Annotated in this window: 47 protein-coding genes and 1 pseudogene (2 of these 48 only partly in view); 20 read left to right on the top strand and 28 right to left on the bottom strand. The window is 55.0% G+C overall.

Features of this window, described 5'->3' with window-relative positions; all coding sequences use genetic code 11:
* From FTO74_RS16450 to FTO74_RS16425, 6 genes are all read right to left on the bottom strand, one after another.
* A protein-coding gene (locus tag FTO74_RS16450; protein ID WP_162539115.1) for a carboxypeptidase-like regulatory domain-containing protein crosses the window boundary here: on the bottom strand, positions 1–74 show its start. 928 nt of this gene lie to the left of the window's left edge; only the first 74 of its 1,002 coding nucleotides appear in the window; its start codon is at positions 72–74; its stop codon lies off the left edge, out of view.
* A complete protein-coding gene (locus tag FTO74_RS16445) occupies positions 74–988 on the bottom strand; it encodes a hypothetical protein (RefSeq protein WP_162539114.1) in 915 nt (304 codons plus the stop codon). Before FTO74_RS16445 ends, FTO74_RS16450 begins: the two co-directional genes overlap by 1 nt.
* A gap of 101 nt (positions 989–1,089) precedes the next feature.
* A complete protein-coding gene (locus FTO74_RS16440; protein WP_162539113.1) occupies positions 1,090–2,229 on the bottom strand; it encodes a S41 family peptidase in 1,140 nt (379 codons plus the stop codon).
* A 20-nt stretch (positions 2,230–2,249) separates the two neighbouring features.
* A complete protein-coding gene (locus tag FTO74_RS16435; RefSeq protein WP_162539112.1) occupies positions 2,250–4,934 on the bottom strand; it encodes an ABC transporter permease in 2,685 nt (894 codons plus the stop codon).
* A gap of 21 nt (positions 4,935–4,955) precedes the next feature.
* Positions 4,956–7,592 (bottom strand): ABC transporter permease, encoded by a 2,637-nt coding sequence (locus FTO74_RS16430; protein ID WP_220399044.1) that lies wholly within the window; start codon positions 7,590–7,592, stop codon positions 4,956–4,958.
* A gap of 8 nt (positions 7,593–7,600) precedes the next feature.
* Entirely contained in the window at positions 7,601–7,927 is a 327-nt protein-coding gene (locus FTO74_RS16425; RefSeq protein WP_162539111.1) for a PadR family transcriptional regulator, read from the bottom strand.
* Positions 7,928–8,192: 265 nt separating this feature from the next.
* On the opposite strand from FTO74_RS16425, the gene FTO74_RS16420 reads away from it, so the two are divergent.
* From FTO74_RS16420 to FTO74_RS16410, 3 genes are all read left to right on the top strand, one after another.
* The gene (locus FTO74_RS16420; RefSeq protein ID WP_345933526.1) at positions 8,193–9,398 is read left to right on the top strand and encodes an HlyD family efflux transporter periplasmic adaptor subunit; all 1,206 of its coding nucleotides are present in this window, start codon (positions 8,193–8,195) and stop codon (positions 9,396–9,398) included.
* Positions 9,399–9,407: 9 nt separating this feature from the next.
* Positions 9,408–10,133, top strand: coding sequence for an ABC transporter ATP-binding protein (locus FTO74_RS16415; RefSeq protein ID WP_162539109.1), 726 nt, complete (start codon positions 9,408–9,410; stop codon positions 10,131–10,133).
* A 76-nt stretch (positions 10,134–10,209) separates the two neighbouring features.
* The gene (locus FTO74_RS16410; protein WP_162539108.1) at positions 10,210–12,081 is read left to right on the top strand and encodes a TolC family protein; all 1,872 of its coding nucleotides are present in this window, start codon (positions 10,210–10,212) and stop codon (positions 12,079–12,081) included.
* Between the two features lie 630 nt (positions 12,082–12,711).
* On the opposite strand, the gene FTO74_RS16400 is transcribed toward FTO74_RS16410, so the two are convergent.
* The 4 genes from FTO74_RS16400 to FTO74_RS16385 form a co-directional block, all read right to left on the bottom strand.
* Positions 12,712–13,716: a hypothetical protein gene (locus tag FTO74_RS16400; protein ID WP_162539106.1), complete on the bottom strand. Its 1,005-nt coding sequence runs from the start codon at positions 13,714–13,716 to the stop codon at positions 12,712–12,714.
* Positions 13,717–14,185: 469 nt separating this feature from the next.
* On the bottom strand, positions 14,186–15,022 hold the full coding sequence (locus FTO74_RS16395) for a nucleotidyl transferase AbiEii/AbiGii toxin family protein (RefSeq protein ID WP_162539105.1): 837 nt from the start codon (positions 15,020–15,022) through the stop codon (positions 14,186–14,188).
* Positions 15,019–15,795: a hypothetical protein gene (locus tag FTO74_RS16390; RefSeq protein ID WP_220399043.1), complete on the bottom strand. Its 777-nt coding sequence runs from the start codon at positions 15,793–15,795 to the stop codon at positions 15,019–15,021. Before FTO74_RS16390 ends, FTO74_RS16395 begins: the two co-directional genes overlap by 4 nt.
* Before the next feature lie 523 nt (positions 15,796–16,318).
* Complete coding sequence (locus FTO74_RS16385; protein WP_162539103.1) at positions 16,319–17,509, bottom strand: site-specific integrase; 1,191 nt, start codon at positions 17,507–17,509, stop codon at positions 16,319–16,321.
* A gap of 732 nt (positions 17,510–18,241) precedes the next feature.
* Between FTO74_RS16385 and FTO74_RS16375 the strand changes: the two genes are divergently transcribed.
* Positions 18,242–19,177, top strand: coding sequence for a LysR family transcriptional regulator (locus tag FTO74_RS16375; RefSeq protein WP_162539101.1), 936 nt, complete (start codon positions 18,242–18,244; stop codon positions 19,175–19,177).
* Between the two features lie 217 nt (positions 19,178–19,394).
* On the opposite strand, the gene FTO74_RS16370 is transcribed toward FTO74_RS16375, so the two are convergent.
* On the bottom strand, positions 19,395–19,994 hold the full coding sequence (locus FTO74_RS16370; RefSeq protein WP_162539100.1) for a hypothetical protein: 600 nt from the start codon (positions 19,992–19,994) through the stop codon (positions 19,395–19,397).
* A gap of 380 nt (positions 19,995–20,374) precedes the next feature.
* Complete coding sequence (locus FTO74_RS16365) at positions 20,375–21,367, bottom strand: VWA domain-containing protein (protein WP_162539099.1); 993 nt, start codon at positions 21,365–21,367, stop codon at positions 20,375–20,377.
* Between the two features lie 282 nt (positions 21,368–21,649).
* Here FTO74_RS16365 and FTO74_RS16360 point away from each other — a divergent pair, with 282 nt between their 5' ends.
* Both FTO74_RS16360 and FTO74_RS16355 read left to right on the top strand, forming a co-directional pair.
* The gene (locus tag FTO74_RS16360; protein ID WP_255462339.1) at positions 21,650–22,408 is read left to right on the top strand and encodes a response regulator transcription factor; all 759 of its coding nucleotides are present in this window, start codon (positions 21,650–21,652) and stop codon (positions 22,406–22,408) included.
* Between the two features lie 2 nt (positions 22,409–22,410).
* A complete protein-coding gene (locus FTO74_RS16355) occupies positions 22,411–23,799 on the top strand; it encodes a HAMP domain-containing sensor histidine kinase (RefSeq protein WP_162539098.1) in 1,389 nt (462 codons plus the stop codon).
* A 374-nt stretch (positions 23,800–24,173) separates the two neighbouring features.
* Here FTO74_RS16355 and FTO74_RS16350 read toward each other — a convergent pair whose 3' ends face one another.
* Positions 24,174–25,643, bottom strand: a complete 1,470-nt coding sequence (locus tag FTO74_RS16350; protein WP_162539097.1) for a TolC family protein — start codon at positions 25,641–25,643, stop codon at positions 24,174–24,176.
* Positions 25,644–25,647: 4 nt separating this feature from the next.
* A complete protein-coding gene (locus FTO74_RS16345) occupies positions 25,648–26,865 on the bottom strand; it encodes a carboxypeptidase-like regulatory domain-containing protein (protein ID WP_162539096.1) in 1,218 nt (405 codons plus the stop codon).
* An 86-nt stretch (positions 26,866–26,951) separates the two neighbouring features.
* Between FTO74_RS16345 and FTO74_RS16340 the strand changes: the two genes are divergently transcribed.
* From FTO74_RS16340 to FTO74_RS16330, 3 genes are all read left to right on the top strand, one after another.
* Entirely contained in the window at positions 26,952–28,169 is a 1,218-nt protein-coding gene (locus FTO74_RS16340; protein ID WP_162539095.1) for a sensor histidine kinase, read from the top strand.
* Positions 28,166–28,804 carry a response regulator transcription factor gene (locus FTO74_RS16335; protein ID WP_162539094.1) on the top strand — a complete coding sequence of 213 codons (639 nt, stop codon included), beginning with the start codon at positions 28,166–28,168 and terminating at the stop codon, positions 28,802–28,804. The genes FTO74_RS16340 and FTO74_RS16335 overlap by 4 nt, the downstream gene beginning before the upstream one ends.
* A 301-nt stretch (positions 28,805–29,105) precedes the next feature.
* Positions 29,106–30,668, top strand: coding sequence for a hypothetical protein (locus FTO74_RS16330; RefSeq protein ID WP_162539093.1), 1,563 nt, complete (start codon positions 29,106–29,108; stop codon positions 30,666–30,668).
* A gap of 175 nt (positions 30,669–30,843) precedes the next feature.
* Here FTO74_RS16330 and FTO74_RS16325 read toward each other — a convergent pair whose 3' ends face one another.
* From FTO74_RS16325 to FTO74_RS16310, 4 genes are all read right to left on the bottom strand, one after another.
* Positions 30,844–32,451: a ParB/RepB/Spo0J family partition protein gene (locus FTO74_RS16325; RefSeq protein ID WP_162539092.1), complete on the bottom strand. Its 1,608-nt coding sequence runs from the start codon at positions 32,449–32,451 to the stop codon at positions 30,844–30,846.
* 85 nt (positions 32,452–32,536) lie between these two features.
* Entirely contained in the window at positions 32,537–32,953 is a 417-nt protein-coding gene (locus tag FTO74_RS16320; protein WP_162539091.1) for a hypothetical protein, read from the bottom strand.
* The gene (locus FTO74_RS16315) at positions 32,953–33,933 is read right to left on the bottom strand and encodes an ArdC family protein (RefSeq protein ID WP_255462338.1); all 981 of its coding nucleotides are present in this window, start codon (positions 33,931–33,933) and stop codon (positions 32,953–32,955) included. The genes FTO74_RS16320 and FTO74_RS16315 overlap by 1 nt, the downstream gene beginning before the upstream one ends.
* A 412-nt stretch (positions 33,934–34,345) precedes the next feature.
* The gene (locus FTO74_RS16310) at positions 34,346–34,564 is read right to left on the bottom strand and encodes a hypothetical protein (RefSeq protein ID WP_162539090.1); all 219 of its coding nucleotides are present in this window, start codon (positions 34,562–34,564) and stop codon (positions 34,346–34,348) included.
* An 878-nt stretch (positions 34,565–35,442) separates the two neighbouring features.
* Between FTO74_RS16310 and FTO74_RS16305 the strand changes: the two genes are divergently transcribed.
* The 3 genes from FTO74_RS16305 to FTO74_RS16295 are packed head-to-tail and all read left to right on the top strand — an operon-like array spanning position 35,443 to position 40,134.
* Positions 35,443–38,208, top strand: coding sequence for a TonB-dependent receptor (locus tag FTO74_RS16305; RefSeq protein ID WP_162539089.1), 2,766 nt, complete (start codon positions 35,443–35,445; stop codon positions 38,206–38,208).
* Positions 38,209–38,254: 46 nt separating this feature from the next.
* A complete protein-coding gene (locus FTO74_RS16300) occupies positions 38,255–39,358 on the top strand; it encodes a histidine kinase (RefSeq protein ID WP_162539088.1) in 1,104 nt (367 codons plus the stop codon).
* Entirely contained in the window at positions 39,355–40,134 is a 780-nt protein-coding gene (locus tag FTO74_RS16295; protein WP_162539087.1) for a LytTR family DNA-binding domain-containing protein, read from the top strand. Before FTO74_RS16300 ends, FTO74_RS16295 begins: the two co-directional genes overlap by 4 nt.
* Positions 40,135–40,185: 51 nt before the next feature.
* On the opposite strand, the gene FTO74_RS16290 is transcribed toward FTO74_RS16295, so the two are convergent.
* The 4 genes and pseudogenes from FTO74_RS16290 to FTO74_RS16275 all read right to left on the bottom strand — a co-directional run bounded on the left by FTO74_RS16290 (position 40,186) and on the right by FTO74_RS16275 (position 42,535).
* On the bottom strand, positions 40,186–40,569 hold the full coding sequence (locus FTO74_RS16290; protein WP_162539086.1) for a hypothetical protein: 384 nt from the start codon (positions 40,567–40,569) through the stop codon (positions 40,186–40,188).
* A gap of 508 nt (positions 40,570–41,077) precedes the next feature.
* Positions 41,078–41,272 (bottom strand): annotated as a pseudogene (locus tag FTO74_RS19580) (hypothetical protein); the annotation flags it as partial.
* A 574-nt stretch (positions 41,273–41,846) separates the two neighbouring features.
* Positions 41,847–42,275, bottom strand: a complete 429-nt coding sequence (locus tag FTO74_RS16280) for a PIN domain-containing protein (protein ID WP_162539085.1) — start codon at positions 42,273–42,275, stop codon at positions 41,847–41,849.
* Positions 42,272–42,535 (bottom strand): prevent-host-death protein, encoded by a 264-nt coding sequence (locus FTO74_RS16275; RefSeq protein WP_162539084.1) that lies wholly within the window; start codon positions 42,533–42,535, stop codon positions 42,272–42,274. Before FTO74_RS16275 ends, FTO74_RS16280 begins: the two co-directional genes overlap by 4 nt.
* Positions 42,536–42,743: 208 nt before the next feature.
* Here FTO74_RS16275 and FTO74_RS16270 point away from each other — a divergent pair, with 208 nt between their 5' ends.
* Positions 42,744–43,067: a type II toxin-antitoxin system RelE/ParE family toxin gene (locus FTO74_RS16270; RefSeq protein ID WP_162539083.1), complete on the top strand. Its 324-nt coding sequence runs from the start codon at positions 42,744–42,746 to the stop codon at positions 43,065–43,067.
* Positions 43,064–43,381, top strand: coding sequence for a helix-turn-helix domain-containing protein (locus tag FTO74_RS16265; protein ID WP_162539082.1), 318 nt, complete (start codon positions 43,064–43,066; stop codon positions 43,379–43,381). The genes FTO74_RS16270 and FTO74_RS16265 overlap by 4 nt, the downstream gene beginning before the upstream one ends.
* Positions 43,382–43,881: 500 nt before the next feature.
* Here FTO74_RS16265 and FTO74_RS16260 read toward each other — a convergent pair whose 3' ends face one another.
* Positions 43,882–45,114, bottom strand: a complete 1,233-nt coding sequence (locus FTO74_RS16260; protein ID WP_162539081.1) for a site-specific integrase — start codon at positions 45,112–45,114, stop codon at positions 43,882–43,884.
* Between the two features lie 481 nt (positions 45,115–45,595).
* On the opposite strand from FTO74_RS16260, the gene FTO74_RS16250 reads away from it, so the two are divergent.
* Positions 45,596–46,531 (top strand): LysR family transcriptional regulator, encoded by a 936-nt coding sequence (locus FTO74_RS16250; RefSeq protein WP_162539079.1) that lies wholly within the window; start codon positions 45,596–45,598, stop codon positions 46,529–46,531.
* A 601-nt stretch (positions 46,532–47,132) separates the two neighbouring features.
* Here FTO74_RS16250 and FTO74_RS16245 read toward each other — a convergent pair.
* Together FTO74_RS16245 and FTO74_RS16240 are read right to left on the bottom strand one after the other, a co-directional pair.
* Positions 47,133–47,876 carry an MBL fold metallo-hydrolase gene (locus tag FTO74_RS16245; protein ID WP_220399041.1) on the bottom strand — a complete coding sequence of 248 codons (744 nt, stop codon included), beginning with the start codon at positions 47,874–47,876 and terminating at the stop codon, positions 47,133–47,135.
* A 44-nt stretch (positions 47,877–47,920) separates the two neighbouring features.
* Entirely contained in the window at positions 47,921–48,658 is a 738-nt protein-coding gene (locus tag FTO74_RS16240) for an NAD(P)H-dependent oxidoreductase (RefSeq protein WP_162539077.1), read from the bottom strand.
* 463 nt (positions 48,659–49,121) lie between these two features.
* On the opposite strand from FTO74_RS16240, the gene FTO74_RS16235 reads away from it, so the two are divergent.
* The 4 genes from FTO74_RS16235 (at position 49,122) to FTO74_RS16220 (ending at position 54,343) form a co-directional block, all read left to right on the top strand.
* Entirely contained in the window at positions 49,122–51,014 is a 1,893-nt protein-coding gene (locus FTO74_RS16235; protein ID WP_255462336.1) for a cyclic nucleotide-binding domain-containing thioredoxin-disulfide reductase, read from the top strand.
* 2 nt (positions 51,015–51,016) lie between these two features.
* Positions 51,017–51,448 (top strand): universal stress protein, encoded by a 432-nt coding sequence (locus FTO74_RS16230; RefSeq protein WP_162539076.1) that lies wholly within the window; start codon positions 51,017–51,019, stop codon positions 51,446–51,448.
* A gap of 160 nt (positions 51,449–51,608) precedes the next feature.
* Positions 51,609–53,528, top strand: a complete 1,920-nt coding sequence (locus tag FTO74_RS16225) for a copper resistance system multicopper oxidase (RefSeq protein WP_162539075.1) — start codon at positions 51,609–51,611, stop codon at positions 53,526–53,528.
* A gap of 173 nt (positions 53,529–53,701) precedes the next feature.
* Complete coding sequence (locus tag FTO74_RS16220; protein WP_255462335.1) at positions 53,702–54,343, top strand: copper resistance protein B; 642 nt, start codon at positions 53,702–53,704, stop codon at positions 54,341–54,343.
* Positions 54,344–54,409: 66 nt separating this feature from the next.
* Here FTO74_RS16220 and rpiA read toward each other — a convergent pair whose 3' ends face one another.
* Genes rpiA through FTO74_RS16205 form a run of 3 tightly spaced genes read right to left on the bottom strand, consistent with a single transcriptional unit; the run spans position 54,410 to position 56,948 of the window.
* A complete protein-coding gene (gene rpiA / locus FTO74_RS16215) occupies positions 54,410–55,093 on the bottom strand; it encodes a ribose-5-phosphate isomerase RpiA (RefSeq protein ID WP_162539074.1) in 684 nt (227 codons plus the stop codon).
* 19 nt (positions 55,094–55,112) lie between these two features.
* Positions 55,113–55,508, bottom strand: a complete 396-nt coding sequence (locus FTO74_RS16210; protein ID WP_162539073.1) for a DUF302 domain-containing protein — start codon at positions 55,506–55,508, stop codon at positions 55,113–55,115.
* 36 nt (positions 55,509–55,544) lie between these two features.
* Positions 55,545–56,948, bottom strand: a complete 1,404-nt coding sequence (locus FTO74_RS16205) for an FAD-dependent oxidoreductase (RefSeq protein ID WP_162539072.1) — start codon at positions 56,946–56,948, stop codon at positions 55,545–55,547.
* 209 nt (positions 56,949–57,157) lie between these two features.
* Here FTO74_RS16205 and FTO74_RS16200 point away from each other — a divergent pair, with 209 nt between their 5' ends.
* Positions 57,158–57,671, top strand: partial view of an alpha/beta hydrolase gene (locus FTO74_RS16200; RefSeq protein WP_162539071.1) — the 5' portion only. It continues 371 nt past the right edge of the window; the window shows 514 of its 885 coding nt (coding positions 1–514); it begins with the start codon at positions 57,158–57,160; its stop codon lies beyond the right edge, outside the window.

The following is a 57,671-nucleotide window of genomic DNA, read 5'->3' as shown; positions in this document are numbered from 1 at the left end:
CCTGCCTGTGCATAGGTATAACCACCGCAAAGTGAGACCGCCACAAATGGAAGGAACGCTATTCGCATAAGCATCAAAAAGCCTGACCGACACAGGAATCGCCCCGCACCTTCCGCCATGCCAGATTTATGGGCGTTTGATTTGGCCCCGCCTGCCATCCCCCATTCAAAGTCAAACCATCGTCCGACAGAATGCCAATGTAAGTACGAGAGCAACACATCGCCGTGTATGCCTTGAATTCGATGGAGAACGAATTCTTACCCGTCTGTTCCGCCTTGACGAGATCGCCATATTGTTCAAATGTCTGTTCTGGCGGTTTCAGACCGTTGGCGTAACGATAGCGCCCCGATAATTGCAGATCGTCAGACCATCCCATCAGTGTTCCGTCGGACCCTTGAACAATATGCACGCAGCCGTTCATCCCCGGCCTGTTGCTTACCCATGTCCCGGTCAAGGAACTAGCCGCCCCATTGCCTCTGACGGTCGGGCGGCGCAACATTACATGGCCGGAGAACTCTCCGCGATGAAATCGTCCGCTCCATATTTCTTGATGCTTGTCGTAGATCAGGTCGAGATCGATAGCCGGGTCTCCGGCTACCCGAGGTGTCCATTCGAGAACCAGACGCTTCCCATCCCAGGAGACACCGCTGTCCGGGGTATCCATAAAATAATTATGGTCGCCTTGACGAAGTTGCAGGCTGGTTCTTTGATACACGCCGATCATCAGGTGTTCCTCGGTCTGCGGAATACCAGCCAATGTCGTTGGAGCGCCCGCGACCTTGGTGGTCAACAGGAAATGCAGTCCGACGATACCTTGCGAACCGTCACTGCTCTCCCATACGCCGGACATCTTTTCAGGAGATTCAACTGGCTTGCCTTTCATCAGTCCTGGCCGTTCGGTTTGGCTTTGCGGATAGCCAGGTATCGGCGTCACTAGGAAAGTGATCGCCATCACCAACCAAAGTCTCCAAAGGTTCTCATATCGCATATCTCTTGCTCCTCAGAGATTCATCCTTAGACATTTAGACACCGGATCAATCGTGACTGTGCCGATGAAGGTTGCGATTCCATCTTCGGCATGTTCTCCGCTTAGCCATGTGTCAGCAATTCAACAGCTCTTTGATAGGCCACGTCGTTGGTCTGCGTTCCTATGGTGGAGGCAACAAAAACATCGGGTGAAAGCCCGGACCCTTTGTTGAAACGAATCGCCTTCACACTTTCGGCGCTCGCTGCCGGAATCACGATCCCTGCGCTCTCGTTCAAAGCGACGTAGGTTTGGATTTGTCCCCGCCCATAGGTTCTTGCTCCAACGAGACGAGCGCCCGTTGTATCGCGGAGAGCAGCGGCGAGCACCTCCGCAGCGCTTGCGGTGCCCTCGTTGACGAGAACGACAAGCTGCATGGCTTTGAATGGCTTGCCTGTTGCGCGGATCGGCTCCTTCGTCCCATCTCGCCTCACCTTCCAGCCGAGCGTCTGATCCGTAAATGCGCTTCCAGCCACCGCCATCGCATCCAGATAGCCCCCAGGATTGTTGCGTAAATCAATGATGCACTTATTGACACCGTGAATCGTCAGCGCGTCCACTGCCTGGCGCACCTGTTCTCCTGAATCCGATGTAAAGAGACGAACGCTGATATATCCCAACTGTTGCTTGTCCGCGACCAAGCTGTGCGAGTCAACAGCCTGTTCGATCCACGCCTCTTTTGATACTTGCATCTGAATCTGCCTGTTATCACGGCGAATTGTTAAATCGATCTTGCCGGAGTTACCTCGCAACATCGCCATGACATCCTCATGGATCAGTCCCCGCGTCGTTCGCCCGTTGACGCTTACGATTACATCTCCAGGCTGCAAGCCCGCTTTGAACGCTGGCGAGGTCACAAGTGGAGTCACTACTTTTGCGTCACCTGTGGATGGTTCTACGGTTACAGCAAAATCCACCAACCCAATTCCTTGTTCTTTGCCAGCCGTTTCCGCTTGCATCGCAGCCATCTGCTGGGATGTGATGATGCGGAGGTCTCCGTCATGGAGCTTCGCCAACTGTTGGTCCATCGAAGAGACTGTTGTGTCTGTGTTGCTGAGAAGATCGGTGCGGAGGCGCTTCCAGGAATCGGTATCCACATAGAGATAGTTGCGGTCTATGGCATCGACGACCTTGGCCGATAGAGTGGCCGTGCCGGTCGATGGCTGTTGCATCAGGGCCGAGGCCAAAACCAAACTAATCCACATACACGTTCCTTTCGGTAGTCCTACTCTGTGCGCAGCGAACGAACCGGATCGATCGATGCTGCTCTCCGCGCAGGGAGAACGCTGGCGACGACGGCAACCAGGGAGACAACAGCAACGACCCCGATATAGGTTTCAGGATTGGTAGCGGTGACTCCATAAAGGAGGCTCTTCATAAATCGGACAGCGATTAGACCGAGCACCGTTCCGAGAAGCACTCCCGCGAGTGTTAAGGTGATGCCTTGCTTCAGTACCAGCAGGAGAACATTATGACGATCCGCGCCTAATGCCATGCGTATACCGATCTCCCGATACCGTTGCGCCACGGATTGCGCCATGACCCCGTAGATGCCGATAGCGGCTAGTAGCAAAGTCAGACCTGCAAAGACCGAAAGCAGGTGTGCTCGGATACGTGGTTGCGTCTGGAGTCCGGCGACCATCTCTCCGAGAGACTTGATTGCCCCTACGGGTAAATTGGGATCGTCGCTCCAAATTGTCTTCTGAATGATCGCGTCACTCAATGCCACGCCCGGTTGCGTGCGCACGACAAAGAACATGGTTGTATAGTCCGAATTTGCGAAATACTGGTGAATCTGCTGTTGCTGGTAATCCGTATAGACTTCCGGGCGGGCCTCCCAGGCAATCTGGTTGTACCGAGTTGATTTCGTACTTGCCACAACACCAACCACTTCGAGCCAGGGATTCTTCTGTGTTTCCGGGTCTTTCGGGTCTCCGATGCGGAGATGTTCTCCAATCGGGTTCTTGCCCCCAAAATACCGTTGCACCGCTTCTTCATTGATGACTGCGACCGGGCGTGTCGCCTGCACATCGGAGTCCGCAAAGTCTCGGCCCCCCACCGTCGCAATACCCATTGCCCGAAAATATCCAGGCCCAACTGTAACGGGAACGGCCTGCGGCAGATGCTCCTCCGTGAGATCGCCTCGACTTTCCATTTGGAACGGCTCTGTCCCGGCGTCCGACAGTCTGAGGAAGTACGTCATTCCTGCGGCATCTACGCCAGGAAGTGCTCTCAGTTGCTCTGATAAGCGATCCGCAAATTGGGTAAGCTGCGTGTCGGAACCGTAACGCTTATGCGGCAATGAGAGGTTGATGACGTGAGTATCTTCCGGGTTGAATCCAAGAGGCTGTGCATTCAGGTGAAGGAAGGTCGTCAGCAACAACGACGCGCCAATCAAGAGGATGACGGAAAGTGCAATCTGCGTCAGCACAATGATGTTCCGTGAGCGCAACTTTCCCGCAGCAGCAGAAGCGCCGGAGCCGCTCGAACGCAACGCCTGATTAACATTGAGCCGCGCTGCCTGAAGTGCCGGGTATGCTCCGAAGATCAACCCGGACAATACAGTGAGCAGCGCTGCCACCGCCAATACCGGCAGGCTGACTGTTACCGGCTGCGCTGGGAGCGCGCCAAAAGGATTCCACGCGATGAAACCACGCACCGAGCCGAAGGCGATCAATAGGCCCAGAGCCCCGCTGATCCCATACAGCACCAGATTTTCAACCAGCAGTTGGACCAGGAGGCGACGCGCGCTCGATCCCAAAGCGGCGCGAATGGCAAACTCCTTCTCTCGCTGGATGTTTCTGCCGACGATCAGACTCGCGGTATTGGTACAGGCAATGAGGAGCAATAATCCGACCGCTCCACCCAGCACAAGAAGCGAAGCCCTGACTTCGCGAGTGTTGTCCTGTTGCAGGGTTGAGAGATACGCGGTCGATTTCGGAATGTCGGGATAATGCCGGTCGTTTTCCGCCTGCAACAGTGAAATCTCCGATTTCGCCTGCGCGATGGTCACGCCTGGATTGAGTCGTCCAATGATCGCTACTGCGGTTACCGAGTCCTGTTTGTATTGGGGATCTCCGGCCTGAATTAACGTCCAGACGTCTATATCGTGCGGTTGATCGAGGACCCGGTAGGAAAAGCCCGAAGGAAGAATCCCGACGACCTTGAAAGGTTTGTCATTGAGTGTCAGTGTCTCGCCCAACATCGATAAGGATTGGTGAAATCGCTGCGTCCACAAAGCGTAGCTAATCACTGCAACAGGAGGCCCAGTGTCGTCATCCGTCAGAAAGAGCCGCCCACGAAAGGCTGATACTCCGAGCGTGGCGAAGAGAGTCCTGCTGGCTATCCCACCATGCAAACTCTCAGGCTCCCCACCTCCCGTCAAGGCGTATCCGCGCTCGAAGGATGCGCCGAGCGATTGAAACGCATGGCTGCGTTCACGGAAATACAAATAATCCCGCCAACTGAAGTAGTAAGCCGGTTCATTCGGGCTGTCTGCCGCTGCACGCCAGAAGATGGCGAGTTGCTGCGGGTCTTTCAGCGGTAGAGGTTGAATGATCCAGGCATTCAGTATCGAGAAGATGCCTGTCGTAGCACCGATGCCAAGGGCCAACGTCAGGATGGCAATGACGGCGAATCCACGATTGCGCAGGAGCTGACGAATCGCGTAGCGGACATCTGCAAACAGACTCTCCAGCGTCAGCGCGGCATCTTCGGCCACAATTCGTTCCTTCATCAACGCAGGGTTTCCAAATCGTAGAAGAGCATCTCGGTGAGCCTGCTCAGGAGTCATGCCTGCCGCAACGTTTTCCGCTGTGCGCATGTCGAGATGGGAACGCAGCTCGTCCTGTATCTCCCGCTCCAGGTTCCCGCGTGAGAATAGATTAGAGATACGGCGAAAAAGCGACATGGGATTACCTCACACGTAGCGTTATTCAGATCGAAGAGCTTCAGTGGGATTGATTGTGGAGGCCCGGCCAGCGGGCATGACAGCAGCCAACATACCAACAATCAACAAAGCAAAAACCGATGCGCAGATGGAGACAGGATCAGCACTGCTAACGTGGTACAGCAGCGTGCTTGCAAAATGTGCGCATACGAAAGCAGCGACGAGTCCCGCCAAAATTCCGATTCCCGTCAAGGTAGCCGCTTCGCGCAATATCAGCAGCAGGATATTTGTCCGGCTGGCTCCAACGGCCATCCGCACTCCGATTTCGCGTGTGCGCTGCGCAACGGAATATGCAATCACTCCATAAATCCCGATGGACGCAAGTGTGAGCGCCAGCAATGCAAAGATGCCGAGCAAAACAGCAGTCATCTTCTGCCTTGCCAGGGAGTCGGAGAGTACCGCATCGATGGTCTGGACATGGTAGATGGGCTGATTCGGATCAAGTTCCCGGACTGCATCGCGTACTTCAGCGGCGATGCTGGCCGGATCAATATCGGTGCGGAGCAGAAGCACTGCGTGTGTGCCGAATCCCGGAAGATACAGCTCGGGCTCAGCATCGGTCTCCACTCCCAAATCGCGTGCGTTCGAGACGACTCCGATCACGGGAAGTTTATCGGGGTGGGGACTGAGAACACCGATCAGGATGCTTGATGTCAGCGGGTCTTTGCCGGAAAGATAGCGTTGGGCAAATGCCTGATTGACGACAAATGAATTGGTATTGTTCTCAATGTCTTTCAGTTCGAAAATTCTGCCCTGTAGCAGTCCGAGTCCCATAGTGCGGAAGAAGTCCGGGCTGACGTAGCGAATCTGCGCGAATGGGAATGCCCCTGGAGCTAAGGGAGCCGCCCCTGCTATGAGAAAGCGGGTCATGGAATGAGAAGCATTGAGTGGTACAGCGTTGGTAGTTCCGACTGATGCGATGCCGGGCGATTGCCGGAGCTTATCGATCAGTGCCTCATAAAAGTGGTTCGTTGCAGCCGCTTGGTCCTCATACCGAGGCTGTGGCAAGGTGATTTCAAGACTGAGCAAGTGATCGGTGCGAAACCCCGGATCAATTTGGATGAGTTTCTGAAAACTACGAATCAACAGTGACCCAAGAAACAGCACTACGACAGCGATAGCTATCTCTGCCGAAACCAGTGCGCTTCTTCTCCTGCTCTGTTTGCCGCTGCTGCCACGGTCTCCAGAACGTAATGCCTCGGCCAGCTTGCGTGGTGTCTTTAACATTGGCAGCAACCCGAAGAGAATCGCAGTAAACAAACACACGCCTAACGTGACGAGCAGTACCGGAATATTGAGCTGGATCGATTGAACCAACGACGGGTCCGCGCCCGCCGTATGCGCGAACGCCACCCGCAAGAGCGGGAGAGTGAATGCGGCCAATGCCGTCCCAAGCACGCCTCCAAGCAGGCACAGGAGGAGAGTTTCGGAAAGAGATTGCGTGAACAGGCGGAGACGGCTTGCTCCAAGGGCCTGTCTTACGGCAACTTCTCGGAGATGCGCTGCGGCTCTTACTAACAGGAGATTGGCGACATTGGCACAGGCAATGAGCAGGACCAGTACCACACATCCCATGAGGCTGAGTATCGCGGGACGCAAGGAACCCACGAGTTGCTCACGCAATGGGGTAAGGAGCACTCCGATATTCCGATTCGTCGCCGGGTAGGACTCCGCCAACCGCGCCGCGATGGTCTGCATGTCCGCCTGAGCCTGTCCCAATGCAATCCCAGGTTTGAGGCGACCTAAGACGTTGACCGTATGCCAAACGCGGGAAGCCTGCGATTCCTTATCCATCAGCGACAACGGCATCCAGAACTCGCCTGTCGCTGGATAGGCACTTCCAGGAGGAAGCACACCGATAATGGTGTAGCTAACGCTATTCAGATCGACGTTGCGGCCAATGATGGTTCGGTCTGCCCCGAAATAGCGCTGCCAGGCTTCAGCGCTGATTACGACGACATGGTTTGCGTTCGGGTTGTCATCCTGTTCCACGAAGGTACGACCCAAAGATGGCGTAACCCCGAGAAGCGAGAACAAACTGCTGGATGCGAGAACCCTGTGAACCTGCTCAGCATGTCCATCCCAAACCAGCGATACGGTTTCGGGACTCACTATGGAATATCCGGCCAACTGCTCAAAGCTCGATTGCTGCGAACGCCAATCCAGATAATCGGGAAAAGTTACCTCTCCTCCCCCGGCGACCTGTGGATGCGTCTCGTTGATCGTGACGATGCGATCCGCGTGTTGAAATGGCAGCGACCGGAGCAGCAACGCATACGCACAGCTAAATATGGCAGTCGTTGCACCGATACCAAGAGCGAGTGTCAGAATCGCAGTAATCGAAAACCCCGGCGATTTTGCGAGTCGGCGAAACGCATACCGTATATCCATCCCGATACTCTCCAGTGTGAGTGCGGCATCCGAGGCCGTGACTCGTTCCTTGGTTGCCGTGGGATTTCCGAAACGAAGCAAGGCGTCCCGGCGTGCCTGATCTGGCGGCATACCGGAAGCGATATTGTCCTCAGTCCTCATTTGCAGATGGGACTTGATCTCGGCATCGATCTCACGGTCCATTCTTGAGCGCCGAAAGAGGTTTGAGATGCGGCGAAAGAGCGACATGGGATACCTCACGCGTAGCGCAACATGGCACGCACGCCTTTCACCAGTTGTTCAAAACTCTTTTCGGCTTCCTGAAGTTGCTTGCGTCCAAGGGCGGTCAGCTTGTAATACTTCGCTTTCCGGTTCGTTTCGGTAAGCGCCCATTGCGAGTTGATCCAGCCATTCTGCTCCATGCGATGAAGTGCAGGATAAAGAGAACCTTCCTCAACCCGGAGCAGTTCAGCCGAGGCTGTCTGGATGTGCAGGACAATTCCATACCCATGCAGCTCGCCCGTCTGAGAAAGAGTTTTGAGGACGAGAAGATCCAAGGTGCCTTGAAGATCGGACTTGGCCATTTATCTAAACCTCGCTGCGACTGATGCTATCCATAGGGCGCTAGGGGTGTCAAACCCTCAGCAGTCGGACTCGTTCTAAGCTGCGCGATCCTTGACATCTAGGTATGACAGAGCTTATAGGTCTTAACCATAGCCCTAGCTATCTAGGGGATGGGTAACGCATGGATGGGTCAATGTCGGTCTCTGGCGATCCTGAAAGGGCTTTCTAGCTGTGGATATTGAGCGTCCAGACTTAAAGCGAAAACGGCGAAGAAGAATCACATTTATGATTCTGTCGCTCGCTGCATTATCGGGAGCGGCTATATATGGGGTCTCCCGTCTCCGTCCAGCCCTGCCTTCCGTGGAGCGAAGCGCAATCTGGACAGATACCGTGAAGCGAGGCCCGATGATTCGGCAAGTGCGGGGAATAGGAACCTTGGTTCCCAGAGAGGATCGGCTCCGGTTGATTCCTGCGGAGACGGACGGAACAGTGGTGCGTATCGATATTCTCCCCGGTGCCAAAGTAGAGCCGGACTCCGTAGTGATGGAACTGACTGACCCGCAGTTGGAACAGGAGCTTGTTGATGCGCAACTCCAATTGAAGGCCGCTACCGTTGAATATCGAAATCTCGGAGCAAAGCTTCAAAGTGACTTGATGACGGAACGCGCGGGGCAAGCGACCGTCAATACGGACAATCAGCAGGCTCAGAAGCAAGCACAGACGGATAAGGCTCTCTACCAACTTGGGGTCATCAGTGGATTGACCTACGACGCATCCCAGGGCAAGGCCGACGAGTACCTCACACGGACAGACATTGAAAGGCAGCGGCTAGACGTAAACAAGAATGCAATCGTCACCCAGCTTGAAGTACAGCAAACCAAAGTGGAGCAAGCTAAAACCCTGTTGGGCCTGAAGCAGCGGCAGACGGACGCCTTGCGAGTACGTGCCGGAATACGAGGAGTGTTAGTAGACCTTCCTCATCAAGTCGGCGAGCATGTCACACCAGGAACGACCTTGGCGAAAGTCGTTCAGCCAGATCAATTGAAAGCGTCACTCAAGATTGCGGAGACACAGGCGCGTGACATTCAAATCGGCCAATCCGCGGAGGTCGATACACACAATGGAGTCATATCGGGAAGCGTCGTGCGAATCGACCCGGCTGTTCAAAACGGCACGGTGACAGTTGATGTCCAACTCGCTGGCCCATTGCCCCAGGGAGCGCGCCCGGACTTAAGCGTCGATGGGACGATTGACCTCGATCTGTTGCAGAACGTGCTGTATGTCGGCAGGCCAGCATTCGGGAACGAAAGCAGCACCATTAGCCTCTTCAAACTCGACAACAACGGCAGCACCGCAACTCGTGTGCCTGTGAAGGTGGGACGGTCTTCGGTAAACACCATTCAGGTGTTGTCTGGTTTGAACGAGGGAGATACCGTCATTCTTTCCGATATGTCTCGGTGGGATGCAGCAAATCACATACAGCTCCAATAGAGGTGACAGATGGGAAATAATGGCGGGCCGCTGATTGAGATTGAAAATCTAACGAAGGTCTTTTACACCGACGAGGTTGAGACCCACGCCCTCTCTGGCGTTTTGCTTTCCGTCAATAGTGGCGAATACATCGCAATGTCCGGTCCTTCCGGCTGCGGAAAATCGACCCTGCTCTCGATTCTTGGACTGTTGGATACCCCAACGAACGGACGCTATCAACTGAATGGGCGAGCCGTGGACAATCTGAGTTTTTCCGAACGATCACGAATACGGAACCAGGAGATCGGATTCATCTTTCAGAGCTTCAACCTCATCGGCGATCTTACCGTCGCGGAGAACGTCGAGCTTCCCTTGACATACCGGGCCGGGATGCCTGCCGCCGAACGAAAACGCCGGGTACAGGAGTCACTTGAACGGGTAAGCATGGCCCACCGCATGAAGCATTATCCGTCACAGCTTTCCGGTGGTCAGCAACAGCGTGTGGCAGTGGCAAGGGCGTTAGCTGGCACTCCTTCCATACTTCTGGCCGACGAGCCTACGGGAAATCTTGACTCCAAGAATGGCGAGGCAGTGATGCAACTTCTGGCAGAGCTTCATAAGGAAGGGGCAACAATCTGTATGGTGACTCATGATCCGCGATTCGCTGCCCATGCTGATCGCCAAGTACATCTCTTCGACGGTCAGGTTATCTCCGAAGAACAGCTAAGGCAAAAGCTCTTGGAGATTGAGGCGTAATGACGATCCAGTGGCGGTGTACCTGATGCCGAAGCGATATATCGAGTCTGGCTCCGTGAAGATGAATGGATGACCCATGAATAAGCTCTGTGTCTCAGGCATCATGATTTGTTGTGCGATTGGCTCCTGCTATCAAACGAGCGCGCAGACGCCAGCTTTGAGCTTGAACCTTCCAAAGTCGAAGAATCCATTTGGGCCTTACATGCCTAGTCTTGTTCCAGCAGCGAGTCTCGCCAATTCGCCAAGGATCGATCAGCTCATTCATGATGGGAAGCTATATCTATCGCTCGATGACGCCATTCTCCTGGCGCTCGAAAACAATCTTGACATCGCCATATCGCGTTACAACCTTCCCATTGCCGAAGCCGATGTAGAGCGGACGCGGGCCGGTGGCGCATTCCGTGGTGTCAACGCTGGCATTGTTCAAAATACGCCGGGCGGCGGTGTTGGTGGGCTAGGAGCAGGTGCGCCGGGCGCTGGTGCAGGAGGAACCACAGGGGGAGCGGGAGGTGCGGGCAGCGGCGCATCTGGCATCGTGCAGTCAACATTGGGCGCAGGGACAACCGTTTCGTCCTATGACCCCACGATCACGGGAACGGCAAGTGTTGAACATTACACCCAGCCGTTATCCAACCTCCAAATATATGGTGTCCCTTCCTTGCAGCAGAACACGACTACTGCGAACCTGGCATACGCCCAGGCATTTCCTACGGGAACCGCTTTGAGCTTCACTCTTGAAAACAACCGGCAAACCGGCAATAGCATTTACAACTACCTGAATCCGGCACTGAATGTCTATTATCGAATCGCGTTTCAGCAGCAGCTCTTGGCAGGTTTCGGCTTAGGACCGAACCTTCGTTATCTGCGTATCGCAAAAAACAATCGGAAGATTTCCGACATCGCTTTCAAAGATCAAGTGATTGCGACAGTCACGCAGATCGCCAATATGTACTGGGACTTGGCGAATGCGTATCAGGATGTACAGGTCAAGGAGCGTTCCTTCCAGTTCGCTAAGGAGACACTGGAAAGAGATCAAAAGCGATTGGAACTCCGTGCAATTCCCGCAATGGACGTGACCAAAGCAGGGGCAGAGATGGAGAACCGTGAGCAGGAGTTGACCTCTGCCAAAACCACTCTGGTTCTTCAAGAATCCCTCATAAAGAATGCGCTGACGAAGAACCTTGATGACCTCGCCTTGGAAGAGATTCCAGTCGTGCCGACCGAGAAAATGGAAGTCAAGGAGGCTGCGGCGGATGCCACGCTTGAGAGCTTGACCAACGAGGCTCTGCGTGACCGACCAGAGTTGCAAGAGTCAAGCATCGACTTAGATAGTCGGAACATCAGCAGGGCTGCGGCTCGCAATGCCTTACTGCCTACAGTGAACCTTCAGGCATATTACGGGGGATCGGGCCTTGCGGGAGTAGATAATCCGGCATCTGGCTACGAGTCCTCCGTACCTACCGATTATTCCTCTTCCGTGCGCAGAGCCTTCGACAACAGTTCCCCCGATTATCTCGTGGGCGTCTCCGTCAAAATCCCTTTAAGAAATCGCGTGTTGAAGTCAGACCAATATCGATCCGAACTGGAATATCGCCAATCGGAACTTCTCATCCAACAACAAAAAAAACAGATTCGGATCGAAGTCCGCAATGCTCTCTATGCTCTGCAACAGAGCCAGGCTCGCGTTGCCTCCGCTCGCCGTGGGCGCGACCTCGCTCAGAAGACATTCGATATTTCCAAACAGGAGCAGCAGCTTGGGGCAGGGTCAAACTATCAGACTCTCCTCGCGCAGCGTGATTTGGCTCTTGCAGAATCTTCGCTGACAGAAGCAGAAACGCTCTATGAAAAGAGCCGTATTGAATTGGAGCGTGCAGTCGGATCGACACTGGAAAACCACAACATTGCAATTGATGATGCAAAGCAAGGCATAGTGGCGAAGGTGCATTGAACTGTATGGCTGGGATTTTCTTTCCCAGGTCATTCACACAAAGTTGAGAAATCGCCGTGCTAGAGCGCATCGATATCAAGCTTCAAGAAATCTCAGTTGTGCGCAGTGAAGAACTGAGTAATTAGGAGACTAGAGCATTTGACCTGTCCTGCATCAACAACGGTCGCCCTGCTCCAGGGCAAGTGGCGAGTGCATATTTTATGCGTGATGCGGGCCGGTCCAGTACGACTTGGACAACTCTCTCGATTGCTTCCTGAAGCATCCAAGAAGGTACTGATGACAGAACTGAAGCAGCTTGTGTCATCAGGTCTGGTAGAGCGCCGTGACCTTAGCAACGGCGGCGTAGTGCGGCATGTGGAATACAGCCTTGTAGAATCCATAAAACCAGCGACCTGCCTTCTATTGGAACAACTGGAGCTTTGGACGCAGATCAGACAGTCCGCTAATGCAGATGCAAACAAGAGGCAATGATTTTCGACATACGAGGCTGTGCGAGGTCACGACATAGCCATGATCGAATTGCCGCATCTCGTCGGGATCGCTCGCATGGAACAGACCTCAGATTGTTTCGGCCCGCTTCATCCAGTCTGCAAGAGCATCCTGAATGCCATCCGCCGCGTCGTCGTCTTCTCACAGGACGACCATGTGCCATTCGTCGTTGTGTCTTGCGAAGGCCAGCCCATGCAGTGCCATCATCTCGCAGATCAAGTCATAAATGGGCGCAAAGACTTCAATAGACTTCCAACCATATTCACCAAGCCAAAGTTCATGTAGCACGCGGCGCAGGCGGATCACCAACGCTTCAATCTGCGGGTGCTGCCGGAGCAGTGTGGAAGCATGGGGGGCATGTCCCTCTAAAGTGAGTTCCAATCCGTCGAGGTGGCCCAGGAAATATCCGGCATGGATAAAGACATCCCCAAAGAGCTGCTGAATGTCCATGAATACCTGTAGAGTCTTTTGATCGCGCCGGTAGGCTGCGATCCGTTCTTTGCAGGCGGTGAGACTTTCTTCGAGTACCCGGCAGAACAGACCTTCAAACTCCTCCACGGCCTCTGGCCGGAACGTGGCCGAGGACCGGCACGCCGCGTATTCACTCCAAACATCCATCGCTTTGAGGAACGTCTGCCGGGAACGGTCCCCGCACTCCAGAGGGCGGCCATAGATGCCGGGAAAGGTTCGATAGAGATGCCCTTCGTGATCGACGTGCGCGGCTTCGTGAGCGATACACGCATACGCCAGCGCTTGCTGTTCCTTCTCCGGCGAAAGCGTCATCAGTCCGATGCCAGCCCGGAGAACAATATGGAATCGAAGCTCTTTCTCTCGCCAAACGGCAACGGTTCGACCCATCTCCATCGTGTCGGGTCGGTCAGTCATCTCCAAAGGAACCTGTCCCTCCGGGATGCTTTGTAATGCAGCCCCATCCGTCCGGCAATCGCGGGAAAGCGTGATTCCGTCCAGAGCACGAAGGTCCAGACCAAAGAGAGCCAACGCATACAAGATTTGCTCCATGACAGCGGCGACGGCCTGACATATCTCCGGGGTCTCACAGCTTGAGATGGCAATGCTGCATTGTTTTGGAAGTGGGAGTTTACCTTCCTCGTCGCCATGAAACCGTAATCGAATAGACTCGCTCATGCTGAGGTTCCTGTGCATCCTCCGAAAATGAACGCAGGAGGCAAAATCGACCGCAGGGTCCGAACGGCTCTCAGCAGAGCACAGAGGTATGGATCTGCACTGCTCCTCCGGTTGAGCAAAATACCCGCTACACTGCTTGTCGCAAGAGAAATCATAGCTAACTCCTCGCATTGGCGGGAAAGGGAAAAACGTCTGCGGTGCGCCCCCGCAAACAGCCCTAGTAACCCTCGTCGGGGAGTTCGAAAACCGGCAGAAACACTCGGTTCCATGGACCTTTAGCCGTGAAGCCTGGACATACGTCCACAGCTCCCCGACGCAAAGGCGTAGGGAATCTATCCGTGACCGTCTCCGATCCACGGCGTTTCTGCATGGGTTTCGACACCCAGGGCGGTGCGTACCGTCCGATTCCATCATCGGGCATGTAACCGGGAATGGCAATGGCTTGCTATTGAGCCCTGAATATTTTGCTTTACTGGGGAAAGCCTGCCTGACGAAGCTCGCGCCGCACGGTGCGAAAGACTTCATCATACGGGGGCAACGCTTCCATCTGATGTCCAAGGCGACCGTCCCACAGCGCCTTCAAACGGACTTCTTTTGCGATGATGCGGTCTTCGACGCCATTAATGCTTTTCTCTCGGAAGCGCAGTTTTCCCGTGATGGCTCCGATGAGATGGCCGATTTCGATACCCGCATGAGAGGTCAGGAACCACAGATCGTAGAGGTCACGAGGCTCGTTGCGAGCCCGGTCCTGAAGAGCGACGATTTTTTCAGTAGCGATCTCGTTCAGGCTGTACACGGAGATTGGGCGATCTTCCGGTACGTCCTCAAATTCTGGGTAGGTGCGTAGAACCGGAAGCTGCTCTACCGGAAAAAGCAGGATCTCCGCGACCGTGATGTCCACCTTGACCGTGTTTGATGTCGGCAGCGGTCCTTGATACCGGAGATAAAAGGTGTAGCTGTTGACGTGCGTCTGTCGGTCCTCAGCCTCGAAAGAGAAGCGTATGCCGGAGGCTTGGGCCACCAGCTCATACACCTCTTCCAACCCTTCGCGGATCTCCGTGAATTCCACTCTTCTTGCAAGGGTAAAGTCCAGGTCTTCGGAAAAACGATAGTCCCCGAAGTGGCAGCGTTTGAGCGCAGTGCCACCCTTGAAGATGAGAAGGTCGCGGAGCTTGCTTTGGCTCAAGCCCACCAGAAACCAAGCTAGGCAGTAATCCCGCTCCAGTACGGCCTCGGGAATCCGACGGCCACCATGTTCCTTGTACAGCCGGTTGGCGAGAAGCGAGATGTTGCGCTGCGGAATCATGTGTGCGGAATCGCCTCCAGTTCGTCGATACCGATATTGAGTTGCAGACGCCAGCGCGCTTGAAAAGAACCAGACTTCGGCAGCGTCGGATCGAGGCGGTCATAAGTCGAGGTCAGCTTCGAGCGCAGCGGTTCAAGCTGCTCCGGCGAAGCCATTGCGTAGAGTTCCAACAGGAAGCCGAGCCGCCGCCGCAGAGCGCCGCTCGAAAAGTGCTGCACGTAGTCGAGAAGCTGCGGAACCTTGATGGCTTCTCTACTCATCCAGAGAGCCTTCGCCACCTCCGGGATGCCGCCCGCGTATTGAGGCTGGCGCAGGGCGTCGAGGATCGTCCGCTCCTTGTCGCTGACCATGACGGACTGCTGCTTCGTAATCCACACTTGCGTCAGTCCGAAGAAATCCTCCGGCTTGACCGTGACGAAACGATACTCGTGTCCATGCACGGAGCGCGGCGGCGTCCGCATCGTCGAGCTGACATAGATCGTGAACTGCGGTTGTGTGACCATGCGGTGCAGCTCCATCGCCGAGGCGTGCGAGAGGAAGTAGGGGCGTCCCTCGCACATCTCGCGGGCGATGACATAGGGATCGCCCACATACTCCGTTGCCCGGCCCAGCTCAAAGGGAACGAGCGTATAGAGGCCGGAGCGAAGCCGCGTGACGAGTCCCCGCCGCTCCGCCTTATGGATCAGGGTCCGCACCGATGAGCCGCGCAGTCCGGTTATCTCCTCGGCATCCTGGAGAGTGAACGTGGTCTTGCCGCGTTCGTTGAGTTCCACCCATAGCGCAGACGATCTTGGTCCCAGAGTTTTCGATCCGGGTCCGGCAGTCTTCGGATTGTATTCTGTGCTCATATTGTTCCCCCGCAGGGAACGAAATAAGAACACAGTATCATAACTGGATACTAGTGTCTGCATGAAATGTTCCCTCGTAGGGAACGATCCGTGATTCGGGTATCATTTGGACCCGCGACATCTGCCTTCACGCGGCAGAGGAGTCGGTCGAGATCGACCGCAAAATGGCCTAAAATTGCTTGAAAATCGAGAATAGGGCAAAGGTTTAGAGGGCAAAGGTCACGGGTCCGATAAGGGTCCAATAACCGTTTCCGTGGGTCCAATAAGGCGCTCAGGTAGCCATCCGCTACGCCTGGTATCAACAAGTTACGTGTTACGGATTAGCTGTCACGGCAGAGGTCGCGGGTTCGAGCCCCGTCGTCCCCGCCATACATTCCAAAGGACTTACGGAATATATGGGACCTAAGTGACAAGCAAATCCAGACACATTACGGGCACAATAAGCGGATTACGCTTCTGTACCTGTACGTGCTCCCTTCGCCATTGTGCCCACGCCGGGCACAATCATCTGTACAACCTTGCTCTGTGCGGCACGCTTATGCGAGTTCACGGCCTGCGTATAAACGTCAAGCGTGATCTTGCTGTTGGCGTGTCGTAAAAGCTCCTGGACGGTCTTCACATCTTCCCCGTTCGCCTTCAGCAGCGTGCCGAAGGAGTGGCGGAAGGTGTGCCAGCCGATGTTCTTGTGGATGCCCGCAGCCTTTGCCGCTGGCTTGATGTACCGCTTCATGAGGTTGTCCGGCCAGTAGGGCTGTGTGCCTTTCATGGTCGGGCTGGCGAAGACCCAATCGCTCTCCATCGGATATAGACAGGTTTTTCTCCAACGCAGAAGATCCTCGGCCATGTAGTCGTCCATTGGGACGGGTCTCGCCGACGCCTCTGTTTTGCAGACACCCAATACCTGATGCCAAATGGATTCGGTGACGCGAATCTCCAGATTCTCAAAGTCAATGTCATCCCACTTGAGAGCGAGAAGTTCGCTCACCCGCAATCCGGTCGCCGCGTCGAGCAATACTAACGTGCGTTCCCTGACGGCCAGTTTGGTGAGAAGTGTCTGGAGTTCGTGCAATTCGAGAACATCGGGAATCTTCTCTCGTTTCGCACTTTGCCGAACGAGACGGATCGGATTTCTGTCCGTCCACTCGTACCGCATTGCGTGACTGAAGAGAGCGCTCATAATGTTCCGAATCTTCGCTTTGGTTCCTCTTGCCCGTTCGATGTTCCCCAGCCATTCCTCGACGGCTACAGACTTCACTTGCTGGAGCCGGTGATTGCCCCAACGAGGAGCAATCCAGACGTTTAGGTAACATTCGTAAGCGGCTCGTGTTGAGTGCGCCTTGCGTCCCTGTTCGTCTTCGGTCAGTTCCTTCAACCGATAATGTTCGATCAGTTCCGCTATCGTGCTCGGGCGACTATCCGCTCGCGGGGTTTGTTGGTTGGCGTCGATGCGCAACGCTTGGGCTGCTTTGAGGGCGGATGCTTCTGAGGGGAGAGTGACTACCGTTCCGATGACCGTTTTGCGCTGAGCGCTTTTGCCATCTGGTCCGATTTCCCTCCAACGAAAGACCCAAACATCCGGTCCGCTTAGCCGCTTGTCACGTTGCACGCTTCCTTGTTGATACCGTGTGCGCCTTGGCATAACTACTCCCTTTCTCCGGCGCAACGGATGGCTTTCTTAAAGCCTATCGCTATGCCGGGCAGAGGTCGAGAGGAAAACTCAACTTGCGAGTTGTTCCGAAATCCAGCGGTCAATATCGCTCGCCCGAAAACGCCACATCGTTCCGAGTTGAAAGCCCCGCACTATGCCCTGCCGTGCATAACGCTGAAGAGTTTTAGGATGTACTCGCATGATCGCGGCGGCCTGGTCTGTGTCCAGCAGGGGTTCGGGAATGAATGGCTCGCTGGCAACTGGCTTGCGGCGCAGCTCGGGTGCTCCCTCAAACTTGTGCTCTGAGAACCCTTCCTCTGACGTTTTGCGTAGCACTGGCGACCCCCTCGGACGATCCATCAGCGTCCCGGCATCCCGAATCCCTGATCGTGAGTGGTCAGCTCCAATTTCTCTTCCACGCGCGAGCAGAGTGTATTGCGTTCGGATACTGCCTTGCTGATTACGATTGACGGGAGCAGCTCGAATTGTCCAATTACTTTCTTAAGGACGGTTATTCCAAATTGGAATGACCACATCGCAGCGGTCGATAGAATTTGTAACGGTCTGTGGTGTGAAAACGTCTAAAGGTGTTACAGAGGTCTCAATTAAGACCCGCTGGGCGCATGTACGATCCACTGAAACTGTCTTTCCCATGCCTTAGTACCCGTCCTCTGTACGGGTCTCGGGCCTTCTGAACCCAGGTTGAGCGTCAAGGGGGGCAGCATGGCACGAAACGAACTGAAGTACATGGAAGCGGCAATCGCGGTAGCGGAAGAATTGAGTTTTTCTCGCGCTGCCAAGCGCCTTCACCTCAGCCAGCCAGCCGTTACGAAGCATATTGCTGAACTGGAGGAAAGCCTTGGCGTGGTTCTCTTTGTTCGAGACCATCATTTGGTGTCTCTGACCGATGCGGGCAGAGCGTATGTCGAAGAAGCTCGCATAGCCGTTCTCCACGCGGAACGCGCAGTGCAAGCGGCGCGAGCGGCGGGAAGGGATGCGGAGATGATGTTGAACGTAGGGCGAACGCCTTATGCAGACCCATTCTTCACATCGACGATTCTCGCTACAAGGCTTCCTTTATATCCACGTCTGCGGTTGAACTTGTCGAGCGGCTTTTCTTGCGATTTGGCTCACGAAGTTCTCACAGGGGAGCTTGACTTGGCACTCGTCATTGAACCACCCGACTCCGGTTTGCTGACGGGCCTAAAGATCGACGAATCGCCTTTTTACGTCGTGATGTCAGAAGACGATGAGCTGGCTAATTATCCATCACTGAATCTCGCTCAGCTTGCCGGAAAGCGTTGGATACTTTTTCAGCGTCAAAACCATCCTCCACTCTATGACCTGATCCAGAAACTCACAAATGAGCTACGAATTATCCCATCTGGGATTCAGCACTTCATGGTTCCAGAGGAAGCAATTCCTCTACTCAACGAGCCGGGCGGATTGGTCATCGTCGGCAAATCGGGCGCTCTCCGAATTGCGAGGGCTGGCCTCACAATGAGGCCGCTGGATGAAGCCAGATTGATGATGAACACGCTACTCATCTCCCGTGCAGATAACGAATCACAAGTGATAAGCGAGCTGGTACGAAGCTTCATGCGACGGATGAACCACCTGAAGGACGAAGATCAAATGTCATTGCCTATTCCCGTCTAAGGGAAAAGCGCCGGTCAGCGTTTCATCTGCAATATCTTTACGTTGATGGGTCCAGACGCATCGCACTTCGCGCATGTGATGACACCTCTTGTAATTGTTTTCAGATCAATGTCATCAACCCGGATAACGTGCCCGCATTTGTGGCACTGATGCGTGTGCTCCCATCGAACCGTGACTGCTCGTGAAATCATTTACCGGAAGCCTGTTTTTAAATTGACTAGGGATGCTGTGGACGCTCCGGCACCCACCATGCAGGCACGATCTTCGGAATATGAAGTTTGCGGGCGAGGGGTGTCCATTGCGGTGCGAATTCTCTCGCAACATTTGCGATGACAATATCCAGAAACTCTGTGCCTACACGCTGTCCGGCATGAGAAGCATCATTGAAGCCTGGGGGCAGATAAGCCATACCAACGAAGCCTCCGGCTGTGGCGCTGGCAAAATTGGAGAATGCAAGTGTGTGGCCGCCTGAGTCGGTTCTATCGACAAATGAGAATGCGACAGCATGAAGGATTCGCGAGCCCGCATTCGCGCCTTCCGGCGCGGGTAGATAGCGTGGATCTTCATGCAACAAAGACTCCGCAAGGAATCCAGCCGTGCGTTTGGATGTTTGCGTCGCAAGTGCGCTGCCGTAGAGTCTGCCAAAAGCGCCTCCACCATCGACCCAATCGTGGGGGTAGTTCTTCGGAGGGTCTGCCATACGCAGGCCAGCGCCGAGCGCCGGGAAGACCAATGCAGGCGGTCCAAACGCCTGATGCTCATAAATCCTGAACTTATCGTGGAATGTCAGTCGAGTCTTCGTCAGAATCGGAGGCATTGGTCCAATCGAACCCTGAAAAACTGGCGAGGAACTGGTGCTGACTGGAGCCTGTTCCTGTGGGGAAGCACCACTCTGCGAGGCTTGAGATGAAGGCGCATCCGGTAGCGTAGATACGAGAGCGGCCTCGGATGAAGACTGCGTGCTGGTTGCCTGTTGCGCCGATGCAGGAACCCCGACAACTGAAGCTATAAGAATTAACTTTGTCATCGTGGAAGCGAACTCTAGTGCGAAACCCTGTGTCATTTATCTCCCTGCGCGATCAGGTCAAACTTGAAAAACAGTCATCGTCGTTATGTCAGTCTGAGCGACCACTTTGGAATAATCGTCCCTCAGTTCGACCCCTCCGAATGTCAAGAAGTGTCTTGCAACCAGGGACACTAAGGATGCGGTTCTGTCGCCGTAGTCTCCTTCACCCAGTAACTCGTGCGCGACGAAACCTGTAACTCGGGGTGTCCCTTTACGGCGACCTGAAGCGTGTGAAGGCCGGGAGTCAGTGAAGGGCGGAAACTTAGGATGTAGCGATTGGGAAGGTCGTTGGCGATGGTGTAGAGCTTGGCTTCCAGGTCTTTTCTTCCCGCTCCCGCGTCGAACGGGAGATATTTGCCGCCTGTGACTGATGCCGCGACCTGCGCCACGTTGGCTTCGGAGCCGTCGTCGTCTTGGCCCAACCGGCTCGCCATCACGAGGAATCTTCCCAGCGCTCCATAACCCATACAAGTTCCTGGAGGCGCACCCGGATTTTCCTGAAGGCACTTCGCCTTCTTGGCTCGACCGGGAGAGGGTGTCGTGAGCGTGTTGTGTACCTCTGCTTTGGTGGTTGAGAAGGCCACGCTATAGATTGGGGTATTGGTGGAACGAAGCGCCTGAAAGACATCATCGGGCTTGGCCTGACTGCCTTGATCGAAGGTTTCGCTGATGAGCAGCACGACCCGGCGATTCGCTGCGGGACGCGATTGGAGCAGTCCCGCAGCATACTGGAGCGTATCCAGAATGGCGGCGTCATGATCGCCAGGATGTAGTCGTTGCAATGCAGTTCCCATAGCTTCCATAGAGGGCGTGAAGTCCTGCATCAGATGGGGCTGACTATCGAAGGCGACCAATGCGATTTCGTGGGGCTGCTCCCCGATGATGGCTTCAAGCATGGTCTCGACGCCGCCAAGTGAGGCGATCTCCTGCCGCCCAAAGCCTCCGGTTTCGATGGCCACGACAATCGAAAGGGGTGCCGGGTTGATGTCATCATCCACCGTGACCCTCTGCGCCACTCCGTTGTCGAACAGGGCGAAGTCCTGCGATGAGAGCGAGAACACGGTCTCTCCGGCCTGCGTCGTGACCCAAGTAGGAACGAGAACCAGATTGGCCTCGGTTCTCAAGGATACGGTCGCCTCCTGTGATGCCGGGGCGGTTGGGGCAGGCTGGTTCTGTGCCAACGCGCTGGCAGGAAGAGACACCAGGAGCAAGGCTGCGAGATACAGGTTCATGAATCACCACATGAAGGGGCATGGGACACGATTCCTTGCAGTGGCCGCCCGGTATTCCTGAGACCTATCCTCGCGTGGACCGCACCCGTCGAATGTCAAGAAGTGTCGAGCGAGGAGAGGATAATCGTCTTGTGGTGCTCCGATCAGGTGGTAAGCTCGACGACACTTCTCGACATGACTTCGCTTCACCGGGCGCAAAATAAGAATGAAATGAGCGCTTTCGCACAATCGGTTAACGATGCCTCCCCGCCTCTGCTGCTGATCGACGATGATCTGTCGCTCAGCCGCCTGATCCGTGATTATTGCGAGACCGATGGTTTGACCGTGACCTCTGCCGGAACGGGAGAGGAAGGTATCTATCTATCGCAGCAAAAGCGGTTCCAACTCGTCATTCTGGACGTCATGCTTCCCGGCATCAATGGATTCGAGGTGTTGAAGCGCATCCGGCAACGCTCGAATGTTCCTGTGCTGATGCTGACGACACGGGGAGCAGCGCGGGACCGCATTCAGGGATTGCAAGGCGGCGCGGATGACTATCTCCCGAAACCTTTTGAGCCGGAGGAGCTGATTGCGCGGATACGATCCATCCTGCGGAGAGCCTATCCGACAGAGACAATGGCTCATCTGGAGGTGGGAGACATCACCCTTGACGAAAGCGAAAGGTCGGTAACGGTGGGATCTGTTTTGACCGATCTGACCGGAGCCGAATTTCATCTCCTTCGGTTGCTGCTCGAAAGCCCTGGAAAGCCATTGACCCGAGAAGAACTCGTGCCCCAAATCTTTGGCCGGGATGCCGTTAGCTTTGATCGCAGCATCGACAACTTAGCCGCCAACCTCCGCAAGAAATTAGGACCGCATTTAGGTGGCATTGAACGTATCAAGGGCATTCGTAACGTCGGCTATGTCTACGTCACGGAGAAAGGCGAAATATGAGAATGTTCGCCCGCATCTTTTTCAGCTTCTGGCTGATGATCGTCGCGCTAATTGGGATGACTCTCGCACTGGCCGTCACGACCGTTTCGCTGATACGGCCCAATCATCCCCGCGTTCTGCCGATCTACCCAATACATACATGCGCGGTTGCGACTCTGGATGAATACGAACGAGGCGGACGCGATGTACTGGCTCGTTACCTGGGCACATCGAGAACAAGCTGCTCCGGGGGTGTTGTTGTCCATGCTCGTGACAATCGCCAGTTCTCGGACCTTGGCCCGAAGCTCTCCTCCTTGGAAAGTGCCACCGCGCAACCGACTCCCGAGACCGCAAGTGTCACAGTGCGCGAGCTGCCGCTACATACCGTGGTGGCGATGCCCGGCCCCCTGGGAAGAAATGCCCCCGGTTTCTTCCTGCTCCTGCGGTCTCCCTACGTCTTCTTTTTGAACAGTCCGCGCTCGTTGCACTCTTTGCTGTTGCTGCTGCTATCGAGGATTGCGCTGCTGGCGGTCGTGTCCGGTATTTGCTGTTACGTCCTGACGTTGTATCTCGTCAGGCCCATCATCGGCCTCGGACAGATGGCAGAGCAGTTGGGTGAAGGCGAGCTTGGAACGCGGATTGAAGGTCCGCTCCTCACCAGAAAAGATGAGCTGGGGGAGTTCAGCCGCAAGTTTAACCAGATGGCGAGCGAGATCGAGTCTCTGGTCACGCGGTACAAGCATTTTCTGGCTCATGCTTCGCATGAATTGGGTTCTCCGTTGACCCGCGTGAACATCGCCCTTGGTCTGGCACGAAAAAAAGCGGACTCCGCGTTGCAACCAGAGTTGAATCGCATCGGCCATGAGACGAAGCGCCTGAATACTCTGGTTCAAGAGTTACTTTTCCTAGCCCGTCTGGAGAGTGGGAATGAATTGAGTCGACAGACGTCATTGTTTGACGCTGCATCCATGATCGAGGAGGCATGTGCGGACGCCAGCTTTGAAGCGGCACAGGTTGAAAAGTCCGTCGTACTCCAGAAAACCGAACCGTTCCAAGTCACGGGCCATCGTGAGCTACTGCGCCGGGCACTCGACAATATCCTTCGCAACGGCCTGCGCTTTGCGCGCGAAGCGGGATCGGTGCGGGTGGATGTAACTCATAGTGCGGATAAAAGTGTCGGCACCATCACCGTACAGGATGACGGACCCGGCATTGCTCCTGACCAGGAAGAGATGATCTTTGAGCCGTTCGTCACACTTCCAAACGGCGCGACGGGAGCGAATGAAGGTTCTGGACTCGGACTTGCGATTGCCCGCCAAGCGGTCATCGCCAATGGGGGAAAGATTTTTGCTCGTAGTTCCGAAGGTGGTGGATTGACCGTCACCATTGAGCTACCCATATCCGTTTTATAAACAGATACGATGTCGCATTCAAGAGAGGTATGACCCTTTGATTTCAGGCATTCGACTTAGCGGCAGACTGCTTCCTGAAGGTCGAAGATCAAATGTCATTGCCTATTCCCGTCTAAGGGAAAAGCGCCTGTCAGCGTTTCATCTGCAATATCTTTACGTTGATGGGTCCAGACATTTCGCACTTCGGACAGGTGATGACACCTGTTGTAATTGTTTTGGGGTCGATGTCATCAGCCCGGACAACGTGCCCGCACTTGCGACATTGGTGAGTGTGTTCCCATCGAATCTTTATGGCCCCTTCTCGTGAGATCATCCGTTATGTCTCCGGCTCAGAGCATCGAGAAGGTGCTGAAGCGTAATCACAATAGATTTGTTCATGGCGAACCCGTTACCGGCTTCATTGGAGTCGTTGGTTGAACATTGGCGACAGACTGAATCCAATTTTGGAGCTGCCCCGTCTGACGCAGCAGGTAAATTTGCTGCTTCCGCAATTGGAATGTTGCGTCTAGCATCTCCAAGTAACGCTGCCGCTCAAGAATGCGGGCATTCATCTCATCTTTGGGAGTCATCGGGGAAGTGGAACCCGTCCCGTTACCGAACGTGAGCCGCACAAGCATCGCGTCGAGTTGGTCCTGTGCAATGCCTTGATCGACTTCGGCAAGCTCTGCTTTGGTCTCAAGTTCCGTAATAGAGTGCTGGAGCTTTACGCGAGTCGCGCTTTGTTGCTCGCGTAGAAACTCTACGGTGTGCTCGGCGTGCTGTGCTTCCGCCAATGATTCACGAGCCTTTGCCTTGCGTGTGCTATCGAAGAATGGCAACTGAACCTGGGCGGCAGCATAAGCCGTGTTGTAATTGCCGTTGAGATTGTAGTAAGTGGCCGCTCCATTGAAGGGGCTGATTCGCCCATATTGCGCTGAAAATGCGATCTGTGGCCGCCATGTATTGTGCGAATCGCCAATAGCCTGCTTACGTTTTGCAAGCGCATTCGCCTCGGCGGACAGCACGCTAGGCGTATCTGGATACTCATTCGGACCCTCTGTTGACGATAGAAGGGACGACGGGCGGGACGGGATGCTGCTCGATACTGTTCCTAATTGGTCGGCTGGCAAGCCGATGAGTTGAGAGAAATGGTCATGAAGAGAAGCAACCTCGTCCTCAAGCTGCTCCTGCTGAAGTTTGATTTGAAGGGCGGTGCGACGGGCCTGTTTCAGTTCCAATTGCGATTCCATGCCCGCATCAAGCCGGAGCTGAACAATCGAAACCAGCCTGACGGCATAGCCATATTCATCGCTCATTGCTTTCTGCCGTTGCTGCACCCGGTCCAGAGAAATATAGGTGATCGCTGTATCTTCCTCGACCTGTTCCCTAACGTCCACCAGCGTTGCGCTTGCGGCCTGGACGCCTGCCCGCGCCGCCCGGATGTAATCGAACTGAGAGAAGTTGAATGCCAGTGATTGCGCGTTGAGCGTGAATATCGTTGGTACGCTCGTCGTGATTCCGTATGACGGCCCTGCGCCGATGCTACCGGATAGGCTCGGAATAAATACTGCCTTCGATTCCGAAAGACTGGCCGTCGCTTTGTTTAGATCGTCCTGGGCCATTTTGACCCGAGGGCTATTTTGTAAGGCAAGATCCACTGCCGAGGTAAAGGAAAGTTGGGCAGAAGCCGAAATTGTGGTGAACAAACAAATAACGATAACTACCGAAAGACTGACTCGACGCACAGACAGATTGACCCAGCTCTCCAATACGTGATGTACGATTCCATCTGCAATCGCTGTGCATTGGACGCCCGCCAGGACTCCACTGAAACTCGTGATAAGAGATGGGAAGAAGGCGAACATGGCATCAGTGGCGTCCGATGGTTCCTTTGTCCTTGGAGTGAGTTGTAATCCATCGAGCTAAGAACTCTTGCTCCAGAGCTGTTACGCCTCTCAACGCGAAGCCTTCTACAGCACCATTGATAACCGTCACAGCCCCTTTTCTGTCACCCGGAGCAAGGTAGCTGTTGGAGATCGCGCCCGAAGCAAGATCGCCGAGAATTCCTGAGTAGTTCGGTTGCCACTTTCCGTCGTCGCCTTTGGTTCTCACGATGGTTGCAAGGGCATAGCCTATCCGCGATGGAATGCTACCCGTCCCCTTGTAGAAGTAGCGTGGGTCTTGATGTAACAGAGCGGGCAAGGCACCTGCACCGATGATGCTGCCGGTTACGATGTCCCCGACCGTAGCACCATACCGTTTGCCGTATCCGGCGGCACCGCGTCCATAGCCGGGATAGTCATTGTTCGCCTGTTCGACACCAGCGACGGCTCCGGCGTAAATGAAGGTAAAGGGATCGACGGCGAATCTCGTGGCAAGCCGCATTTTTTGCCCCGCCGTGAGCGGGGCTGGATTTGAAATGTAGGTAACGTAGAAATTCGGCTCGATGAAAAGGAACCGTTGCTTTTCCTCCGCCTTGATCTGCGCTTCGGCTAATTCATATTGCGTCTGAGCACCTACCTCGACCGTCGCGGTCGCGGCAGCAACCTGCATTGTGGTGGGGGACAATTGATAATTCTCGCCCGCGTGGAGAGAGATGCCGGTTTTCACAACCGGGGCAAAACCCTTGGATTGAATCGTGATCGTAAAGATGCCCGCATCCAGCGGGGCAAAAGTAAAGATGCCTTGTTCGTTCGTTACGGCCGTTTTCTTGTCATGGCTAACGGCATTTTCGAGTGTTACCGCTGCACCGGCGATGACCGCGCCACTAACGTCTGTCACAGCGCCACTGACGTTCGCCGTCGGCTGATCGGCTGAAACTGACGTGGAGACCTGGGGAACAGGGGCATCGGGCAGCTCGCCCGACGCCAGCAACGCTTGCTGCGCCGATAAACTTGCGGCAAGGAATGGAAGCATGACGATGACGGCCCAAGAGGGGCAGATGAAGAACTTGCATCTTGTCCCTCCCGTCGCCGGTCGCCAACGTTTCATGCCGTTATGCTTTCCTTCACCATCCCAGTGGTTGTCCCGATCACACATGGATTGACTGTATTGGAATGAAAGAAATAAGGAATCGGCCATCAGCATGAGAACGGTTCTCCTACTTCTGGGGGAGACGGGAGCGTATCGCATTTATCCTAGAGAGAAGAGAAGTGCTGAGGAGTCTCTGACTAATGGCCGATGCGCAGGAGGTCGATCTCTCGTACGGTAGCTTCATGGTCTTGCGGAAACCGCTCTTTTTCTGGCTCCGTTGGGGTGGATTCGTGCTCGCTCTCACCGATGTTGTGAGCGGGATGCAGACCCTTCCTGGAACCTACAGAAGCCTGAATCTACTGTTTTGGAGCAAGATTGCCTTTGCACTCGTATATGGCTTTCTTTTTGTGCGCAACATTCCCCTGCGGATCAATCTGGCACCACATAGAGAACGCTCCCTGCTGCTGCAAATTCTCCTTGGAGTGGCATTGAGCCTTGATCTCACAAATCTGTCGGTGTTCTGTATCCCCTTCTGCGTTCCTGTAAACCGCCGCTATCGCTGGGGCGCAATCGCTGTCGCTTTCACGTTCGCGGCACAACTGATCCGCATCTTCATCTACAGAAACGTTGCGCTCCCCCAATTGGCTCAGATAGCACATTCGCCATTCAAGATAGTAGTGGCCTTGTTTGACATGACCGGGAACTATATCTGGTTTGGCTTCAGCTTTTTGGGTGCGTGCTTGTTATTTGAACTTGCGAAACGCCAGCATCAGTTAGTGATTGCAAATCATAAGCTGGTCGATCTGCAAGCTCAGATAAAGGAATCGGCACGAATTGAAGAGAGACTCCGGCTGTCCCGTGAACTGCATGATGCTGCGGGACACTATCTCACCAGTTTGAGCATTCAGTTGGAGATTGCACAACATCGGGCTGCGGAAGCGGTACTACCGCCCATTGCAAGAGCGCAACTCATTACGCGGGTGCTGCTGGCGGAGATACGAGAATCGGTTTCGGCATGGAGGGAAGACGAAACAAGAGAGCTTTCGAGTGCGCTGAAAGAGCTGCTGCGGGATGTAACGGGTGTGCAGACCCACCTCGACATACAGGGAGACATTGCGGGTGTACCGGTTTCGGTATCGCATAGTCTGTATCGCTGCGCACAAGAAGCGGTAACAAATGTGCTTCGACATTCCGAAGCGAAAAATCTATGGATTCAGTTGGCCCGCCAAGATGGAGCTATCGTCCTTACGATCAAGGATGATGGAGGCGGCTGCGGTGAAGTTACGAAAGGCAATGGGCTACGCGGGATGCAATCGAGAGTAGAAGAAATGCGCGGCACGCTCCACGTAGGCTCTCTCAGCGATGGAGGATTTGCTGTAGCTATAGGAGTTCCTATTGAGGAGGAACAGACGGCATGAGAATTGTGCTCGTAGAGGACGAAACGCTGGTGCGGCTTGGCCTGTGTGAGCTTCTGAATCTGAACAAGGGCTTTGAGATTGTGGCGCAGGCCGATGATGGCGTAGGCGCAATCGAAACGATCATGCAAACGGAGTCGGACGTGGTGTTGATGGACGTTCGCCTTCCTGGTCTGTCCGGGGTTGACGTGCTCAAGGAAGTGCGACAACGAGGACTGACAACGCCGATCATCTTGATTACTACCTTCGACGATGACGATATGTTTTTTCGCGCAATCCAGAACGGCGCGAATGGGTTTATCCGCAAAGATTCTACTTTAGCGGACCTGACTTCATGTATCGAGAAAGTGATTGCCGGAGAGCGGGTGTTCCGTCCCTCGGTGACTCAGAGTGCGCGTACCGGCCTTGAAGCCTTCCAGCCGAAGTTCGAGAGTATGGAACTTCCAGAACCCCTAACGAAGAAAGAACTGGAAGTGCTGGCATTAATGACTGCGGGCCTCAGCAATAAAGAGATTGCGGAAAGCCAGGGTGTCACCGAAGCAACCATCAAGACACAAGCGTCGGCAATTTTTGCGAAGCTGGGTGTGAGAGACCGGGTCCGTGCTGTGCTGAAAGGTTTGGAGATCGGTTGTATCTAACATGCCGAATTAAAGAACCTCAGTAATGCTGTCAAGCACGCGATTCTGTTGTACATGCCCGTCGTGTTGGGGCATGGCATAACAAATTAGGGTTTGGATGAGTCTATCGAACTCAACCACATCGGAAGGAAATCGTAAATGAGGCTGTCGTCTGTTGCTGCATTGGTACTTACCGCTGGCATCGTAACTATATCTGTCCGGCAAGTGAACCTGGCTGATTATTTCTGACGTAATGGGAACGATCTGCAATGACTTGTTGTGAACCAACCGCTTTAATAGCTCCTTCAAAAGAGGTGTGTTTGTGGCCCTGCGTATTCAAATCAGTGCAGAATTGTTTTTGTCGTCACTTGTAGTCATTGGTTTCTTGTTGGTTCCCACATGCACTTACGGAGCCGACCGCAAATCGACCGCGCTGCTTCACCAAGCGATTCAGGCACAGGGGGGCGAACAATCACTGCGCGCATTAAAGAATGTGCAGTGGGAAGCCTTTGGCTATCGGAACGAATTGGAAGAGTCCGAACGGCCCGAAGGCCCGTACATTACTGAGTTCGACACGCTAACGGAGGTCCATGATTTCGCGGGCAACCGTTATCGCAACGTCACAGACGGCGTGGTTTATCCCGTCTTCAAGTCCTCGTCCGGCAGTGTCGCCGATGGCAACATCGTCATGCGCGTTTCGGGCACGACCAAGAGCGCAGGCACGCCGCAGCAATTGGAAGTGATACGCGAGCGCGAGGCTTTAAGCCCGGAGCGGCTGCTTCTTACAGCTCTGGACGCACCGGATACTCACACAGAACCGGATGCAGTTTTGCAATCCGTTCCTCAAAACGTGGTGGCATTCACCTTGGACGACGCCCCGGTGCGCATCTACCTCAACGCATTCACTCATCTGCCTACGGCGGTTGATTACTCCGGCCCACTGGCACGGAGCGGCTACTGGAAGTTCCTTGGCGACGTGACGATGCGTACCTATTACAGCCTCTGGTGGCTGGCGAAGGGCGGGATTCACCTTCCGATGCAATGGAACATTGAGAGCAATGGATTGCCGGATCAGATGTATGTCATTCGCAAACTGCAAATCAATGAACCGCTGATCGAAGCGGACCTGACGATCCCTCAAGAGGTCCGTGCTCAATACAAGCCTGATACTCCCCCTTTGAACCTTGACAGCATTCCATTGGGCAATCCCAACAAACCAGCGCAGGAATTAGCACCTGGCATTGTGTTTATCCCCGGATCGTGGAACGCGACCTTTGTACGCCAGGACGATGGCATCGTGATTCTGGAAGCACCTATCTCCTCCGGCTATACGGCAAAGGTCATTGCGGAGGCACGCCATCGCTTCCCCGGACAACCGATCAAGGCGGTCATCACGACATCGGATTCATGGCCCCATCTCGCAGGCATACGGGAGTGCGTCGCACAAGGCATTCCGATCTACGCGCTCGATCTCAACCAACCGATTCTTGAACGTGTCATCGCAGCTCCGTATACAAGCAGACCGGATGCTCTGGAGCGTAGTCCACGCAAACCTGTATTCCATTTGGTTCACGACAAGACAGTCCTTGGGACTGGCGCAAATCGTATCGAAATCTATCCGATACACGGAGAGACCAGTGAACGGCAAATGATGGTCTACTTCCCGGAGCATCGTCTCCTCTACGGCAGCGATCCTTTCCAACGTCGTCAGGATGGCTCATTCTTCTACCCTCAAACCGTGACGGAATTGATGGATGCTGTTGTGCGAGAGCATCTGACTGTGGAGCAGTTCTTCATGATGCACATCGGTCCGACACCGTGGGCTAATTTAGCCAAAGCGGTAGCTGCCGCCCAAGTGCAGGACACTCCCAATGGAGTTCTATAGGGTCATGCTCCCGCACGGCATCGGCAAATCCTTATCTTGTTAACAATTTCAAGCCCGTCGGGTGGGAGTGCATGGCGCCGCTTCCTGTGGAAGCGGCAACGCACGGGGCGGGAAGGACGGGCGCAAAGAAAGGAGCCTGCCGGCAGGCAGGCTCCTAAGAGAACAAAGGTGAAGACTAGGCAGCCTTCGCCTTCTTCGCGGCCTTGGGTGGGGTTTTAGTTACAGGCTTCTTCACGGACTGCACTTTCTCTTTGGCAGCAAACTCCTGCTTCACCTTGAGAGCGATAGCATCGGTGTCCACCTTGTACACGGTGGCGGCATCGCGGAGAACCAGCGCGGCGTTCTGCCGTGTGGCTGCGTGGAGGATGGTCAGTTCGACCAACACGCGGCCTAACACGTTCTCTTCAGCACGTCGCACATAGGCGGCAAACAGCTTCCCGATGGAGTCGCTGTCTTTGGCCTTCTTGATGCCGTGTTGCTTGGCGACCACAGCGAGACGGTTTTCGTCCAGCAAGGAAGCCAGCCGCTCCACCACGAAAAGCAGGTCACGCTTCATCAGACGCACCGGAACGGCTGCGGTGATGGCGGCAAGGATGCGGATGCCGGTCGCATTGGAAATTGCGGCCTCCCTGCGCTGCTTCTCCTGTTCGGCCTTCCACTTCGTATCGTCCGCGACCTTCTGCGGACGCTGCTTGGGATGATGCACCGGGCAGGTTGGCTCCGTGCATACCTTACGCAATTGCCCTTTGTCGATGCCTTCGGAGACGATAGCTTCGGTGGTGTATTTGCAGGTCTTGAACTCCGGTCGCGTGGCCTCTTCTTTGGTCGCGGGCTTCTCAGGCCGGACTTCAACGTACTGGTTGCGCGGCAACGTGGCGCTGCCTTCCTTCTGCTGTCCATAGGCCGTGCTGATCTGCACGAGCTTGGGTTTGGTGGCGATGGTCTTAGCTACGTGGGCATCCACCTTAGCCTGATAGCAGCTAGGCGAAGTGCAAGCGTCCAGTTTGCCAAGGTCGGAGAACAGGAGTTTGTTATGCCCTGTCCGCATGGGGCAGTCCACGCAACTCCCGGCTGCTGGCACAAGCTGCCCGTCCCGCTTGTCGAACGGCGCGAGTTTGAGGATGAGCAAGATGTTCGACTCAATCCAGAATTGCAGACTGCGGACGGGGAGCAGGATGCGTTTCGGCTTCTCGCCTCCCGCGCTCCAATCCTGTTTGAAGCAAGCGGCAAGCGCCTGTTCCTGCTGATCGGGCTGGAGCTTCGCCAGTAAGAGCGCATGACCGACGCCGATCTCCTCGCGGTAGAAGGCTTCGACCACTATCGGCGCAAGCTCGGTCAGCTTCACACGAGCCGCGACGTAAGCCGGATTTTTCCCGGTACGTGCGGAGATTTGCTCGATGGAGTATTTCGGCTCGTCCAGATTCAGGAGAGCGCGAAAACCGCTGGCTTCCTCCATTGGATGAACGTCACGCCTCATCAGGTTTTCGACCAATTGAGCCTCTAAGGTTTCAGCGTCGGTGAGATTGACGATACGGACGGGTACAGTTTCAGCCTCGGCCATCTGCGCGGCGCGGTAACGCCGTGCTCCTGCCACGATCTCAAAACCGCGTTCATTCAAGGGACGCACAAGCAAGGGAGAGAGAACGCCCTGGGTGCGGATGCTCTCTGCCAATTCCTTCAAAGCTGCATCCTCGAAGATGCGGCGCGGGTTGGTGGTGGACTCGGTGAGCAAGGCAAGCGGAAGATTGCGGTACTCGGTAGCGTTGATAACGGTGGTGTTCATGGGGATGGCTCCTTTCGAGCGGTTGCACTGCATGAGGTTGTGGAGCGAACGCGCTGCCCTGTGTCCGCTCCGCTGCGGAAAGGGTTTAGGCGCGTGGGGTCTTCTGCCGCTCGAAGGCTTCCACGAATCCCTGCAAGCGCAGGTTGTTGTCCCACGTCTTAGCGAAACGCTGGTGCTGCTCGTGCAACGCGATCAGGTGAACGTAGTTCCCGCGCACGATGTTCCGGCTCCACTGCTCCACGCCTAAATAATCGTTGCGATAGTAGAACGCGGAGAGATGCGCTCCACCGGCTAGGCCAAGCTCGAAACACATCTCCGGGTCACGCATGGCATCGCCGTTCTGTTCGCCATAGTGCGCGACAGAGAGCGCGGGGAGTCCCATCGGGCCGGACTCGTCCATCGCCTCGATGACAAGCTCCATGTATGGGGCATTGTCGATTTTGACGTACAGGCCGGGATGCCAACCCCCGGCCATCTTGAGGATTTGAAGGATGGTCTGCATTACGCCACCTTCGCCAGTTCTGCATCGGGCATCGTCGCGGCTGCGGACGGCTGCAATGCGGCAAGGATGACGGCTGAGGTCTGCTGAATGACTTCCAGACTTTCGGCTAGGAGTGAAGCATTGCCGTGGTAAAGCTGGATGTAGTCGGCACTGGCCGAACCCGTCTCCAGCCCTACGGCCTTGCCGATGACAAAGGCGATAGCCTCGGCCTCGGTTTCGCGCACTGTCTTCGTCGTTGCCGTGCGCCGCTCGGCCTTGTGCAGCATCTCGTGCGCCAGCTCGTGAACAAGCGTGCTGAACTCCTCGGCCTTCGACTGACCGGGCAGGATGGCGATGCGTCCGCCGTAGCTCATGCCAAGCGCGGGGGCGATGCGCTCGGTAAAAGCAAGTTCGATGCCCTGACGTTCGATGAAGGCAATGAGACGGTCGCGGTTCTCGCCTACATCGCCGGAAATCTCCCGCATCGTGGGAATCTCCGCGCCTTCGGTCTGCGACACATCGAAGACATACGCCGAACGAAACCCAACCAATACGGGCTTATTGATCGCGGCGGGGTCTTTGCTGGCCTGCACTTCCTCGTCTTTCTTGCGACGAATGCCGACGATGGGGGCAAGGATGCGGATGCCCTTCTCGCCCTTCTTCACGCTGCGGCCAAACTCTTTCCACTTCCAGAATCCGGCAACGCGGGTTGCATCCGGCTTCTGCCGTGCGATTTCGAGGATATTGCCAAACGAGTAGTTATGAAAGCGGCTCATCGCATTGAGGTAAGCGGTGAGTGCATCGGAGTGTCCGGCCTCTAGCTGCTCGATGAGGTTCTGCACGTTGGCGGCGATTACTTCTTTCGCCGTCTGTGGCTGTTGCTGCGGTCTTTCAGGGTTTTCGGTGGTGGGACGATTGCGGCGGGTAGTGGCTACGGTGGTGGCTATGCCATTGCTGGCGGTGGATGCGCTGTTGCTGTTGATGTTGCTTTGATATTCCATTGTTTTTGCCTCTGTCTGCCCGGTGGGCGTTTTGTGTTTCTCACAGCGCAGCGAGACCAAAACGATCCACTGGCAGACAGAGCAGAACGAGGGCAGTGAGGGTGGGGAGGCCGGAGTGGTGGGCGGGGCGCGTGACAAACACGCTCTATCGTTTGGCGCGAGACACGCTTATCCGAACGGACTCCACAAGGCCCGCTTGAGGGGCCGTCCACCCTTGCGAACCGAAGTGGGGCCAAGCCGCGCGTCAGCGCAACATAGGGTTTGCTGTTGTACTTGCTTTTAGGTTTTCAGGGTCGGCGTTGCGGGCAGGAAACAGGCCCGCAGAGGAGGGTGGCGCAAGACGCAGAGCGGCTGACGCCGGGGAGGAGACACCTCCCCAGCGAGCAGGGTTTTCTCAATGATTGGGGCTGGACTACCGGGGAATAGCGGGAGTGGAGTAATCCTTGAGGAGCCGGGGCTGTCCCCCGTCATCCCGAGTCATCTTGGCTTCGAGCGAGGTAGAAGTTTTCAGACAAGAGGAAAAGACCGTGCCATCGGTGAACTCGATACAGATTTCAGGGCCTTCGCCGCTGTCTTCGTAGAGCGTGAAGGCTTTCACGACTTTCCCAATAAATTCTTCACAAACCACCATTCAGGATTCCTTTCTGCCTCCACTCTATTGACCTCATGGGTCGATGGAAAGAGGACGGTGCGCTCTCAGATAATGGCTACTCTTTAGGCCGATACTCAATTTTCCTAAAACAAAATCAACAGCACGGGATCTGCACTTCTCAGACCTGATGCAACATCGTCTTTATGAATTCGCGACAAGCGCGGTTGTGCCGACGACCACCGGAACGGTAGTCGTGAACAGTAAACATACGCCGGGACTTTCGGCGCTGCGCATCTTTGGCGTCAAGGAAGATCAAGCGGTCTCCTCCAACGGTCAAGGGAGAAACGTTTGCGGTGCGCCCCCGCAAACTGCCCTTAAAAACCCCAGGTCGGGGAGTTGGAAAACCGAACCAAGTACGGTTCCTGTGACCTTTAGCTTTAGGGGCCTGGACATTCGTCACAAGCTCCCCGACGCAAAGGCGAAGGGAGTCCTAAGCACACCGAAGACAGTCCGGCGCACTACTACTTGGTTAGGGGTTTCCACACCCCAGGGCAGTGCGTACCCGCCCCACCCAATCATTTCTAACCTGGGTGGAAAAAGCAAGGTTCATCCAACCGGGAGAGTTTGCAGCAGCCCGAGCGGTTCGCCATAAAGACGCTTGCAACGGTGGCCTTGATAAATGAACAAAATTAGAAGCCTTCCTAATTGCTTCCGGGGTCGGCAATGCGGCAGGAACGTACCGGCAGAGCGGTGGGAAGTGGAGATCGCCAGGCAGTCGCAGGGAGGGCGGGAGACAAGCTCCCTAGTAATTCATAGCAAGAATTTGTCGATTCTTCGGCCCGAGAGGGCCTTTCCTGCAAAACAGTGGAGCGTGGCTGGCGTCTCTGGGATTTTTGACGCAGGAGACGATGCGTTCCATGTTCAAGAACTGGATGAAATGGCTGGCCCTGGTTGGAATACTGGTTTCATCCTTGAGCTATGGTCAGGAGAACTGCGCCATCGGGGTACGGGTCGAAGGGACAATTACTGACCCTACCGGGGCGGTGATTCCGGGAGCGCAGGTGCGTGCGTCCAGTGGAGAGACAGCTACGACGGACACAGCGGGCCATTATGTGTTGCCGTGCATTCCAGCAACCTCAACCACCCTCACGGCACAGGCTGACGGCTTTGCGAGTGGCACGGCCTCGGGGCGTGCCCGCCAGGGAGAGACCGTTCAGGTCAATCTGCAACTGGCCGTTGCCGCCGTTCAGTCGGACGTTCAGGTGAGCGGAGATTCAGGCATCGACAGCGGCGGTGCCTCAATGACCCTGAACACGAAGGCTGTACAGGGGCTGGCCGATGACCCGGATGATTTTCTGCGCGAGCTTCAAGTGCTGGCTTCTGAAGCTGGCGGCGATCCGGCTACGGCGATGATTATGGTAGACGGTTTCCAAAACCCAAGCGCCCTCCCGCCGAAGAACTCGATTGCTTCAATTCGCATCAACCCCGATCTCTTTTCGGCCAAATATAGGTATCCCCCCTTTTTCGGAGGCGTCATCGAAATTACAACCAAGCCGGGAGCCGACGCTTTCCACGGTGCGGTCTTCTTCACGGACAGCGATGGCATATTCAATGCCACCGACCCGTTTTCAGTTACCGCTACGCCCGCTGGCCGACGGCGATACGGCTTTGAACTGAGTGGGCCGATCCTCTCGAAGAAGAGCGGCTTTGCGTTGGCACTCGAAAAGCGCGACATCGACGAATTCAATGTGGTGGATGCCGTCACGCTTGACGCAAACGGCGGCTTGGGGCCGAATGGAAACGGCGTTCCGTCTCAGCAGACGGTCTCAGCTCCAGAGCGGCTCTGGATTGCGTCGGCGCGTGGAGACTGGCAGGTGACTCCGAGTAACGTAGCCAGCCTCTCATTCTCCGCGAATGTGAACAACGAAGGCAATCAAGGCGTCGGCGGCCTCACACTCGCAGACGCCGGATATTCGAGCCTGGTCAGCGAATACGATCTGCGATTCCACAACACGCAGACCATCAGCCCGAACATCCTGAACGAAACTCGCATTGGATATAGCTGGAGACGGACAGCACAGACACCAGGGACGAATACTCCTTCGGTGCAGGTTTCCGGGTACTTCACAGGCGGCGGAGCAACCAGCCAAAGCCTGAACGACCGGGAACGCGATCTCGAAGTGGATGACGAAATGACTGTGGTGCATGACAAGCACACGGTTGCTTTCGGCGCACAATCGTTTGGCATCTTCGTGCATAATTACGACCCAAACACATTCAATGGTGCCTATGTGTTTGGCGGTGGGAGCGCTCCTGTGCTCGATGCGAACAATAACCCAACCAACCAGACAACGACCATCAGTGCTCTCGAACAATACCGGCGCGCCCTGCTCAACCTCCCCGGAGGATCGCCGACGACCTACCAGGTCACCACGGGAACGCCATTGGTTCCGCTCACGCAATGGCAGGTCAATCTTTATGTGCAGGACACCCTGAAGCTCACGCAGCACTGGAGCCTCGATACCGGCTTTCGTTATTCCTTACAGACAACCCCAGGAAGCTTTGCCAACTACAACCCAAGATTGGGCCTTGCGTGGGCACCGGGCAAAAAGCAAACGTGGGTGTTTCACGCCCGCGCAGGATTCTTTAGTGAACCGATTCCCCAAACTGACGCAACCGATGTTTATCGGCTGAATGGAATCCTGCAACGGCAGATCACCGTGTATTCACCAAGTTATAGCGCCCCCCTAACCCCTGTTCCTGGCTCCGTTCAGGTAGCCACGACGAATCTGTTTTCGCCTACACTTGTTCAATCCAAGGTATTCAATTGCTTTGTCAACATCGAGCATGAGTTCGCCCATCAATGGCATGCCAGTAGCAACTTTTTCTGCGGAGGAGCCTATGGTCTCATTCGCACTGTGAACATCAACGCTCCGCTCGTAGCCAGCAGTGTCGGTGTCGCTCCAGATCCCACGGCGGCTCTGCTTGCACCGCGTCCGATTGCTCCTGGCGAGAACTTGATTCAGTATCAAAATTCCGGCCACATATCCGGCAACGCCGCTTGGTTTACGCTCAGCCAGCACAGTTACAAGCGGTTTGGTCTGTCGGCAAGATACTTGTGGAGAAATATGAAATCCGACACTCTGAGCAATCCGACTCCGCAATCGAGTTATTCAAAACAAGGAGAGTCCGCACGACGTTATAACTGGTCAAGAAACAGTGTCACCCTTTCCGCAAACCTGATCCTTCCGTACCACATTGAAGCTACAACCCAGTTTGATTTTTCCAACGGCGTTCCCTACAACATCACCACCGGCACGGATAATAATGGTGATGGCAATTACACTGATCGTCCTTCGTATGCGTCTGCGCCCGGCCCTGGAGTCTACAAGACGCCCTACGGCCTGATGACGACCAATACCATCAACGGAAACGTTCCGGCCGATCTTGGAACCATGCCGGGAGTGGTTCACCTCGATATGAATCTGAGCCGCGCTTTCACCTTGAACCCCAAAGATAAAAATCATCCTCGCACACTTACATTTAACGCTCGCAGCGCCAACCTGCTGAATCACACGAATGTAACTGCGGTGAACACCATTCTGTCTTCTGGAGCGCTCGGTCAGCCCGTTGCTGCTGAGACAGCGCGGCGTGTTGAATTGGGGATGCGGTTTTCATTCTGACGGGAACCTATGGGAATACAATCCTGGCGAGTTCTGAGGAGCGAGCATGAGTAGACCGAATTCGGGTTCAAGAATTCTCCCGGTGAGACCCGCCGTTGGTTTGGCGGTCGTCTGCGTGATCGCAGGATTCCTTGCGGTGTGGACCGCAGAAGAGTGCAATCGCAATCTCGCGCTGCACCATTTGCAAGCCTCCTTCGCTCCGTCTCTCCTCTATGGCTGCGCGTACTGGATATGGTGGGTTGTCGTGACGTTGGTTCTGTGGACCCTCGCGGACCGATGGCCAGCTACGTTCAAGCCTTCAGGGCTGATAGTCATGGCTCATCTTGGAGCGGCGTGCGTCCTTGCGACCCTGCATTTAGCTCTGCTCAAACACACCCTCTGGTTCGGCTCGTGGTATTGGCCTGCATGGGGCCGCCTATTTCACACAGTTTGGGTGTGGACTCTGGAACGCTTCGGAGTGGAACTCGCCATCTATGGAGTTATCGGCGGCGCGTGCGCGTTCCTCCACTCCCGCATGCAGGCACAACAAAAGTTGGAGATAGAGCGCCAGCTCACGCAGGCCCAACTCAAGGCACTCCAGATGCAGATGGAGCCTCATTTCCTCTTCAATACGTTGAATGCGATTACGAGCCTGGTTGCACAAGGCAGAAATCCAGAGGCAATGAAGACCCTGACGCATCTCAATACGATTCTGCGTATAACTCTCCAGCGCAAAGCTCCTGAGAAAGTGCCGTTTGCCGAAGAACTTCGCGTCATAGAGAGCTACCTTGCGATCCAGAAAGTCCGATTTGCCGACCGCCTCCAAGTCAAGATTGATGCAACGCAGGAAGCACTGGATGGCCTTGTGCCCTGCTTTCTTCTCCAGCCCATTGTCGAAAACGCCATCCAACACGGCATCGCACCCAGGGCGGCAGGCGGTTTGATAGAAACATCCGTCAAACGAATTGGAGATAAACTCTGGATGCAGGTACGGGATGATGGCGGTGGCCCCAATGGTTCCACCACACAAGGACACGGTATCGGCATGCAGAACGTAAGAGAGCGTCTTGCATACTTCTACCCCGACAATTACAAGTTCGATACTGTGTCCCCGGTTGACGGCGGCTATGAGGTCACCATTCAAATTCCCTATGAGCGTGCAATCGTATGACTCTCAAAACTGTCATCGTGGATGATGAGCCTCTCGCCCGCGACTTCCTTGGAATGTTACTCGCATCGCATAAGGATATTGAGGTTGTCGCGCTATGCAAAAACGGTCAAGAGGCATTGGCTTATCTGCAATCGAGGCCGGTGGAACTTCTGTTTCTGGATGTTCAGATGCCAGAGATGGGAGGTTTCGATGTTGTGGAGCGGGTAGGACTGCGGCACCTGCCGCCAACCATCTTTGTCACGGCCTATCACGAACATGCAGTCCGGGCCTTCGATGTTCATGCAGTCGATTACCTGACCAAACCTGTGGAGCCGGAACGATTGGGGATGGCTCTGGAGCGTGTCCGCAAGAAGATTGCGGCGGAGACAGCTCTTATGACACAGGAGCAGCTTGCGGCTGTGTTGAATGGGCTGCGGAACTCAACTGAGGAATCAAAATCCTATTCCTCGCGGTTTCTGGTGAAAGACGGTGAAAAGGAGATTCTTGTTTCCGTAGAGAAGATCCATTGGATTGAAGCGGCGGATTATTATTCCTGTCTGCATGTAAATGGTCGCAGGTACATGCTGCGCGAAACCATCGGCGATCTGAGCAATAAACTTGATCCCAAACAGTTCGTTCGCATCCATCGGTCTTCGATCGTGAATCTCGACCAGATACAGGAAATCTATCGGGACGGTCAGGCAGATGGTACAGTTGTGCTCACAGATGGACAAAAACTCCGAATGAGCAGGGCAGGTCGTCAGAAGTTGACGGAACTCGGGAAGACCTCCGACTGACACCGAATTTGGAGAACTTTTTGTTGAATACGCGAGAGTGTCAGACTGTTCTCACTGTATGGGACTATCCAGTTTCACTACGAAGCCAACAGAAGCCAGCGCCTCTTCCGTCGTGTCTCCCTGGGCAATCAGCACATGCCCCTCTTGCGTTTCCATACTGACCGGTTCCAAATCGGGATAGACAAGCTCGGTCAGAGCAACGAAATCCGTCATGGGAGTGGTGGTGATTCCAGGTTGCGGTGTGATGGTCGTACTGGCTGCGGCGAGGCGAGTCGCAGTCTCGGAATCCAGAAAGCCAAGCGAAATGAGAATGCCTGCAACCTGCTCGATACACATAACCTGCATTTCCCATGCTTGCGGCGGTTGGGTAAAAGGCAGGATGGCGATCATGCGGAATCTTACGAATACATCCGTGACCATAATCGTGGCTTTCATAATCCCCCTTCCGCAAATCGCACTACTCTCATCGCCAGCCTGACCGAGCAGGGTATGCACTACAAGGATGAAACAGGAGAATGGCTCAACGCAAGGTCAGAGCTAACCCCTGCGCCGCCGCGTTGCTTTGTGCATTGCCGAAATTGATAGCCGTGCTCTTGCTTACATCGTGACTGAGCTTGCCCACGAGTGAGGCGGCATCATTGGTATAAATCTGCGCATCGTGCGAGGCACGAGAGACAGATACATACGCAAATCTGCTGTTTATCAATTCGGGATGAACCTCGGTATCCATATTCACCAGCACACGCTCGGAGGTAAGTCCCTGCGAACTGTGTGAGGTCACGGCGTAGCCGTGGTCGAGGTGTCGCATCTCGCTCGCATCGAAGCGGACGGTACGCTCTTTTGCCCCATCCATGCGGACGCTGATCTTGCCATCGTCACTGATGTGCTGGATGGTGCCGAGGTCACGATTGGCAACCTGCAAATCCCTCGACGGAGCCGTAAATTGAAAACGCCCACTCATCATGCGGATTCCCGCAAAAATGAGGCCGCCGAAACAGATAACGGCCCCAGCGTAAATCGCAAAAGTTTTGAAGGTTCCCATCAGCGTTTGCGCTCCTGAGAAGTCCATCGTTCCTTGTGCATGGGCAACGCCGCTGCCTATGCCCGCGATGGTGAGCGCCAGAAGTGTCGGCCCCATCACATGCGCTGCATGGAGTAGTTTTCGTTTCGAGAGGAGTTGTGCCCGCGGTTTGGCGGGGGAATTGAGCAACCGAATGGGAGGCTTTTCCAGTCGGAATGGGCGGCGGACTCTGAGCATATTGCACCTCCGCTGACCTGATGTTGTCAGCTATGGCGCAAAACTAAGGTTCCTCCATCCGCCGTGTCCAATAACGTGCGAAGGATCGGTTATTCCAATTTGGAATGACAAGTCACGGATTGGAGTTCCGGGTTAGCGGCAGTTTCGAGTGTGACGGATGATCCGAGGGTGATTGTTGCTTCGGGTATTTGTCATCATGCCGTGTTGCTGCGTACTCTGAGAACGGAGCTGAAAAGGGAAAAGTGAGATGGCAAACGGAGCGGTAGAAATACACAGCGGATCGAGCTTCGATGACTTCTTGGAAAAAGACGGGTATCGAGGCGAGATAGAAAACGCCGCTATCAAGCGGGTACTTGCTTGGCAGTCTGAACAGGAGAGCAGAATCCGCGCACGCACTCCTGGGGTTGTAGACAGGGGAATCAGAGAAGAGAGCAAGTCGCAGCCCTGATGAGAGCTATGCGTCTCGCAGATACAATTCAACGTTGTTGGTTGTCCACGTTGCGATGCCGCTGCCAAAGAAATCCTGATCTTCTGTCCAGACCGGGCAGTTAAGTAGCAATGAGGTTGCCACGATGGGCCAGTCCTCAACGTCCCTGGCGATCATTCTTTCCCGCGCTGACGATTCATATTCTTCATACAGGCTGAGGTCTACGATCTCAACGAGACGGGCCAACTGATCGTGGACAAGAAGACCTGCGGCTGGATCGAAGTGGCGGGTCGCGGCGATTGTGGGAATGTACTTCCGGGCGTCGCCAAAGCAAACGTCCGGGGTATAGAAGCTCACGGAATCCTCATAGGTTTCGAGAAGACTGCGTACCCGGACGCCGAAGACGGCCCGGAGGAGAATGTTGGCGTCGAGCACCAGGCGCTTCTGTTCCGTCATCGCTTTTGTTCCGCCCGCCAACGCTTGAAGTCGGCCACCGCCTCTTCCTCAGAAACACCCTCGGCGTCAAGAATCTCCTGCCAGCGTGCAGAGGCTTCTTTCAGGGCCGCCCGCTCCGTTTCGCTACGCTTGCGGCGAGCGGGAATGAAGTAGCCGACTGTATCGCCGTGGCGGGTAATCGCCACCGGCGCTTCCGATTCCAGCAGGTAGGTGGCGAGTTTGTCGCGGAACTCTCTCATGCCGATCTTCAGGGTTTCCATAGCGGCTCCTTGCGTACCATTGCGTACACAAGTGTACCACTTTCACAATCGAGGGCACGGAGGAGGTCAAATCGGCGGCGGTCCAACGTGTGCTCGCCTGAACACACGCCATTTATTCGGAATCGCGGGATGATAGTTGTGTTCCCAGCCGGGAGAAATTGCCATGCCGGACATCTTGCCAACATTGCAAAAAAGGTATAATTGAAAAATGGGATGGGTGGTTGGATTTTTGAATGAAGAGGTAAAGGCATCGCTCGATGCGTTCCCTTTGGACATTCGAGCGAGCTTCCAACGCATATCCGAATTGATTCAGTCGCATGGTCTGGAGCGGGTGCGGGAACCCTATGTGAAACACCTGGAGGGTCCGCTGTGGGAGATGCGTATGAAGGGCAGGAGCGGAATTGCGCGGGCCTGTTATGTCACTGCCGTGGGGAAGCGGGTCGTCGTCGTTCATGTCTTTGAGAAGAAAACGCAGAAAACACCAAGGCGGGAGATTCTAACCGCCCTCAAACGGGCAAAGGAGGTTCAATGAAGCGTAAATTTATACCGGCTGAAGAGTCCTTCGCACAGTGGAAGAAAGATCCGAAGTACGTCGCTGAATATGCTGCGTTAGAGGAGGAGTTTGCACTTGCGTCCGCATTGATCGAGGCCAGGGGAAATGCCGACATGACACAGGAAGAGGTTGCGGAGGCGATGGGAACGACGCAGGCCGTCGTTGCGCGGCTTGAGAGCGGCAAAGTCTTGCCCTCTACGCGCACGCTGGAGCGCTTTGCGAAAGCGACCCGCACTCGACTTCGTATCAGCTTTGAACCCAATCACGAGCCTGTTGCATTGAAGCGGGGATAGCTCTCAGGCTGCTTTGTAAGTTTCCGATGGAGTGCGAGGAAAGCCGGAGGATGGCCCTACCATTATCTTCCGACGCCTCGTTGCTCCGGTGATCGCAACCAGTAATGAAGCAACGGCTTTGTCGGTTCATGCGTCGGATTTGATGTTTTCCACAGGCAAGGGCACAATTGTGCCCTTGTGCCCGTATTTCGGCAGGTTTGGAACTTTTCGGCTCCGCGACCTCTGCTGCTGCGGGGCAGAGGAAAGGGCCAAAAAACGCGACTAATGCCGCAGGACGGCAGAGGTCTCGGGGTGATTTTGAGTCGAAAATCGGGACACAATAAGGACACGATAAGGGTTCCTTGGTGTGCCTATTAGCGCTAAATGGAGCCATCCATTGCCCGTTGTTGCTATAAGTTACGGGATTCTGGCTCACTGTCACGGCAGAGGTCGCGGGTTCGAGCCCCGTCGTCCCCGCCATAAACCTCAAGAAAAGAAAAGGTTTATGGCAAGTGACAAGATCACGATCCTCCTTTGAGGGTGCTGACGAGGGTGCTGGAGCGATCCGCACCTTTTTTCATTTCCCCCTTTGCACCCTTCGAGGGTGCTGAAGAGGGTGCTGAAAGTGCCTTCTCTCCCGCTTCGAAGACCATCTCCATTACTCGATTGTTGGCCTCACGCTTCGTCGCGGATATGGCTCGCGTGTAAACGTCGAGCGTGATCCGCGAGTTGGCATGACGCAGAAGTTCCTGCGCCGTCTTGAGGTCTACGCCTGCCGATCTCAGGTTCGTCGCCAGAGAGTGACGGAAGCTGTGCCAACCGATGGCCTTGTTTTCGATCCGTGCTCGCTTTAGCGCGGGGCGAATGACTTTCTTCAGCAAGGTATCGGGAGACAGAGGCTTCTTTCCCTTGAGCCGAGTCGATGGAAAGAGAAAGTCGGTCTCGCCTGGATAAGGCGATTCCTTCCGCCAGAGGTCGAGGCACTTCACGACCGACGGATGAAGCGGAACCGGCTTGCGGCTTGCTTCAGTCTTCGTGTCGCCGAAGTGATTACGCACACAAGAACGGCGTACATTCACCTGCATGAGTTCGAGGTCGATGTCTGCCCAAGTGAGGGCGACCAACTCCGATCTCCGCAGGCCGGTACTCCCGGCAAGCATCACCATCGCACGCTCCCGAAGGTCGAGCACGGCGATGAGCGAAGCGATCTCTGCCGGAGAGAGCACGTCGGGCTCTCGCAACCGCTTGGCTGAAACTCTCACTTTCGTGATTGGGTTCCGATCCATCCATTCATGCCGGATAGCGTGATTGAAGACTGCTGACATGATGTTGCGGATTTTGCTCCGTGTTCCTGGGGCAAACGTCAACGTATGCAGCCACAACTCCACATCTACGGTGCGGACATCCTGCAGATACGTTGTTCCCCATTTTGGGACAATGTGATTCGCAAGATAGAGAGTATTTGCCTCGATGGTGGCATAGGCCTTCTTCTCCTCGGTCAGTTCGTGTTTGCGGTAGTGGGTTACGAGTTCGGATACGGTCTCCGGTACCTCGAACTCTGAGTTGATTGTGTTGCGAAGCGCATCGGCTGCTTTCTCCGCATCTCGGAGATGCGGATAGCGGGCTACTGTACCGAGGGTCCGCTTCCGATACGTGCGGACGCCGTTGGTCTCTTCGTACCAACGGAACACCCACACATCGGGACCGGATTTGCGCTTCAGCTTCAAGAGGCTTCCTTGTTGTAAACGGCTCATGCAGATCTCCTTGCATGGGCACTGATAGCTGCATTTATCGTACTCGTCGGGGGCCGTTTTTTCTCGGTTTCACGCGCCTCGACCCAGGCCAACAGTTCGTGCTCACGGAACCGCCAAAGCTTACGCTTCCCCTCGCCCAGTGGATGTGCTGGAACGTAACCAATACGTGCCCATCGCACCAATGTCCGTCTGTCCATCCGAAGGATTTGTGCGGCCTCTTGCGCATCGAGAAGAAGATGTGTCATTGACTCTGACTCCCAAGCATCAAGCTCTGGCCAATGATGGGTAGCGCGACCTCTACACGTCCAATGAAATATAGGGTGATCGTCATTCCTTTTTGGAATGACGAGGCCACATGAGCTCGCCCAATTCAGCATGGATTACGGCGCCTGAGGATTAGAATTAAGAGCATCCGCCATCCAATTACGATGGCGTTGCACTGATTGCTTTCCTTCCCAGAACCCCATCTTGGAGGATAGTCATGGTCCTACCGGAGATTCGCTTGCTTCAGGCTGCGATTGCGGTCGCGGAAGAACTCCATTTCTCGCGCGCCGCAGATCGGCTAAATATGAGCCAGTCGACGCTGAGTAAGCAAATTCTTAAGCTTGAACATGACATCGGCTTCCGGCTCTTTGAGCACAATCATCAGGCCGCGGAACTCACGGATGCGGGGCGCGTATTCATACCCGAGGCACGTGAGGTCGTTGCTCACGCGGAACGAGCGATATTGTCAGCCAGAGCTATCGCCGATGGCCCTGTCGAAGTTCTCAATATTGGTAAGTCTTCGTACACAGACCCTCTCTTTGTTTCGACTCTTCTGGCTATTCATCTACCGCTCTTCCCAGAGATGAAGGTGAAGCTGTGGAGCAACTACTCAAATGATTCGGCGCAGCGAGTCATTGCGGGTACTCTTGATCTTGCCTTGATCACAGGCGTGCCTCACAAGCCGAAGCTCAGCAACATGACCATTGCAAATAATCCGTACTACATTGTCATGTCCATGGACGACGCTCTTGCATCGCATAAGGAAGTTCGCCTGGAACAGATGAACAGTCGGAACTGGATGCTTCTCGGACAACACGCAAATGCTTATCTTTATGACTTGATACAGTCAGTCGCATCCGATAACGGAGTGCATCCATCGGACCTCTACCACTTCACGAGTCCAGAAGAAGCATCTGAGTTGGTTCGTGAACATAGAGGGTTGGCATTCCTTCCACGGGCTTCAGCGTGGAGAATCTCCCGCGATGGCCTCACCATGCGTCCACTAATGGAAGACCGGCTTCGTCTCGTCACGAGCCTTGCAGTGCGCGTCGACAGCAAGTCCCGCTTGGTAAATGAGTTTGTCAAAGCTGCGGGCAAGAAATTTGGCAGCGTGGGTCAGAGAGCGCAAGGCAGGCTTCCACTAACGGGCTGAATCATTCATCCCGTGATGGTCCACCGACGGACGTATCCACCTCGCGGATCTCGATATTTAATGGCCCGTCGATTCCGCAATTTGAGCAAGGATAGATCCCCGTCGTGTTTTGGCGCCCTTCGAGCTCCTCCCGACGAAATGCCGCACCGCAGTGGACACATACCTGAAAGTGCAAGAGTCTCACGCCGGTATTTTGTGCATTGTTCGTCGTCAAGAGAGGAGCCTCAGTTGTCTATGCCGCGCCGTGCGAAACAGCGGTCGGTGCCACACGTTCTCTATTGCCTTAGTGTGTGCGAATCTGCATAAAGACAAAGAAGCCTGCAAAAAGAAGCACTATAAGAAGTAGAAGACCGCAGATGTAAAACATCGCGCGTCTCTGGCCGGCTTTGTCGGGTGGCGTGATACCGAAGAAGTCGATAAACGCTCGTGTTATGAAACTCAAAATATTCATTCGGTCCTCTGGTTCGCCGGCGCTCGTGTGTCCCGATTGCCAGTCGTTTCGTGCTGCGGGAAGGAGCCGAAACGGCTTAGCCCAACCTGCACAACTTCGCTCATAGTCATACCCACGCGAGACCACCGCGTGGGTATGACGCCGACGCCTTCAGAGCGTCAAATCCAGGGGGGTACCCGGCTCCAAAGTCAACAGCCGATCGTTTCCAACAACCTTGAAGGCCTTCTGAAGATCTTCGCGGCTCTGAATAAAATGGCTCCAACCGTAGTTGTGCACCGAAGTGATCTTGGCGCCTTTGAAGCGACTTGCCGTTTCGATGGCGTCATTGGTGTTCATAGTTACATTGAACGGACCTCGAGGTTGAGCCGCTCCTGCGTGCAGTACAGCCAGCCCTACGTCAAACCTCTGTGCCACAGGTTCGAGGCCCTCATACCAAACCGTGTCTCCAGTTATGTAGATGTCAGGATTTCCATCGACAGAAAGTACGAACCCTATCACGTCGCCGATGATCGGCTCGATTCCAGTTGGGCCATGCCGCGCAGGTGTTCCAGTGATCGTGAGGTTCCCGCCCCCTGGTAGAGGAATCGAGGACTTTTCCCATGGATGAAGTCCAATGGTCCCGCCGCCGAGCCTCTTAGATCCACTAGCTGTGGTGATGACGCGTTTCGCCTTTGGAAGGAAAGCGCGTCCAGCCTGATCCAAGTTGTCCATATGGTGATCGTGGCTGAGGAGGACCACGTCAACCGGCAACAGCGAATCCGGATCCACCGCAGGGCCATTGAACTTCGTGAGCTTTTCGTCTCCCATCGTGTAAACCTGTGGCGGATCGAACGTGGGATCCGTAAGGATTCGGAGGCCAGCGTACTCGATGAACAGCGTGGGGCCGTCGATCAACGTTAAGCGAACTTTGCATTTTTCCATCTCAGTCCCTTTCTTTCTTACTCACCAGCCGTCACGGCCGCCGTACCCATCTGCCCGGAAAGCGTCGAGACCGCAATGAGGTCTTCGACTTGCTGTACATGCTTATCGATGTATGCGTCCATCGAGACCCTTGCTTTCGCTACCTCCGCAGCAACATCGGAGTCGGGTGCGTGTTCCGTGGTATAAGCGTCGAGAGAAAAGCGTCCATGCTCCACGTGATTCGTATGTTCCGCCCCGTAGATCGTCACGTCCTTGAGCCCAATGAAACCGAGGATCGTCCTCAGAGGAAGATCGAATTGATTCATTGCTGCCATCGGCGAGTCTGGTCCATAGCCACTGCCGCTTGCACGTATGACCCAGACCTTGCGCCCCGCCGCAAGACCCTCGTACGTAGCGGAGAAAGTGAGTCCGATTCGGACGACAAGGTCGATCCAGCTTTTTAGCATTGTCGGAAGTGAGAAATTCCACATCGGGGTGGCAATCAGGATCTCGGTTGAAGACAGAATCTCGGCGATCAACTCGTCAGAGATCTTCAAAGCGGCCTTCTGCTCGTCGGTACGTTGATCGGGCGAGTTGAAGGAGCCTGCGATCCATGAAAGATCGACCATCGGCAGGCCCGCCGATATGTCGCGCAAGCACACTTCACCACGTGGATTCTGTTTCAACCATTGCGAGACAAAGACATCGCCGAGTCGCTTGGAGACAGACCAATCTTTTCCTCGGGGACTGACATCGATACGAAGCAGCTTAGACATTTGTTGGGGTGTCTCCTTGATGTTTGCGTTGCCGTGATGACGTGAAAGGAAGGGCAGATGCACTCAACTCCGAAAGCAAACCCTTGCGGATCCGCGAATCGTCGCACAACTGCACCATAGGCGATCGGGGGCGCAAGTTACCTGTGTAAGTTCTGGAGATTTCGCGGACTTGCTTCGAACCAACAAAATGTGCACCGCCCAGCGCCGATTGCTTCTCGGACCGCAGTCATGGGCGATGAGACCAAGGTTGCGCAGAGCTGCCCCATTCTTGCGAGGTTCCCGTCTTACGCTGAACGTTGCGTCGCCTTCATAGTTTCTCCACAACTCCCCCAGAGTTTCCGGCAGCTGATTTCATATGGTTTTCTTGGAAGGTCTTGTGCGCTGGTTCCATGCCTTAGGACTGCTGTGTCACTAACCATCGCCTACGGTCAGGCGACCCAAGGACAAGCCAGGTGTCGATGGCGTGGCATGCCGGCTGTGCCAAATCTCCGCTTACTGCGACCGTTCTCGAACACTCGATGCCCGTGCTCGATTTGGAACAAATCGGATCGAACTTCGCTTTGGCGAAGAGCATCTTTCACCCACTGTCAAGGAGATTGGCGCGATGACTGTAAGAGATGAAAGCCCGCTGAAGATCGCCAATGATCCTGAGTTCCGACCGGATCTTGCGTTCACACCTTTGACAGAGGCGATGGTGGAACGCCTCAGAACGTATGGAAAGGAGGAGAGCTATCCAACGGATTCACCCCTGTTCACTCACGGCGATCGAGGCGTGGACATGTTCGTCATCTTGCAAGGAGAGGTAGACGTCTCACTTCCTCCATCCGTCGCCGGATGCAAGACCATTTGGAAACACCGCCGCTTTGCTGTCGCCGGTGAGCTGAATTTGTTGACGACGCAGGCCTGTCTCGTCGATGGCAAGACTGTCGGGGACACAACAGTGCTTCGGATTTCACGCCAAGAGCTGCAGCGACTCATGCGCGAGGAGGGAGATATTGCCAATCTGATCACCTCCGCCGTCATCTGGCGTCGCATTGGCATCTTGGGAGAAGAGACTGCGGGCGTCACCCTCATTGGACATTCGAATGACGCAGCGACCAGGGAACTTCAGCGATTCCTTGTCCGCAATAGCTATCCCCACCGAGTTGCCGAGCCGAGCTCAATGGAGCGCGCGACCTCGGAAGTTGATGCAGGACTCTCCAGATTCCCGACAGTAGTGCTCTCGGACGGACGATCGTGGCACAAGCCGACTATTTCCGGCCTGGCCGATGAGCTTGGCATCACAGAGCTTCCGGACCCCGGCAGGATCTACGACGTCGCAATCGTAGGGGCCGGACCATCGGGCTTGGCAGCCGCTGTATACGCAGCTTCCGAGGGACTGTGCACCATCGTGATCGAGGGCGTGGCGCCCGGCGGGCAGGCGGGCACCAGTTCGAAGATCGAAAATTACCTCGGCTTTCCAACCGGCGTCTCAGGTCTCAGACTCGCGAGTCGTGCGCAGCTACAAGCATTAAAATTCGGCGTAAGTTTTGCGATTTCGAGAGAAACAGTTCGTTCGGAAGAGATTGACGGCATTCATCAATTGACACTCGCAGGTGGGATTCCTGTACGTGCGAGGTCTGTAGTCGTTGCTTCGGGCGCTCAATATCGCACGCTCTCCGTGGAGAATTACCGACGTTACGAGAACTGCGGGATTTATTACGCTGCGACGGCCATGGAGTCGGTGTTTTGCCGCGATAAAGAAGTGGTTGTTGTTGGAGGGGGCAATTCCGCTGGACAGGCAGCCCTCTTCCTCTCGGGGATTGCTAAGCATGTGCACCATCTTGTGCGAACCCACTCGCTTGCGAAGACTATGTCGCAGTACTTGATTTCTCGAATTGAAAAGTCGCCAAACATCACCCTCCATACCCGATCGGAGATCGTAGCGCTGGATGGGGATCTATCCCTCGACCAAGTCAAGTGGGTGCATCACGGGACCGGGGTAATCACCGCCGCCCCCGTTTCCAACGTCTTTGTGATGATCGGAGCCGAACCCAACTCTGGCTGGCTCTTCGGAAGCGTAACCCTCGACAAGAAGGGATTCATTCTTACGGGGGGATCGGTCGGATTTGAAAACACACCTTATGCCACAAGCATGCGAGGCATGTTCGCCGTCGGTGATGTACGTGCACAGTCCGTGAAGCGGGTTGCATCTGCGGTCGGGGAAGGATCAGTAGTGATAAGCGATGTCCACCGCTATCTTGCAGATCATAGAAACAGCTTGGCAGCTGAACGCAACTCGGCACTAGCAGCATTGCGTTCTGCTAACGCCGCGGCAGCCCATGACACACCAGACCGTGTCGAAGGGAGGCAGTAACCGTGTACGAGAGAATCTTGATTGCATATGACGGTTCAAAAGAATCGGAACGAGCTCTTGAAGAAGGCGTCGCGCTGGCCAAAACACTTGGATCCCATGTGACGCTTGCCACTGTTGCGGAGCCCGCACCAGGTTACGTCGGGTTGGCAGCGATGGTTGCCCCCGAAGAGCCAGAGAACTTTCGCCAATATCAATTAGCAAACCTCGGGGCGCTGCAGGTAAAGGCTGCCGAAATCGCGAAAGCCAATGGCTTGGTCATAGAGACGACCCTGATCGAGGCCTCCGAGGTTGCGGGCATCATCCAAGCGGCGACCAGTCTGAAGGCCACTCTGCTGGTCGTCGGGCTGCGACCGCATATCCATCACGTGGAATGGGTCGGCACAGTGCGGCAGATCGCCAACCAAGCTAAGTGTTCGATTCTCGCTGTCATCTGAGCTGACGGGGCGTGGTTGCTGCGACTGCTCAGACATGGCTCGGTAACAAACTTCGTGGTCAACCTATCTCGATGACACTTGTATCGATTGGGTTAGCGGAGTACATGGGGACCGAGACATTAGGTCTGGTGAGTGAAGCCGGGAGCACTGGAGTCTAAATATGCATACATCGAATTGTCTTACCCGTCGCCACTTTATGCAGAGCTTGATAGCGGCGGGCATTGTCACTTGGGCCCCGGGTCAAGGTGCGGCCCAGATGCTTTCTCAATCTCCGAAGATATTGGAAGGAACGACGTTCGATCTAACGATCGATAAGCTGTCCGTCAATTTCTCAGGCAAGCCACGCACCGCAGTGGCCGTGAATGGATCCGTGCCAGCCCCGACCCTTCGCTGGCGCGAAGGCGAGACCGTAACAATCAACGTAACGAACAGGCTCAAGACGAACACATCGATTCATTGGCACGGCATGCGAATTCCGACCGACATGGATGGCGTTCCTGGGTTGAGCTTCGAGGGTATTCGCCCGGGCGAGACATTTACCTATCGCTTTCCGGTGAGGCAGAACGGTACGTTCTGGTATCACAGCCACAGCGGATATCAAGAGCAAACAGGCATTAGTGGCGCGATCATTATCGAGCCCCAAACTGCCGAATCCGAAGCGGTCGACCGCGAATATGTGATATTCCTGTCCGATTGGACTGACGTCGATCCACATACGATCCTCAGTAACCTGAAGGAAGATGGCAGCTACTACAACTACCACCGGCCTGCGCTGAATCACCTGTCCGGAGACCCGCAGACGAAGAAGTTCTCCACGGCCCTCGCGCAGTACCTGATGTGGTCAAAGATGAACATGAGCCCGACTGACATCGCCGATGTCTCAGGCTCCGTCTACACCTATCTCTGCAACGGAGTGCCACCCTCGCTCGGCTGGAAAGGCCTTTTTGAACCGGGCGAAAAAGTGAAGTTGCGCATCGTCAATGGTTCGGCAATGACCTTTTTTGATGTCCGCATTCCCGGGTTGCAGATGAAGGTGGTTGCCGCCGATGGGAATGCGGTCGAGCCGGTGATGGTGGACGAGTTTCGGATTGGGACAGCAGAGACATATGACGTAATCGTCTCCCCCGAAAACATGTCGTACGTCATTTTCGCTCAGGCGGAAGACCGAACCGGCTACGCAAAAGGCATCCTGGCCACAAGCGCTAATAACGAGGCCAAGACACCGACGATGGATCCCCGACCCATCCGCACAATGGCTGACATGGGAATGAAGATGAAAGGTATGGCGATGCCCGCCATGTCAGGCGACGGGAAGATGAACATGTCAGGCATGCAGGGAGGCGGTATGGAGGGCATGTCGAACATGGATATGCCGGCGAACACCGCACATGTCGCTGCGGGTCACGATACGTCGTCGATGACCGTGCGATCTGATAGTGCGATGAACATGCACGTACCACCGGAAGAGGTGGCCCGAACAATGTGGGATCAGTTTCCACTGCCCCAACCCGGTCGCGATGTACTTCCAGTCGGAACTCCCACATCTGTGCCATCCCCTCTCCCTCATCTTGCCAGCGTCCTCAAGGTTGGGCCAGAAGTATCGGGGATTGCAGTTATCACCGGCCCCAAGCTAAGCGATCCAGGTGTCGGACTTCAGCACAATGGACGCAGGGTTCTTGCCTATTCAGACCTGAAAGCTCGTTACCCGGGTGTGGACCGTCGTTCTCCGACACGGGAGATCGAACTGCACCTGACGGGAAATATGGAACGGTTCATTTGGGGCTTCGACGGAAAGAAGTTCTCACAGGCTCAGCCGATAACTCTGCGCTATGGAGAGCGCGTACGGATCATCCTTGTCAACGACACGATGATGGAACATCCGATTCACCTGCACGGCCTGTGGAGCGAACTGGAAAACGGAAATGGATCATTCAACCCCTACAAGCACACTCTTATCGTCAAGCCTGCAGAGCGACTTAGTTATCTCGTCTCCGCGGATGTAAAAGGCCACTGGGCTTATCACTGTCACCTCATGTTTCACATGGAGGCTGGGATGTTCAGAACGGTGGTTGTGGCATGAGTGGCCTCCATCGGTTTCAGTGTCTTCGGACGCGCAGCGGCAACCTGAGAACGCGACGAATCGCGTTCTTGCTCGTCTCGGCGGCTATGTATGCCTGCTTCTTGACTGCGGCTTCCGCTCAGACTGCAGACATTCAAAGCAGTTCCACGGGTATGGCGTGGCGCCCTCCTGTCATGGACAACGAACCCTTTGCTCATGTTTTGTTGGATCAATTAGAAGGGCGCGCCTCTGCGACGGGCACACAGTTCAAATGGGACGGCGAAGCATGGGCGGGCACAGACTTTAACCGATTCTGGGTAAAGTCTGAAGGGAACATCGCTCGTTCGTCGATGAGCGACGGCGATCAGGAATTCCTGTATGACCGGCCGATTCCTCGCATGCGTTATTTCGACGCGCAGATCGGAGTCCGCGCCGACCTGGACTCGGACCCAACCCGCGCCTGGGCAGCGATCGGACTGGAGGGTCTTGCTCCCTACGAATTCGAGTTTGCCCCAACTCTGTACATCCGCAACGACGGTAGGGTCGCGGGCCGGATTGAAGGTGCCTATTCGTTCCGCGTTCGCCAACGGCTCGTTTTAGAGCCTCAGATCGAGCTGAATTTCTATAGCAAGGATGATAAGGCCCGAAAAGTAGGTTCAGGCTTGAGCGACCTCGATGGCGGGATTCGGCTTCGCTACGAAATCAATCGAAAATTCGCCCCGTACATTGGGTACGTATACTCAGGTTCCTATGGAAGCTCGGCCGCCTTTACACGGGCGACAGGTGACGCAACGCATACTAGCTCTTTCGTATTTGGGGTACGCGTTTGGCGGTAAAGACGCTGTCCGCGTCTCACCGCCGCCGTCCCGTGCTAAACGTCGTCGGAGTGCAGATCCGAGGACCTAGCTCGGATGGACTTCGCGAACACCATCTTGCCCTGCAATGAGAGCCATGGACGCCATGCGCAGGAACAGGCCATGTTCAACCACTCCGATGATGCTTCGAATCTCCGCTGCGGTTTTTTCGGGGTCTTGAATGGAGCCACAATGACAGTCGAGGATGAAGTTGCCCTCGTCTGTCTGCCACGGGACAGCACCATTCGCCACGAGTCGCAGCATTGGGTTCAAACCAAGGTCAAGTAGCTTCCGATACACCAGGGGTTCCGCCAGCTGAATCACCTCGACCGGAAGGGGAAACTTTCCGAGGGTTGATACGATCTTCGACTCATCGGCGATCACTACAAATGCTTTCGCTGCGGACGCGATGATCTTCTCTCGAAGGAGTGCACCGTGGCCCCCCTTGATCAAGGAAAGTCCGGGCCCGATTTCGTCCGCACCATCGACGGTCAAGTCCAACACCGGCGAATCCGCGAAGCTTGTGAGTTCGATTCCTTGTTCCGTCGCAAGTCTTTCACTTTCGGTGCTGGTTGCAATCGCCTTGAGGCGAAGTCCAGACCTGACACGCTTTGCAAGTTCCTCGATGAAGAACGTTGACGTCGTTCCCGTGCCGAGGCCAACCCTCATTCCATCAGAAATGAGATCTGTGGCACGCTTCGCTGCTAGCAGCTTTGATTGATCCTGCGTCATGTCCAACCTCACACTCTCATCAGAGCGCCGTTGCTGCTACCGTGCTCTCACAGAGCTCTTTGAGTACGGCGATGTTCCCGATCAGATCTACGGGGAGATTGTGCCGCTCAGCCAAATATTCCGGGCTGTTGTAAGTCAGCCAGACCTTGCCCGCCGAGTCCTCCCAAGCCAAAGCCTTGAGTGGCAGATCGATCGCCACTGTGGGTGATGCGTTCATCAGCGGGGTGCCGTTTTTCGGATTGCCAAGCATCAACATTTCGGAGGGATTCATTTTCAAACCGACGCGCGCGGCGTCACCTGAATGATCGACTCTGAAGTGGACGGGCACCCCCTTCTGTTTGCAGAGATTTTCAAGCCGAGATAGCGTGTCCTTCACGGAATAGGGGCTGATAAGACTTACGAGACCATTTGTCATGATTCTTCTCCGAAGTTGATTTGTTGCTGAGATCCGTTATTTGTAGCCAAGGCTGGCAAACAGAAAGACTAGCCCCTCCGACAATGTCGGGTGGGTGACGATTAGGTCACGCAGCGCTGTGTAAGGTAAGCCGGAGTTCATCACCAATTGGACTGGCGCTAGGAGCTCGCCTACGCCAACCCCAAGAGCTGTGAATCCAAGGATGCGATCATCTTTGCCAATCAGGGCTTTGAGGAAACCTTCCGTTTCCCCCAAGGTGCGTGTTCTGAGGACCGCCGCCATGGGCAGTTTGGCCAGACGGTAGCTGATACCTTGTCGCTTCGCTTCGTCCTCGTGAAGCCCAACGTGAGCAAGTTCTGGATCGGTGAACAAGGTGTAAGGAATCTGGCGTCCCGTTGTTACCCGCTTGTGCCCTTGGATACTTTGGTAAACGATGCGGAAATCGTCGTAGGCGGCATGGGTGAAGTACGGACTGCCTGCACAGTCGCCGACGGCGAACACACTCTCAGCGGTGGTCTGCAAGAATTCGTTCACCTTTATGTGCCCATTCGCTGTCAGTTCGATGCCCGCCATCTGCGTGCCGATCGAATCCGTATTTGGAATGCGTCCGACCGCGGCCAAGATATGTGTGGCTCGCAGCGTTTCATGACGCTCTTGGGTTTTGAGAATGACTTCGACGGCATCACCGGAACGTCCGGTGACGGACTCGACCGTGCTGCCCAACTTGAACTCGATGCCTTCCTTCGAAAGCAAGTCTGTCAGCACTCTGACGACGTCTTCGTCCTCGTGCGTCAGGCATCGGGCATTGCGATCAACCACCGTCACTTTAGAACCGAATCGTGCCATTGCCTGTGCAAACTCGAGCCCTATGTAGCCCCCACCCAAAACGATCAGGCTCTCCGGGACGACGTCCAGTTCTAGTTGCTCGATGTGAGTCATTGGCTCAGCTTCCTGCAAGCCTGGGATATCGGTGACCACGGCACGCGAGCCGGTACTCACGATGACCGTATCTCCCGAGATCTGCCTGGTGCCCCCTGCCTGAAGCGTAACAACGACCTCACGTGGTCCTACAAACCGCCCATCTCCACAAATGAAGGTGACACCATTCGCCGCGAAGCGCTTGTTGTGGACTTCGACGAGCTCGCGTACCATCGTCCGCTTTCTCTCACGGACGACCTTCATATCTACCTTCGGCACCGTTACTTCGAAGCCGAACTCTTTGAGCCGATGGGCATACCAAGCCACTTTGGCCGAATGGATAACATTCTTGCTCGGAAGACACGCGATGTTTGGACAGGATCCTCCCACATAGCGCGTTTCGATCAACGCCACACGTCTTCCGTCTGCACCCAACGTCCAAGCGAGATACTTCCCGGCTTCGCCGCTCCCGAGTACAACGACATCGAATTGCTCTGCACCAACCTCTACAATCGCCGCCATATCCATCTCCCGTTTGGCACCTGTCAATGGGCACTCTTATGTCCCTATCGCATCGCCACACTCTACGCGAGTCGTCGGGCAGCGACAATCAGGTCTCCGCGCTACGGGAGACACCTTAATGGGAAGACGTGATAGGCATGGCGCTTTGATTTCTATATGTTCTTGCCGAGGGCCGGAGCCTTCTTTCACCACATCCCAAGGAGTTCATCATGACTACGAACGCAGCCTCTGAACACTCGTCGACGGTCCACTACAACACAGTCCGTATCGAAAACGTGGACATCTTTTACCGGGAGGCGGGCAAGAAGGGTGCACCCGTACTCTTGTTGCTTCACGGTTTTCCGACTTCATCGAACATGTTTCGCAACCTGATCAGCCGCCTATCCGGATCGTTTCACATCATTGCACCGGATTACCCGGGCTATGGCTTCAGCAGCATGCCGGACCGCGCGCAGTTCTCGTACACATTCGAGAAGATGACCGACCTTGTCGAGCAGCTGACCATTAAGCTTGAGCTCTCGACATACATCATCTATGTCATGGATTACGGCGCACCGATCGGCTACCGCTTGGCGATTCGTCATCCCGAGAAGATTGCCGGCATCATCGTGCAAAACGGAAATGCCTACGACGAAGGTTTGCGTGAATTCTGGGACCCCATTAAAAAGTATTGGGGAGCCGCTACGCCTGAAAATCGTGCCGCGCTCGAATATCTGACAAAGC

Origin of the sequence: Granulicella sp. WH15 (genome assembly GCF_009914315.1) — a bacterium.
Classification (GTDB): Bacteria; Acidobacteriota; Terriglobia; order Terriglobales; family Acidobacteriaceae; genus Edaphobacter.
This window is presented reverse-complemented; position numbering and strand designations above follow the sequence as displayed.

What these genes read in the sequence shown, in the direction of transcription:
- FTO74_RS16445 (WP_162539114.1), bottom strand. Translation starts at nt 988, where the DNA reads ATGCGATATGAGAACCTTTGGAGACTTTGGTTGGTGATGGCGATCACT.
- FTO74_RS16440 (WP_162539113.1), bottom strand. Translation starts at nt 2,229, where the DNA reads ATGTGGATTAGTTTGGTTTTGGCCTCGGCCCTGATGCAACAGCCATCG.
- FTO74_RS16435 (WP_162539112.1), bottom strand. Translation starts at nt 4,934, where the DNA reads ATGTCGCTTTTTCGCCGTATCTCTAATCTATTCTCACGCGGGAACCTG.
- FTO74_RS16430 (WP_220399044.1), bottom strand. Translation starts at nt 7,592, where the DNA reads ATGTCGCTCTTTCGCCGCATCTCAAACCTCTTTCGGCGCTCAAGAATG.
- FTO74_RS16425 (WP_162539111.1), bottom strand. Translation starts at nt 7,927, where the DNA reads ATGGCCAAGTCCGATCTTCAAGGCACCTTGGATCTTCTCGTCCTCAAA.
- FTO74_RS16420 (WP_345933526.1), top strand. Translation starts at nt 8,193, where the DNA reads ATGATTCTGTCGCTCGCTGCATTATCGGGAGCGGCTATATATGGGGTC.
- FTO74_RS16415 (WP_162539109.1), top strand. Translation starts at nt 9,408, where the DNA reads ATGGGAAATAATGGCGGGCCGCTGATTGAGATTGAAAATCTAACGAAG.
- FTO74_RS16410 (WP_162539108.1), top strand. Translation starts at nt 10,210, where the DNA reads ATGAATAAGCTCTGTGTCTCAGGCATCATGATTTGTTGTGCGATTGGC.
- FTO74_RS16400 (WP_162539106.1), bottom strand. Translation starts at nt 13,716, where the DNA reads ATGAGCGAGTCTATTCGATTACGGTTTCATGGCGACGAGGAAGGTAAA.
- FTO74_RS16395 (WP_162539105.1), bottom strand. Translation starts at nt 15,022, where the DNA reads ATGATTCCGCAGCGCAACATCTCGCTTCTCGCCAACCGGCTGTACAAG.
- FTO74_RS16385 (WP_162539103.1), bottom strand. Translation starts at nt 17,509, where the DNA reads ATGCCAAGGCGCACACGGTATCAACAAGGAAGCGTGCAACGTGACAAG.
- FTO74_RS16375 (WP_162539101.1), top strand. Translation starts at nt 18,242, where the DNA reads ATGGCACGAAACGAACTGAAGTACATGGAAGCGGCAATCGCGGTAGCG.
- FTO74_RS16370 (WP_162539100.1), bottom strand. Translation starts at nt 19,994, where the DNA reads ATGCCTCCGATTCTGACGAAGACTCGACTGACATTCCACGATAAGTTC.
- FTO74_RS16360 (WP_255462339.1), top strand. Translation starts at nt 21,650, where the DNA reads ATGACTTCGCTTCACCGGGCGCAAAATAAGAATGAAATGAGCGCTTTC.
- FTO74_RS16355 (WP_162539098.1), top strand. Translation starts at nt 22,411, where the DNA reads ATGTTCGCCCGCATCTTTTTCAGCTTCTGGCTGATGATCGTCGCGCTA.
- FTO74_RS16350 (WP_162539097.1), bottom strand. Translation starts at nt 25,643, where the DNA reads ATGTTCGCCTTCTTCCCATCTCTTATCACGAGTTTCAGTGGAGTCCTG.
- FTO74_RS16345 (WP_162539096.1), bottom strand. Translation starts at nt 26,865, where the DNA reads ATGCTGATGGCCGATTCCTTATTTCTTTCATTCCAATACAGTCAATCC.
- FTO74_RS16340 (WP_162539095.1), top strand. Translation starts at nt 26,952, where the DNA reads ATGGCCGATGCGCAGGAGGTCGATCTCTCGTACGGTAGCTTCATGGTC.
- FTO74_RS16335 (WP_162539094.1), top strand. Translation starts at nt 28,166, where the DNA reads ATGAGAATTGTGCTCGTAGAGGACGAAACGCTGGTGCGGCTTGGCCTG.
- FTO74_RS16325 (WP_162539092.1), bottom strand. Translation starts at nt 32,451, where the DNA reads ATGAACACCACCGTTATCAACGCTACCGAGTACCGCAATCTTCCGCTT.
- FTO74_RS16320 (WP_162539091.1), bottom strand. Translation starts at nt 32,953, where the DNA reads ATGCAGACCATCCTTCAAATCCTCAAGATGGCCGGGGGTTGGCATCCC.
- FTO74_RS16315 (WP_255462338.1), bottom strand. Translation starts at nt 33,933, where the DNA reads ATGGAATATCAAAGCAACATCAACAGCAACAGCGCATCCACCGCCAGC.
- FTO74_RS16310 (WP_162539090.1), bottom strand. Translation starts at nt 34,564, where the DNA reads ATGGTGGTTTGTGAAGAATTTATTGGGAAAGTCGTGAAAGCCTTCACG.
- FTO74_RS16305 (WP_162539089.1), top strand. Translation starts at nt 35,443, where the DNA reads ATGTTCAAGAACTGGATGAAATGGCTGGCCCTGGTTGGAATACTGGTT.
- FTO74_RS16300 (WP_162539088.1), top strand. Translation starts at nt 38,255, where the DNA reads ATGAGTAGACCGAATTCGGGTTCAAGAATTCTCCCGGTGAGACCCGCC.
- FTO74_RS16295 (WP_162539087.1), top strand. Translation starts at nt 39,355, where the DNA reads ATGACTCTCAAAACTGTCATCGTGGATGATGAGCCTCTCGCCCGCGAC.
- FTO74_RS16290 (WP_162539086.1), bottom strand. Translation starts at nt 40,569, where the DNA reads ATGAAAGCCACGATTATGGTCACGGATGTATTCGTAAGATTCCGCATG.
- FTO74_RS16280 (WP_162539085.1), bottom strand. Translation starts at nt 42,275, where the DNA reads ATGACGGAACAGAAGCGCCTGGTGCTCGACGCCAACATTCTCCTCCGG.
- FTO74_RS16275 (WP_162539084.1), bottom strand. Translation starts at nt 42,535, where the DNA reads ATGGAAACCCTGAAGATCGGCATGAGAGAGTTCCGCGACAAACTCGCC.
- FTO74_RS16270 (WP_162539083.1), top strand. Translation starts at nt 42,744, where the DNA reads ATGGGATGGGTGGTTGGATTTTTGAATGAAGAGGTAAAGGCATCGCTC.
- FTO74_RS16265 (WP_162539082.1), top strand. Translation starts at nt 43,064, where the DNA reads ATGAAGCGTAAATTTATACCGGCTGAAGAGTCCTTCGCACAGTGGAAG.
- FTO74_RS16260 (WP_162539081.1), bottom strand. Translation starts at nt 45,114, where the DNA reads ATGAGCCGTTTACAACAAGGAAGCCTCTTGAAGCTGAAGCGCAAATCC.
- FTO74_RS16250 (WP_162539079.1), top strand. Translation starts at nt 45,596, where the DNA reads ATGGTCCTACCGGAGATTCGCTTGCTTCAGGCTGCGATTGCGGTCGCG.
- FTO74_RS16240 (WP_162539077.1), bottom strand. Translation starts at nt 48,658, where the DNA reads ATGTCTAAGCTGCTTCGTATCGATGTCAGTCCCCGAGGAAAAGATTGG.
- FTO74_RS16225 (WP_162539075.1), top strand. Translation starts at nt 51,609, where the DNA reads ATGCATACATCGAATTGTCTTACCCGTCGCCACTTTATGCAGAGCTTG.
- FTO74_RS16220 (WP_255462335.1), top strand. Translation starts at nt 53,702, where the DNA reads ATGGACAACGAACCCTTTGCTCATGTTTTGTTGGATCAATTAGAAGGG.
- rpiA (WP_162539074.1), bottom strand. Translation starts at nt 55,093, where the DNA reads ATGACGCAGGATCAATCAAAGCTGCTAGCAGCGAAGCGTGCCACAGAT.
- FTO74_RS16210 (WP_162539073.1), bottom strand. Translation starts at nt 55,508, where the DNA reads ATGACAAATGGTCTCGTAAGTCTTATCAGCCCCTATTCCGTGAAGGAC.
- FTO74_RS16205 (WP_162539072.1), bottom strand. Translation starts at nt 56,948, where the DNA reads ATGGCGGCGATTGTAGAGGTTGGTGCAGAGCAATTCGATGTCGTTGTA.